This window comes from Flavipsychrobacter stenotrophus (assembly GCF_002954265.1).
Taxonomy (GTDB): Bacteria; Bacteroidota; Bacteroidia; order Chitinophagales; family Chitinophagaceae; genus Flavipsychrobacter; species Flavipsychrobacter stenotrophus.
This window is the reverse complement of sequence record NZ_PPSL01000012.1, coordinates 1-46,423: the sequence shown is the minus strand read 5'-3', so window position 1 is coordinate 46,423 and position 46,423 is coordinate 1. Positions and strand designations below refer to the sequence as shown.

Below are 46,423 nucleotides of genomic sequence, written 5' to 3'. Positions count from 1 at the left end.
ACTAGCATTGCGAACAGGCTTAATGCCCAATGACAAACCTCAGTCTTGTTCTTTACCCCTTTTCTTCTGCAATGATTCAATACCTAAATTATCTCTATTTACTTGCTATTGCAAACATAGGATGACAACCGTTTGAATGCTATTTGGCAACTATTTGACCGTGATTTAGATTATAATTAGATTACAATGTCTGATAATTAGATTATCATTAGATTTGCGTCGTTGATATGTAGGATCTTCATTGAATTTAATTATAGTGTAATGGAAATAAACGAGAATCTAATAAAAAGCTACCAACTAAAAATCAGAAAATTGAACACTAAGCTGCTGGAAAAACAAAAACAGTTAGATGAAGCGAATGATCAAATGAAAAATCTCCTTTCCGAAATGGAAATTCTGAAAAAGCAGGTCGGATTGAATAAAAGACTTGAAAATCAATATAATCATCGAGATACATGGATTAATAAAATAGCCTTTATCATAGCAACTGCAAATAAACCATTACGCTCTGTTGATATCATTGCCTTATTATTAATGAAAGAACCTGTATTAGAACAAAAAACCAGTAAGGAAAAATTTATTTCTGCGTTCCTTAATATCGCCGTGAAGTACAATCGGCTGATACCATTTAAATTGAGAGGAATAAGAGGTAATTTCTATTGCTTACCTCAGTGGATGGATCAGGAAGGAAATCCGGAAATTGAAATGCTTGCAAAAATACGTTAAATAGACGCTTTTTAATATGCATAGTGCTAATTTTCAGTTATTTATGCACCCATATAAACTCATCTTCGATGTTTAAAACATAGCTTTGCTCCGCTAGTCAAATTACCCAGCTAAACTCAGGTTTAAGTTAATAAAATGAAGAACATAAAAGACCGAATTGAAACAATAATATACACCTTATTGCAAACAAGTGAACGGGTTATTGAAGTTGCCAGGGACCATACTATGACCAGAATTTGCGACAGAGAAAATTCACCTTTGAAGCTTACTGTAGATAAGTATTTAGGCAAAAAGATTGCGGAGGTTGCCGGTAACGACAACATTTTTGCACAATGCGATTCCCGTGTTGAACAGTGCTTTATATCCGGACAAAATGATTTTTTAGTATATCGTACCAATATCAATAATTCCTCTACAGCCTATTCTATCAGAATACTTCCCATACACCCTGATAAAAACTTGTTATTTATTGTCTTGGAAAATCTGGCTCATTATGGCGAAAGTGAAATAATTCAAGACAAGTGGAAACTGGCATTGGATGCGGCAGGTGATGGAATGTGGGATATGAACTTAAAGGATAACACAATATTTTTTTCTGATAAATGGAAAGAAATATTTGGTTATAATTCAGGAGAAATTGTAACAATATCGGATTGGACTGAAAAAGTATACCCCGAGGATTTGGTAACTGCAGAAGCAAACGCTAATAAATATCTGTCTGGAGCGTCTCCAATTTATTCAACTGAAATTAGGTATAAATGCAAGGACGGGACTTATAAGTGGATACTCAGCAGAGGTATAATAGTCAGCAAAAATGAGGAGGGATCTCCATTACGGTTTATCGGCACCCACACAGATATTCATAAAAGGAAACTTGCAGAGGAAGAATTGAAGATAAGTAAGGAGACATTTGCCAATTCGTTTAACTATTCGGGTACCGGGAAAGCTTTGCTTGGCCTAGGAGGGAATTGGATTGAAGTGAACAATATCATTTGCAAACTTACTGAATACACAAAAGAAGAACTATTAAAACTTCATTACCGGGATATAACATATCCTGACGATGTGGATATGGATGTAGAACTGATAAAAAAGCTACTTACCAAAGAAATACCATCCTATTCGGTTGAAAAAAGATATGTTTCAAAAACTAGGAAAGTAGTCACTACACTGCTAACTGTTACCCTCGTTTGGGACAATATGGATAACCCCAAATACTTTGTGTGCGACATTGTTGACATGACCCGAAAAAAGGAACTTAACAATGAAATCAGCAGAAAGAATATCGAGTTGGAAACTACATCGATAAATTTAATGAACACGATCAATCAACTTGAGGGATTGAACCAGATTGTTGCACATAATCTAAGGGGACCGGCAGGAAATATAAAAATGATCTCGGAGCAGGACGGCATATTTGACGACAAGGAGGCATTGACAATGATACATGAGAGCAGTATATCCCTGCTCAACAACCTGGACTTGTTGTTGGATCTCTCACAGATCAAGCTCAATAAGGACATCCAGTACGATGATTGCAATTTTCAAGATATTGTCAACGACATTATCAAACAGTCGCAGGGTATTATTTATCAAAAGAATGTAGACGTGATTTTCCATCTTAGAGTCCAAAATCTGGCATACCCTAAAATATATCTCGAGAGCATCCTTTACAACTTAATCAGCAATGCGATCAAATACAGCAAGGAAGATACGCCACTGAAAATAACCATATCGACAAGCAACATCAATAACGTAATCCAGCTGTCAGTGAAAGATAACGGGCTTGGAATTGACATGGAAAAATACCGTGACCGGGTATTTAAGTTAAACCAAGTTTTCCATCAGGGGTATGATAGCAAGGGCATTGGATTGTTTATTACGAAAACGCAGATAGAAGCTATCGGTGGAAAAATAGAAGTGACTAGTAAATTAAATGAAGGCAGTGAGTTTATAGTTACGTTTTAAACATTGAAAATCTGAAAAAGCTGTCTACTCAGGAACAAATTATAGCCGCAATTGTTCGCTATAGAGTTGTGTTATTAAAAGTATGGTTTATTTTACTTCTGATGTAATATAAACCACACATATTAATTTGTACTTGTAATGGTGAATATGTTTGACTGTTTGCTGTTTAAGTACGGTCATATAATTATGTGAATCAAAAAGTGAGGTGTCGCGAACACTTTACGCCCATTTCTTTTTACGCCTAAATAAATTACCTATATACATCGAAAGTGTATCCAATAGGAACTTGTTTACTTTTCTAAATAATACTTTGTCATGCAACGGTATATAACGCCAGCTGCCGTTTTTGTTAAGTAGCCAATAAAAAAGCCCATTAAAATCTTTTGTTGTTATACACCTGTATACATCTTTTTTGTATATTCCGATGATTTGTTCTTTGTTCTTAATGTTTATTGGCGGTTTTATCAGATCAAATTTATCTTGCATGATGTTTTTTATTCCCTGTATAAAGTCATTGCCAGTAAATTTTCCATAATACATCCAGGAGTTAGGACGCATATCAATCTCAATAAGATAATACTCGCCGGTGTTAGATTCGCGCATAAAAACAATATTCCCAAATCCGTTCAATCCCAAATCTTTACCTATATTTTTCAGCGTATCGTCTAGGTCATCATTATGTATAAATACACGTCGGGTTGAAATGCCAAAATTGCCTATTGTCTTTGTACTAAGTGAATAATTATAAACTACTAACGATCCGTTTTTATAAAGTGCTTCAGTATTTATGTCTTCGCCTATTATCACTTGCTGGAAAACCAGATTTTTCTTATGTGTTATTTCTGCCAGCCTTCTCTCCAAATCTTGTTCGTTATTACATTTAAAAACTCCATATCCGCCTTCACTTTCATCAACTTTAACCATCAAAGGAAAGCCTAGATAATTGCTAATTTGCGAATTGGAAAGGTTATCATTATATACCAGCTGCTTAGGTGATTTTATGCTGTATTTAGTACACAATTCAGCAAGTCCAGCTTTTGATCCCAATAGTGCTCGGTTCTCAATTTTCGTCAATGGCATAACTTTATAAAATAATGCCTCATCGGTTATTCGATCATTAAGTATCCTTAAAGTAATATCATCTCCAGGAATAATCCACCAATAGTTATGGAAATTGGCCTTTAAGAAATCCAACAAGTGCTCAATGAACGCGGTGATGTCAGCTGGTGCTTCTATCCAATTATCATAATATCCATTGTGAAGTACCCAGGAATTACCTGCCGAGAATATATCAACTTGGCAATTACTTTTTTTCAAGATGGCTGGTAGCTCTTTCAACGAGTCCCAGTTAGATGATGAAATGAGTAGTGTGTTATACATGGTAAAACAAAAATAATGCTAAAAAATCAAAGGTTTGCAGTGACCATTTTGTTACAAGAAAACTATATCAAAAAAATTATAAACTTGATTTTACAAGCCGCATGTTTATATTCCTATTCCAATTTCTCTTTTCTTGCTTGGTTGCCAAATATTGACATTTCTAATTAGACCGAGAAAAGAAGCTAGAAATAAGTAGAGATATCAAGCATCTACCAATTACACTCCTTTAAACATATCTAAATTTAAATCCGTGAAAACAATCGTAAAAATGGTACCCTTATCAACTTCGCTTTCCACAAAGATTTTGCCCCCTATTTTTTCTACTTGGTTTTTAACCATATACAGTCCCATGCCCTTTCCCTCGCGATGGGAATGAAAACGTTTATAAAGGCCGAATATTTTGTCGCCATTTCGTTCAAGATCTATTCCAAGGCCATTATCCTTAAATATCAAGGTGAAGTTTTCCTTTGTCCCCTTAGTCATTATCTCAATTAAAGGTTGAACTGCGGGTTGTTTATATTTTATACTATTATTTATGAGATTGAAAATAATACTGTGTAAATAACTTTTAAATGTTACTAACTCATTTATTTCATCGAAATTGCTTTCAATCCTTACGTCTTCACTCCTGAGCAACGTTGCGATGCTTAATTGAATATCTGATAACAATTCTGCCAGTTTTACAACCTCTTTTTTTTCGTGTACGTCGTGCTTGATTTGCAAAATGTAATTCAGGTCTCTTATCACCCCATCAAGTTTTTCGGATGAGTTTACCAGCCCTCTTACCAATGTCTCTTTTTCGTTTTCGTTCTCTTCCCCTTGCAGCAGATGGGCAATGCCTATTATGTTGGCCACCGGCGCGCGAAGGTTGTGAGAGACAATGTAAGAGAACTGTTCCAGATCTTGATTGCGTTGAACCATATCGGCTATGATTTTTGTTTTTTCATACTCGGCTTTTTTCTGTTCTGTAATATCTAAAGATATGCCCAGCATAGCTGTGTTGGCAGTGCCGGCTGGTGTATAGGGCACCTTTGTAGAATAGAATATCTTTTTATTGCCTAAATGGTCTGTAAACGGCATTTCCGGCACCAACGTAACCTCCCCTGATTCTATAACCCTCTTTGCTTGAGAACAATATTGTTCGGCCAAACTTTTATCAGGAATCAAATCAGCGATATTCCTGTATACTAATTCCTTTGGTGTGAGACCATATAGGTTTGCGAAGCTCACATTTGCGAATACAAACCTGCCGCTGCCGTCCATTGCGAATATAGATTGCGGGATTAAATCAACAATCAGACGTAGGTTGGCTTTAGATTGTAGCAGTGACCTTTCTGCTTGCTTAATATCGGTTACATCGTACTCGACACCATACATTCCCACAGGCACTCCATTTTCATTAAGTAAGTATTGCGACTGGGAATGGACATGCCTTATATAACCATCTTCTCTTAGAATGCGAAAATATAATGCAGTATTGCTAAATGTCGTTTTAGCTTTCTCTATTTCTTCCGAGACAAATTCTTTATCATCGGGGTGAATGTGCGAGAACCACACGTCAAAAGACTGTGCAGGCTGGTTAGTAGGCAGTCCATATATTCTTAATGCTTCTTCCGACCAAGTGGCAACGCCTGTTGAAAAGTCAAGCTCCCAACTACCTAAATGCGCGATAGACTGAGCCTTCTTCAGACCCATTTCATTATGTTCAAGCCGCTTTTCGGCATCACGCCGCAATCTTTCTTTTTCAAATGAATCAAGAGCAAACGATATTTCGCCTGCTGCCTCCTCTAGTAATTGAACCTCATCTGGATTTAAGAACTGACCTTCCTTCCCACATAAATTCAAGGTGGCAACAATAGTCCCCAATTTTCTTATGGGAAAAACAGTAAAGGAGCCCCATTGGCGACTTAGCGCAAATTTCCGCCAGCCAGACAGTGGATCCATTTGTTGCATGTCATTACAAATAAATGCCTTGCCCGTTTTCAATACATGTTCTTGCGGCCCATAATCATCATATCTGAAGTTTTCAAAACGTGGTACATCCTCCGTCTTTATACCACACTGGCTCGCCATAAAAAGTCTCTTGGTTGCTCTGTCGGGAATGCCTATCCATGCAATTTTAAACTTTCCAATGTCAATTAAAATATCGCAGACTTTATCGAAAAGGGCCTTTTCATTATCTACATGTATAATAGTTTGATTAAGTATGCTGGTGAAAGAGTAAAGCCGGTTCATGCCAAGTAGCTTATTTTCTGCTTCTTTCATTTCCGTGACATCATTCGAAACTCCGTAAATGGAAATCGGTTGTCCTTCCTTATTATATTCAAAGTAACATTCACATTGAATATACCTCACTATCCCGTCCTTGCGAATTATTCGGTGGGCAAACGCACAGGGTTGCAAAGACTCTTCCACTTCTTTGATTGTAGTTAAAACATTGGCCCTGTCGTCTGGGTGTATAAAAGACACCCATTTTGGCAATGAATGGATGTTATGCTCACCTGGCAAGCCATATATTATGCAGTGTTGTTTAGACCATAAAATATATCGTGTAGACAAATTTAGTTCCCAGCTACCAATATTAGCTATAGCCTGGGCCTGATTAAGGCGCAATTCGCTATGTTTTAATCTATCTTCTTTCTCAAATACATCAAGCGCAAATGAAATATCACCTGCTGCTTCTACCAGCAAGGCAATTTCTTCGGACGTAAAGGCATTGGGAGTAGAAGCAAACAAATTGAAGGAGCCGACGATCTGTCCAGATTTTCTTATCGGCAGTACCATACAAGATCCATATCCGCGTAGTTCCGCGAAAGACTTCCATTTGCCAATAGTAGTGTCATTTTTTATATCGTTGCAAATAAAATAAGTGCCAGTTTGCAGCACATAGTACTGTGGCCCAGTGCTTTCATAAATAGCTGTTGTAAAAGGGACGACGTCCTCTTCAAGAACACCCCGGCCCTCAACAATATTTATTGTCTTGTGTAAGTTGTCAAATATGCCAATCCAAGCTGACTTAAATTCGCCAGATGCAATTGCGACTTCGCAAGCATTTTTAAAAATAGTTTCGGCGTCGCGGGAGTGAACAATCGCTTGATTGATTTGACTGAGAAAGGAATACATACGTTTCGCTTTATCAAGCATCTGCTTTGCAACTTTGCTTTCATGTTCAGGCTGTTTGTTCTGACTCAACTCCGTGTTTAGAATTCCCAAATTTGCAATATCACGTCCTACTAGTTCAAATTCCGAGTAAGTTTCTCCAACTTTCAAAATAAACGGCTGTAAGATTTCGGGGATAGATTCAATATTTCCAAAAAAATCCTTTATCTGTTGTTTCAGCGTTTCATTTGCTATCATAATAATTCAGGTTACGGTCAAAATAAATTCACATTCCGATAGAGTTGGAAAATTTTCTGTCTATCGGCTTCATCCCGGCATTGTCTTTACTTGACAGTTACCTATACTCATTATTTCATTGAAGTTATATGTAATTCAATCAATAACAGTTATAATTTATTATTCAATAGTTACCAGCCATTGTTTGTTTTCTTCTTGTCGGGAATAGTTCTTTCAGCGCAACTTGGCACTATATGTGACATTGTATATTCACCATGGACATCTAGGTTATTTCGGCTGTACGTTCTGTACGCGCCGATAGTCAGCCACACATGTAAATATTTTGTCCTTTCTAATTTAAAAATTGGATAGTAATACTAGATTAGCTCTGGCAGGATCAATCCACGAGGAAGCGTCCTGTTATAGAGGTCAGGCTATTCTCAAACTTATAAATATAAAAACCTGTGGGTAAACTTACGTCGAGATCTGTGACCCCTACTATTGTGTCTATTATTTTCGTGGAGACAATTTGGCCTGCACTGTTGTAAACCGAAAAATGTATATCAAATAACTGTGTATCGCTTGATAAGTGGATAATCCCGTGGGAAGGGTTGGGCAATATTTTTATTGTCGGCTGCCTGTGATCTATAGCCGAAACGATAGATAAAGAGGGTATGCCTGCCAGCCAGATAGTGATTTTCATAAGCAGCAGTTGATGGTTACCTGCGGCATCACCAAAATAGCCAGGATATAAAGTACTATTGGGATTACCTGTGCCATCATCAGTAGGTGAACTGTCTCCGATCGCTGCAACTTTACCTTGTCCAAATCTTGCGTAGGCTACCATTGCATTGGTATTGCCCGGCGTGGTTCCTGTTTTGAATACAACTCCTTTTACAGATGGATTCTGCGCAAGATTTAGAGTCATAGTTGTGCCACCAGACCATTGCACCTCGGTAACAGAACCCATAGGCCCGTGAATTATCGAATCGCTTGCAGAAGCCGAAATATTTGTAGTTGTCTGGGAAAAGTCGGTAGTATCGAAATAGATGCCGAACGGGTATGGCTGTATGGTATTATTGGCAATTAAATCATTCCATATGCGTGGAGAATCCCATCCGTCACCATTTCTGTCGCTTATATTGTGGTCGGATATCATAAAAAGACTACCGCCCGCTTGTACAAACATTATGAGGGCCGTCTTTTCTGTAGTAGAAAAAGGTATATTGGGTTCATCTGCGATGAATACTTTATAGTTTGAAAGATCCTGTGTGTTGCTTGCATCTCCGTATGTAATGCGCCCGTCCCATGGCAAAGATTCAACCGTGTAGCCCTTTTTTACGCAGTCCACGGCCCATGCCGATATCGCACCAGTCCAGTACGTTTCTGCCGTAGTGGCCGATATACCGCTTTGCGACGGGGTTGGTATTTGGGCGGGATTGCTTTTGTTGCTTCCGCTTGCCAGATACGGCAAGCCTGTCGAGCTACTAAACTTTATATTATACTGGTCCGCATCAATAACCCAATCTGCATTGCCAGCCATCTCGGCCTTCGATGCATCAAAGAGTATTTTAATCTGCGCATTGCTTACAGCGACTGTTGATAGCAAAATGAAGACGGTAATCGAGGCTATAAATAATTTCATTTTTTTGTTTTTTATTGATTGGAATTGCCATTTAGTCGATGAGTTTCAATTGCATTGCAAGTGGTAAAACGTTTACCTTACGATATGTAATGGTTGAACTTCTAAATGCAATACCGGCAGGGTGCCCTGCCGGTATTATTTAATCCTTGCTGGATTTGATAAAAGTTCCGTTTTGGTCAAACAACAGGTCCCCGCCTTTGATCTCGGCTTCATACACAATTGAACCATTGGCTTTTTTTATTTCTGCGGCTTCCTTTATTTTTTCAGAAGGATAGTTCTTCTTTACGTATTGCTGTGCTGCGGTAGGAAGCGCAGATACGGCTATGCTTGTTTCAGTTTCTTTCCATGAACCGTCAGAAGCAAATACGGCCGACATTTTCTTGCCACCCTTGTCAAAGCCGGCTTCGAAATCCGCACCCTCTTTTTCCCATTTGGCGTTAACACCAGGAAATTGTTTCATAAAAGCGTTCTTGGCCGCAGCCGGAACTTTTGATTCATTGATCTTTTGTGCGTACACAGCGGTTGCCCCCATCAGGCCTATCCCCGCAATAATGATTAATTTTTTCATAATAGTTTTTTTGAATAATAAAAGCAAAGTTTAATTTCAATTCTGAAGGTATTCTGAATGAAAACGTCGGATCATAAATACTTAGTAACCCCTGACGTGCCGAGAGTCATGCCACAAGCGAAGTAGGAAATCTTTCATCGAAACAGAAAAGGGAACGCTTCTTTGTCCAGGCTGCATACTGTCACCGGTTATGTAGTATGTTAGAAATGTACCTGTTGAAATGCCCCATTTTTGCAGGAACTTTCTCTCTCCATTGTTTTGTTTTGCTATTCTTGCCTCTTGTTTTCCTATGTGGTAAACACGGCTGTTTGCGATACCCCAAAATAGCCGCACTCCTAAAGTCCATAATTTCATGGCAAGGTCAGTATCCGAAGACGCGCCGGGATTGAACTCCACACTCAATCCCCCAATTGCACTCCAAATTATCCTCTTCAATAGCAAAGCCTGCCTATTGATGCCAGTCCAGTTGTCAAATGGTAACTGGTCAAAACCAACAAGCAGCAACTGCTCATTAAAGGATTCAGCTGAATCCCCAAAATAATACGGAGCGATTACTGATCTTTCGTTTGTAGGGGAATGCTTAATGCTGGTAGCTGAAATACACCAGAAATCATCCTTTTGCTCTTTTACGGCACTAAGTAGGTGCATATCCCAACCCGGACAAAAATAATTGGCGTCTTCTGACAGGAGCACATATTCGCATTCTGCCAATGAAGAACAAATGTTCCTGCTGTAACAGGCACCTACGTTGAGCTTTGTATAGGTATATTCAATTCCATTGTCCCGCAACCAACCTACCGTACCATCATTGCCTTCGTTTACATGCACGATTATCTGGTGCAGGTATGCAGAATTTTTTTTCAGGCTGCCTATTGTTATTTTTAGAAGGTCAAGATTATTCCACGTGGAAATCAGAATACTAAATACGCGCTCGTCACCCATAGTCTCTTGCTTTGTGTCTATTAACTACAAGCAAATATTTCTTTCAATTCTGAAGCCTTTCTGAATAACGAGAGCACCCGAACCATTTTATGCATTATCCCAATATCAAAAAGGGAATACTAGAGCCTAATAAATGTCATTGTCCTACCTATCCATTCAAATTTCCAATACCCCCGAACCCTCAGTCTTCCGTTGGTCGAAAGGGTTGCACTGGATGACCATTCCCTACCTGAAGTAGCATCGTAAATAAAACCATTTTCCCAGCGCTTTTCTTTTTTATTATAGATCAACCCCCGGAGGACATCCATACCCACTATTTTTCTGTCTCTGAGCAATGGATAAGGATTATGGGCATCTTTACGCTTATCCGCAGGGTTGGCCAGATTGTCATGGTCGCGAAACCAAATAATCTTGGCCTTGAAGTCCTCACCTGACTTATATACCTCAATTCCAAGGGTATGATCAACATTTTCCCATCGACCCAATATTCCGTCGCCCTCTCCCTCCCGAAAAGGGCACTGTGCAAAGCAACCCATATTCAACAATAGCCCTATCCCGAATAATATCCCTAACCGCATATGAAATGAATAGGTACAAAGATTTGTTGGAATCCTGAATGAATTCTGTATGCAAAAAGTGGTAAGTTCGGACTACCAACCTGAATTCAGAATTAGTTCAGTTTTACTATCCAAATTGCCATATTAAAAATCAAAAAAATGACAAGAACTTCTTTTCAAATAGGCGTTGCATTATTGATGTTATTTGCAGGCACAACAACCCATGCTCAAAAAAGCAACTGCCATATCCAGAAAACCTTTCACATAAACGGTGATGGCAAGTGGGATTATCTCGCGGTGAGTCCGGTGCAGCCTTATTTATATATTGCGCACGGAACTGAGGTAAATATTGTTGACAAGACAAACGGTGAAACAGTGAATAAAATACCTAACACCGAAGGCGTACACGGTATTGCCTTCGCTCCCGAATTTGGCAGAGGTTATACGAGCAACGGTAGAAGCAACGACCTTACTATATTCGATATAAAAACAAATAAGGTTACCGGCAAGATATCTGTTGGTGAAAATCCGGATGCCGTGATGTATGATGTTTTTTCAAAAAAAATAATAGTCTGCAACGGGCGCAGCAATGATATCAGTATCGTTGACCCAGCTACAAATAAAGTTATAAAAACAATACCTTTAGGCGGCAAGCCGGAAACAGCCGTATCCGACGAAAAAGGTGAATTATTCGTCAACATAGAAGATAAAAACGAGGTGGTAGCCATTGACGCCAAAGAATTTGCTGTGGTAAACAGATGGCATACGGGAAAAGGCGAAGAACCGTCAGGGCTGGCAATGGACATAAAGACGAGGAGGCTGTTTGCCGGTTGCAGCAACAAGATACTTGTAGTGATGGATGCAGATAACGGTAAGGTGGTAAAGGAAATCCCTATCGGTGACGGGTGCGACGGTGTGGCTTTCGATCCGTCGGTGAAGCAGGTATATAGTTCTAATGGCAGCGGGACGCTTACTATAATAAAGGAAAAATCTGCCGACCAGTACATTGTGGTAGCCAATATGCCCACAAAAAAAGGTGCCAGGACTATAGCACTGGACCCAGTAACGCACTTGCTATACCTGCCTACGGCAGCTTTTGAAAAGGCGGAAAACGGAAAGAGACCAAACATAACCCCGGGATCGTTTGAAGTGCTGGTTGTTGGTGAAGGCAACTAAATGAAAATAGGACATAAACCAATTAATGAAAATACTGATTGTTGAAGATGAGCGGTCGCTCAATAATAGCATGGTCGAATATTTGACCTCGCAGGGATACCTGTGCGAGTCGGTACTCAACTATAGGGACGCACTGCAAAAAATAGACCTTTACGACTACGACTGTATTATACTCGACATCATGCTTCCGGGGGGCAGCGGCCTCGATTTACTTAAAGAATTGAGAACGGAGCGCAAGTTGGATGGAGTGATTATCATCTCTGCAAAAAATTCGCTGGATGATAAACTGGCTGGTCTTAAACTCGGGGCGGATGACTACCTGACAAAGCCATTCCATCTTGCCGAGCTAAGTATGCGTATTTCTGCCATTGTCAGAAGGAAGAATTCCCTTGCAGGTAACCTTGTGAAATTTGAGGAGATAATCGTCGATACGGATAATTCGGAGGTAAGTATCAACGATAAACCGGTTGCGCTGACCAAAACCGAATATAAATTCCTGTTGTATTTTATTATCAATAAAAACAAAGTGCTCACTAAGAATACACTTGCTGAATACCTGTGGGGAGACAACATGGATCTTGTTGAGGATTTTGACTTTATGTATGCCCATATCAAGAATCTTAGGAAGAAACTACAACAGGCCGGATGTGGCGACTATTTGCACAGCATCTACGGGACGGGATATAAATTCAGCTACCGATGAAGCTATTTGCAAAATATAACAGGGTGAACCTGACTGTAACCATCATCATTTTTTTGGTTGGCAGCTGTGTATTTTACTTCCTCATGCAATACATATTTATCCAGCAGATTGATGAAGCACTGGGTAACGAGAAAGAGGAGATTATAACTTACGCCAGAAAGTATGGCAAGCTGCCAGAAATTGTCAATACGGAAGACCAGTACATTGATTATCTCAATATTCCCGGACCGGCAACCCCTACTTTCAAGAATACATATGTCCAATATGCCAGGGCAAAGGAATGGTCCCGGCAAGTGCAATTCGGAATGGCCGTCTCAAACAATACATTCACTATTGTTGTCAGCAAACCACTTGAAGAAAACGAAAGCCTGCTCCAAGTGGTAGTTGCAATAACGATAGGTATGATAGCGCTCATTTTGTTGGCGGGCTATCTCATTAACAGGGCCGTCCTTACGCGTCTTTGGCAACCCTTCTATAATACCATAAGTTTTATAAGGGGATATGACATTGAAGAAAAAGCGCATCCGGCCTTTCCAAAAACTGACATTGATGAGTTTGACCTACTGAACGAGAATATCCAGGAAATGACAAGCCGTGTACAAGCCGATTTCCAATCATTGAAAGAATTTACCGGCAACGCAGCACATGAGATGCAGACACCTTTGTCGGTGATAAGAACGAGGCTGGAATTGATCTTGCAGAATGAGGCGTTGCTTCAAAAAAATGCTGACCAAGTAAACGATATTGAAAATGCGGTAAGAAAACTATCCAAGCTATACCAGTCGCTGTTGCTGCTCACAAAAATTGAGCACTCCCAATTCCCTATGGCTGACCTGGTTAAAATAGACGAAGTAATGCAGGAAAAACTGGACGAGATCCTCGATATCATTTCCTCAAAAGGGCTGCATCTGGAATTCATCCAATACCAGCCCGTAACCGTCCGCTTCCACGCATACCTTGCGGAAATCGTAGTCGGTAACCTATTGAATAACGCGGTAAGATACAATACCACGGATGGTTGGATCGGCATATCCCTGAAATCCGGCCAGCTATCCATTTCAAATACCTCCGAGCTAGAAGAAATAAAAGAGGAAAACCTTTTCAAACGCTTTTTTAGGGACGGCAATACTACAGAGGACGGCAATGGACTTGGATTAGCTATCGTAAAGCGGATATGCGACGCAGCCGGCTATCGGCTGGAATACAGTTTTAAAGACGGCAGGCATACATTTACCCTGCTATTTTAAATCTTCCTTTTTTCTTCAGTTTTAGTATGTTCCTTTGACACAGGAAATAATCCGTTTTACTAATGGCAAAGGTCCTTGTTGCTTTTTTATTCATTCTCTCTTTCCGTGACGCATACTGCCAGCAATATGACCTGGAATATTATGTCGCAACAGGATTGTCCAACAGTCCGTTGCTCAAGGATTATGACAACCAGATCTTGTCTGCCGGGATAGACAGCCAGTTGGTCAAGTCTGTTTATAAACCCCAGGCAAACTTTACAAGCAGTAATTTTTATGCCCCGGTAATAAATGGTTATGGTTACGACCCAGCGGTTACCAATAATGGCACCTATAGTTCCCTGGTAAGTGTAGACCAGGCATTTACAGGCAGAAAAAACAAGGCGGCCCAACTAGGTACAGTCCGGCTACAGGGCGATTCTTTACGCAACGGCAAAAAGATGTCCGAGCAGGACATCAGGCGTTCGATCACTAACCAATACATCATCGCCTATGGCGACTGGCAACAACTACAGTTTAATGAAGAAATCCATAAGCTGCTTTCGCAGGAAGACACGTTATTGAGGAAACTAACGGAAAGCAATATTTACAGGCAAACTGATTACCTGACGTTTCTGGTTACCTTGCAACAGCAGGAACTGCAGATAAGACAGCTGCACCTGCAATACCAAACAGATTTTGCCACATTGAACTATTTGTGTGGTATTTTTGATACAGGTTTGGTGTCACTTACCCCCCCGGACATAACAGTATTACCACTGCCGGATAAAACATCCTCCGTATTTTATAAAAAATTTATGCTAGACAGTATGATCCTGGATAATAACCAGGCTTTACTGAACTATAGTTATCGACCCAAACTGGGAATTTATGCTAACGCCGGGTACAATACCTCCGCGTTGTACCAGGTCTACAAAACTTTGGGGACGGGTTTCGGCCTTAACTTTACAGTACCTATCTACGATGGCCATCAGAGGAAGCTGAAAACGCAGAAAATAAGCTATCTGCAGAATACTGTGGCACATTATAAAAACTTTTTTAACGCACAGTACGACCAGCAGCAAGCCCAGCTGAAGCAACAGTTGGATAATGTCGAATCACTTATTACAGATATCAACAAACAGATAAGATATGCAGAAACGCTTATAAGCGTAAATGGTCGGCTATTGACAAGCGGCGATGCTAAAATTGCAGATTTTGTCATTGCAATCAATAATTATCTCAATGCCAAAAACCTGCTGGCACAAAACAATATCAGCAGACTACAGGTCATCAACCAAATTAATTACTGGAACAAATAAAACCTTATGCTGTCAATATGTAAACGGTTCATACCCCTGCTTTCGCTTTGTCTATACCTGTGGGGATGTAAAGGTAAAGCCGGAGAGACTACGGCAGAAACCACAAAAGAAGTCACTACGCCTGTCACGGTTACTAATGTTGTTTCCGGCCCGATCAGCGAGTATATTGAGCTGAATGCTACTTCGTCTTTCTTGCGTAAAAGTTATGTCAAGGCCAATGCAGGCGGCTATATACAAACCGTAAATATCAGGATAGGCAAGTTTGTAAGCAAGGGAGAGGTGCTCTTTACCGTCAAGACCAAGGAATCACAAAGTATAGGCAACACGATCAGCAAGCTTGACCCTTCATTCAAATTTTCAGGCGAAAATAAGATTGTTGCTACCTCAAGTGGTTATATTACGCAACTTAGCCACCAGTCGGGCGATTATGTGCAGGATGGGGAGCAGTTGGCTGTAATCAGTGATAGGACCAGTTTTGCGTTTATCCTGAACTTACCATATGAATTACGCCGTTATATAGCTGTAGGAAAAAATGTCGCCTTGGTTTTACCAGATGCCACAGTGCTTCAAGGTGTCGTTGAGTCATCACTACCTGTTATGGACTCCGCATCACAGACGGAAAGCTATATTATAAGGACAAGCAGCAATATCCCACTACCTGAAAACCTGATAGCCAGGGCAAAAATAGTGAAGACACAAAAGGGAAAAACACAATCGCTGCCCAAAAGCGCTATACTCAGCAATGACATACAAACTACTTATTGGGTAATGAAGATTTCAGATAGCACTACCGCGGTAAAAGTGGAAATTACAAAAGGCATTGAGACAAAAGACTGGGTAGAAATTCTAGCACCTTCCTTCAGTCAGGAAGATAAAATATTGGTTACAGGCAATTATGGGTTGAGTGATACCGCCAAAGTAAAAATTGTTCAATAGATCTGCATGAAAAATTTCTTTGTCTCCTATAAAAATCCTCTTGCTGTATTACTGGCCATCATTGTCATGGGTGGATTGTTTGCTTACAGCAAGCTACAGACGGGTCTATTTCCTGAAATAACATTCCCAAAGATCAAGATCATAGCGGATGCGGGCCTGATGCCAGTAAATAAAATGATGGTTACCGTTACGAAACCATTGGAAAATGCCATCAAGCAGGTACCTGACCTCCATACAGTAAGAAGCACTACCAGCAGGGGGAGTTGTGAGATATCTGCCTTTATGGACTGGAATGCCAATATAGACCTGAGCCAGCAGCGAATCGAGTCAAAGATCAACGAAATAAGAAGCACCCTGCCTCCAGAAACCCAGATAGTAGTGGAGAAAATGAATCCATCTATATTACCTGTGATGGGTTACACATTGGAGAGCCATGACCTATCTCCAATCGAGTTAAAGCAACTTGCAACATTTACTATAAAACCATTTCTTTCGCAGGCCGACGGAGTATCTGAAATAAGGGTTATAGGAGGCAAGCAAAAAGAATACCGGGTCTCGCTCGATAAAGAAAAAATGACAGCATTAGGGATAAATCCAGATGCGGTAAATACATCCTTGTCACAAACCAACTTCATAAAATCGAATGGTTATCTTGCTGACTACAGGTATCTTTACCTTGCTGTAACAGACGCTACAGTACATAACGTAGATGAACTTAATGCCCTGGTAATCCGCAATGACGGCAAGAGGATTATATTGCTCAAGGATATTGCCGAAGTCAGCATAAGCGAAGCAACAGAGTACACGAGGATCAATGCTAACGGAAAAGACGCCCTTCTGGTCGCAGTGATCAAACAGCCCAATGCCAATTTGCTGACTGTATCGGCTGACATAGAGAAGCGCATAAAGGACCTTAAAAAGATACTCCCCAAAGGAGTGGATATAAGTCCCTATTATGTGCAGGCTGACTTTGTCAAGGACTCAGTAAAAAGTGTAACGGACAGTTTGTGGATAGGTCTTGCTCTTGCAATCATCGTCGCCGTGATCTTTCTCCGTTCATTCAAGGCTAGTGCCACCATTCTGGTTACGATACCGGTCACCTTGTGTCTTACTCTTGTTGTGATCTACTTCATGGGGTATTCGCTTAACATTATGACCCTTGGCGCTATAGCCGCAGCCATAGGACTGATCATTGATGACGCGATAGTAGTAGTGGAGCAGATACACCGGACCCACGAGGAACACCCAGGCGAGCCTACAGAAAAGTTGGTGCAAAAGGCAGTCAGGTACCTGTTCCCGGCCATGGTGGGGTCATCCATAAGCACGATAGTAATTTTTATTCCCTTTACTTTGATGACGGGTGTTGCAGGGGCCTATTTCAAGGTGCTTACAAATACTATGATCGTCACCCTGCTATGTTCCTTTTTTGTTACTTGGATAGGCCTGCCGGTTATCTACCTCCTTTTTACCAGAAAGATACCTGCTGCTACGAAAAAGAAGGAACATCCGGTGAAGACACAGCGTTGGATCTCGTTCTTTATCCACAGGCCGTATATCAGTATCATTGTTTCCGCCGTGCTCATCCTATGCATTGTCCTGATACTTCCGAAGCTGCAAACCGGCTTCCTTCCGGAAATGGATGAAGGTAGCGTTGTACTCGATTACTCTTCCCCGCCCGGCACATCACTTGAAGAAACAGACCGGATGCTTAGAGAAGTAGAGAAGATAATAACGAAAGAGAAAGACGTGCAGGCATACTCCAGGAGGACCGGCACACAAATGGGCTTCTTCATCACCGAGCCTAACAGGGGGGATTACCTGATACAACTTAAAAAAGACAGGTCGGCAACCACAGACGATGTGATAGCTTCGATAAGGCAGAAAATAGAATCTACACAACCCGCATTGCGTGTCGATTTCGGACAGGTTATCGGAGATATGCTGGGAGACCTGATGACGTCGGTGCAACCGGTAGAGATAAAGATATATGGCGATGACCAGCAAATACTAAGGAAGCTGTCCAATAATGTTGCTGAAGTCATTTCAAATGTAAAAGGCACTGCTGATGTGTTCAACGGAATAGTGATAGCCGGGCCGTCGCTAAGTGTGGTTCCTGACTATTCAAAGCTGGCGCAATTCGGTATCACGCCCGTATCGTTCCAATACCAGATGCAAACGGCACTGGAAGGAAATATAGCAGGTAACATTCTCGAGAAGGAGCAAGTATCCAATATTCGGTTGGTTCATCCATGCAACCGAAAACTTTCCGCAGCGGACATCAATAAGATGCTTATTTTTCTCCCTGACGGCAGGATGAAACCGATAACCGAATTGGCTAGTATTACTATTAATACCGGAGATGCAGAGATACAAAGAGAAAATCTCCAATCGATAGGAGTGGTTACCTCCCGTCTTGATAATCGTGACCTTGGCGGCGTGATGAAGGATATTCAGACACAGATAACATCAAACGTTGTTCTGCCCCGAGGCTACCACATAGAATATGGTGGTTCGTACTCAGACCAGCAACAGTCATTCAAGGAGCTGCTTGTTATCCTGCTTACATCGACCCTATTGGTTTTTGCTGTTATCCTATTCCTGTTCAGGAAGATAAAAGTGGCACTCGTTATTGTCATAGTAGCACTACTAGGTATTTCAGGAAGCTACCTCGCATTATTTATCACGCATACGCCCCTTAATGTAGGCAGCTATACCGGACTGATCATGATAGTAGGGATAATTGGGGAGAATGCCATATTTACCTATCTCCAGTTCCGGGAGTCTTTACTTACCAGCAGTGTAGACGATGCCATTATTTATTCTATTTCTACCAGGCTACGGCCAAAGCTGATGACTGCCCTTGGCGCAATTATCGCACTTGCCCCCTTGGCTTTAGGGATTGGCACAGGGGCACAGTTGCACCAGCCGTTAGCTATAGCCGTTATTGGCGGCTTCCTAGTAGCATTAGTTTTGCTACTTATTGTATTGCCAAGTTTTTTAAGGATCATCCATAAAAATGAACAGGTGTCATTGGCCGATATATTATCTTAGACAAAGCAGCCCTTATAACATAGCAATTTTATTTTCCGTTTTATGCACACTTAACTGCAATCAAAGCTTAGAATAATGTGACATTGAAGGCTGAAAAGGGTTTAACCAGGAAAAATTTATAAATATAATTATAGGGCATATGCTTGAGCGAAAATATCAAAATTAGCCTTCCATCAATGTAGTTTTGATTGTACAAATTAACTACAGTGGAAGATATTAAAGATAAGGTTGTGACATAATACCTAAATACATGTTTATAGCGAAAAAACAGGCCCGCATTGCTAAATTCAGCTTTTATTGACGGCATTATATTGTCTTGCCCTAATTAATAGCCTTATCAGACATTAAAATGTAAATTTGAGGATTACCAAAATTAAAGATCACAAATGAGTGAAGATCAAAAACGCAATCTTGAACAGCAGCTTTGGAATATAGCCAATACTCTCAGGGGAAAAATGAATGCTGACGAATTCCGTGACTATATTTTGGGCTTTATATTCTATAAATATCTTGCTGAGAAAATGGAGATTTATGCCAATTCCATTTTAAAAGCAGATGGTATTAAGTACAAAACCATTAAAGAAAACACCAAACAAGGCAAAGAATATATAGAAGCCATCAGGGAGGAAGCCCTGGAAAAATTGGGGTACTTCTTAAAACCGTCCGAACTGTTCAGCGAAGTAGCTAAACGTGGAAACAAAGACAAGGAGGAGGCAGAAAGCAATTTCATATTGGAAGACCTTCAGAAGATTCTCACGAATATCCAACTCAGTACAATGGGAACGGAAAGTGAAGAGGATTTTGACAACCTTTTTGAAGATATGGATTTGAACAGTACTAAGCTGGGCAAATCACCGGATGCAAGAAATGAAATCATTGCCAAAGTGCTTTCTCATTTAGACAATATTGATTTCAAACTCGAAATGACCGAGTTAGACGTTTTAGGCGATGCTTATGAATATCTTATTGGGCAATTTGCCAGCGGTGCAGGTAAAAAGGCAGGCGAATTTTATACCCCGCAGGAGGTTAGTAAGGTGCTTGCCAAAATCGTTACTACAGGGAAGAGTAAGTTGAAATCGGTATATGATCCTACATGCGGTTCGGGTTCTTTGTTATTGCGTGTGGCTAAGGAAGTAAAAGAGGTAAGCAACTTTTATGGGCAGGAAATGAACCGAACAACATACAACCTTGCCCGGATGAACATGATATTGCATGGTGTACATTACCGCAAGTTTGATATTAAGCAGGAAGACACGCTGGAACACCCGCAGCATATTGATAAACAGTTTGAAGCCATTGTAGCAAATCCACCTTTTTCCGCTGAATGGAGTGCAAATCCTCTATTTACAAGTGATGACCGTTTTAGCCAATACGGCAGACTTGCTCCTTCGAGCAAAGCGGATTTTGCATTCGTGCAGCATATGGTACACCATTTAGCCGAAAATGGCAGTATGGCAGTAGTGCTACCGCATGGGGTTTTATTCAGAGGGGCAGCAGAGCTTCACATCCGCAAGTACCTAATTGAGAACAAGAATTTTCTGGATGCTGTGATTGGCCTACCAGCAAATATCTTCTATGGAACGGGTATTCCGACTTGTATCCTAGTATTTAAAAAATGTCGTGAAAACCCTGATAACATTTTGTTTATTGATGCGAGCAATGATTTTGAAAAAGTAAAAACACAAAATGTGCTACGTGAACAGCACATCGATAAAATCATTGAAACCTACAGGAAAAGAATCGAAATTGAAAAATACAGTCACCTTGCGCCACTAAAGGAAATTGCTGATAACGATTATAATCTCAATATTCCTCGGTACGTTGATACTTTTGAAGAAGAGGATGAGATTGATATAGCTTCAGTGATGGGTGAAATAAAGCAACTGGAAGCCAAGCGTGCCGAACTCGATAAAGAGATCGATGTATATTTTAAGGAACTAGGGTTAGTTTTTTGATTTCTATACAATCCTTAATGTTCACGGCTGAGAAAAAAAATAATTGAGATGGCAACCAAAAAACAAAAAATAAGTAACGTTCCTAATTTGAGATTCCCTGGCTTTGAGGGGGAATGGCGCAGAAAGAGGCTAGGAGAAGTCGGGGAGATTATTAGCGGATTAACATATAGCCCAAATGATATCGCTGATGATGGGGTTTTAGTGCTGCGATCTTCAAACGTTCAGAGAAGAAGACTAGCCTTTGTAGACAATGTTTTCGTAAAAACTGGAAATTTCAATCCGGCTTTAGAAGACGATATTTTGATATGCGTAAGAAATGGTAGTCAAAACTTAATTGGAAAAAATGCGCTAATAAAAAAGGAGCACGAAGGCCTTGCCTTCGGTGCATTTATGACTATTTATAGAAGTAGCTACAACCATTTTCTATTTCATTGGTTTGATACTGAAGAGTATAAATCCGAGGTATACAAAAACTTAGGCGCAACAATCAACTCCATTAATGGGAGTGATTTGAAACGTTTTAAAGTTCCTTTTCCCTCAGACACCGAACAAAAGAAAATTGCGTCATTTCTTTCTATACTTGACGAACGCATAGCGACTCAAAACAAAATAATTGAGCAACTGAAATCCTTAATCAAGAAGTTGGGCGAAGAAATATTTAGCCAAAAGTTACGATTTCCAGGGTTTCAAGATAGGTGGAGTAAAACTACTGTTAACGAGCAGTGTCAGATTAATCCTAAAACAGAACCAGTCATAAGTGAGTTTGTGTACATAGATCTTGAATCGGTAGTAAAAGGAGAACTTATAAGGGAGGTTATAGTACAAAAGGCAGATGCACCGAGCCGTGCTACACGGGTATTAGAAGATGGGGATGTATTATTTCAATGCGTTCGACCATACCAGCTAAACAACTACATATACAGGAGAAAGGATGATAGACAATGGGTCGCATCTACTGGTTATGCATAAATAAAAACGAACAATAATCCGAGTTTCATTTACTTTTTGATAAATCAGCCTGATTTTAATAATCATGTAATGATGAGATGTACTGGGACAAGTTACCCTGCTATTTCCGGCAATGAACTGTCCAAAATTCCAATTTCGATTTGCACGCGAAAAGAGCAAGATAAAATCGCAATGTTATTATCCAGACTTGATCAAAAGATAAAAACCGAAAAACGTTTATTAAATCAGTTTGAAGCGCAGAAGAACTATTTGCTGCAAAATTTGTTTCCAAAATAGATGTAGAGCTCCAATGAATCCTCAATTAAAGGGCTTAGTGAGAGTTTATTCAATCAGAAATTACGGTTTAAAAATGAGAATGGAGAGTATTTTCCTGATTGGAGACTTGGAAAATTAGGTCAGGTATTTACGTTTAAAGTAACCAATTCATATTCACGGGATAAGTTGAATTATCATGAAGGGTATGTAAAAAATATTCACTACGGAGATATTCATACGAAGTACGGTACACTTTTAAACCTGCAGAATGAAAGTACTCCATATATAAATTCGGACGTAAATATTAGTAAAATTGAGGAAGAAAACTATTGCAAAATAGGCGATCTGATAGTAGCCGATGCCTCTGAAGACTTAAAAGATGTAGGAAAAAGTATTGAAGTAGTAAATTTGAATGGTCAGAAAGTACTGGCTGGATTGCATACAATACTTGCCCGTCCTTTACATAATATTTTTTCGATTGGCTTTTGCGGGTATTTATTCAAGTCAGAAAAAATAAGACAACAAATCCAAAAAGAGGCACAAGGCTCCAAAGTGTTAAGTATTTCAACCACTCGATTGTCAAATGTGCTATTGGAGATTCCAGCTTTGGAAGAACAAACCAAAATCGCTCTTTCCCTTTCAGTTTTATCTGACAAAATTGATACAGAAAAGAATATATTAAAAAAATATAAACGGCAAAGAGTTTATCTTTTAAAAAAGTTATTTATATAAACATGTGTTGTAACAAGTAGCTTTTCTGGTTTTCATACTGTGCTAAAACTTTCCTTTCTGTTTCAATTTTTCTTTCAATAGAGAGTAGGAAATTTGTGATTTTTTTTTGTTCTTCAATCGAAGGTGTTGGTATAGTTACTTCTGAAAAATATTTAAAGCTTATCATTTTACCATCCCTGATGCCTTCAAGATTTTTTATCAGTCGTTTTATATACCCCGTCGTTTTAAAATACAATCTGAAGAAATTACGGTTAACCTCTTTTATCGGGCGCAATACTATATAAGCCGGACTGCAAATTCCTTCATAATTTGAAAATTCAATGCCTCCCTGAAACGACCTCAAACTAATAATGAAATCTCCCTTTTGCACCACTTTATAGCTTTCAATGCTTTTGTCACTTACAGAAACATTATAGTCAATCATATCTCTAGGTATTGCCCCATGTTCTTGAGTTATTGCTAAAATTGGAAGATCTGAATTGTGATTTTTATTTGAAATGCTTTCAAAAAGACTGTCTCCGAAATTCTCCAGCCAATCAGCAAAATCGTTTTCTTGTTCGTCTTTGAACCTAATTTTCGGTGCAAACAATTTCTCACTAAGCCCTTTAATTAAGGTTTCCAGACTATCAATTATTTTGTTTTGGGTTTGAATTCTTTCATTGAGCAATGATAAAAATGAAGCAATTTTGTCTTGTTCGGCCAAACAAGGAAAATTCATTTTCAAAGATGCCAACTGGCTGGAGTATAAATGCACAACGGAAATACCCTGCGCTAAATTGGCTATTTCCATTTTCTTTTTGCTGTTCAAATAGTAAGAAAGAAAAACACCATTATTATCCGTTTTAATAATATTCAAATCCCCTCCTAAAGCCACTCCTGAATTTAATACGCAAGACGCTGTTGCTATGTCAATTTGAGTTTCTCCAGAAGATGGTATTATTACATCGTTTGCCTCGCTAAATACCAAGTTGCTCTTATCAACATTTGTTCTTGACTTTACTTCAATAATCACCTCTTTATAGTGTGTATATAATTCTCCATATCTTATACATTCAATAGTTCCACCTTCTTCAATGTCACTTTTTGAAATTCCTTTACCTTTTGAGAATTTAGCCACATCGCCCAACTTCTTCTCTTCCCACTCACCCTCAAACCTCGGGAATCTCAAATTAGGAACCTTAATGATTTACCATCTGGGTTTAAAAGCTCTTGCTAATTATTTTCCTTTGGCATTGAATCAAAAAAACACTATATGAATCAGCAAAAAACAATCTCAGAGATCATATCTCTTTGGAAAACAGACAAGAAGCAATATGTAAAAAAATCAAGTTTTTCAGCCTATATGCTCCTGCTCGAAAATCATTTAATACCGGCATTTGGCAGCAAATACGAGGTTGATGAAATCGAAGTGCAAGCCTTTGTCTTGCAGAAAATAGAGCACGGGTTGAGCCAGAAAACCGTCAAGGACATTCTCATCGTGCTGAAAATGGTTATCAAATTCGGAGCTAAAAACAAATGGCTGAATTACCAGCCATTCGACATTCAGTTTCCTACGGAAAGAACCAGACAGAATATTGAAGTATTGAGCCGTACCCATCAGAAAAAGATGATGCAATACATACAGGAACATTTTACCTTTCGGAATTTAGGAGTGTATATCTGCCTATGTACAGGTATGCGTATTGGCGAGGTCTGCGCTCTTAGCTGGGAAGACATTGACACTGACAACGGTATTATTAATATTCGCCGAACCATACAGCGTATTTACATCATTGAAGGTGATATTCGCAAAACAGAAGTGATCCTCGACACCCCTAAAACCAAAAATTCCATTCGTGAAGTGCCAATGAATAAAGACCTGCTAAAAATGCTAAAACCCATCAAAAAGATTGTCAATCCATCTTTTTATGTCCTGACAAATGATGCCAAACCAACTGAGCCGAGAACATACAGAACATATTACAAAAACTTAATGAAAGAATTGGATATGCCAGAACTCAAATTCCACGGACTTAGGCATAGCTTTGCTACCAGGTGCATAGAAAGTAAGTGCGACTATAAAACGGTAAGTGTTTTATTAGGCCATTCAAATATAAGCACGACATTAAACCTTTATGTGCATCCTAATTTGGAACAAAAGAAGAAGGCTATTGACCAGATGTTTAAAGGGTTAAAATAATTGGTTATTTTCTTGTTTACCGTAAGCATTTCAAGTTTATAATTATAATTTTAGAGTTTACTATTTGCAGTGGTACAACCTGTTCCTTCTTGGAACAGGTTGCCAATCACAGGGGTAAACCAGAAGGGTCATGAATGAAATACTGATATATAGGTACTGGTTCGGTTACTCAAAAAACAGATAGCAACTATATTGCGGGCTCAAGTGCCCGGTGTAAACAGACACATAAATAATATAATTAAATCAATGCAGTTGACTGCCTAACCAACTATTTCCAAAATTGAAATAGTTCGATAAGAAGTGGAAGTGAATAGAAGCTTGCGGATAAGGAAATAGTGACATCGCTGATTTGTAATTTAATAGACAATGGCTAAACAACCCGAACAAATATTAGAAGAACAATTGGTAACTCAACTGACAAAGTTGGGTTATGGTTTGGTACTTATCAAAGATGAAAAAGAGTTGGTTGCCAACCTGAAACACCAATTAGAGAAGCATAATAATATTCAGTTTAGCAAGAAGGAATTTGAAAAGGTATTGAACATACTCAGCAAAGGATCTGTATTTGAAAAGGCGAAAACCCTCAGAGAAAAACAGCATATAGTACGCGACAATGGAGATAACCTCTATTTTGAGTTTATCAATTCCGAGCATTGGTGTCAAAACCAGTTTCAAGTAACACACCAGGTAACAATAGAAGGCAAATATAAAAACCGGTATGATATTACGCTACTGATAAACGGTTTGCCATTAGTGCAAGTAGAACTCAAGCGCAGAGGGCTTGAGCTGAAAGAAGCATTTAACCAGATCAACCGCTACCAACGTCATTCATTCGGTGCAAACTCTGCTTTATTTCAATACTTACAAATTTTCGTAATCAGTAACGGGGTAAATACAAAGTATTACGCCAACAACCGCCTTCAATCATTCAAACAAACGTTTTACTGGACAGATAAAGAAAACAAACGGCTAACCAACATATTAAACGGCTTTACAGCCGAGTTTTTAGAGCCTTGCCACATATCAAAAATGATATGCAAATACATTGTTCTGAACGAGACCAATAAGATATTGATGGTGCTTCGGCCATATCAATTCTTTGCGGTAGAAGCGCTCATTGACCGGGTAATAAACAGTAATAAAAATGGGTACATCTGGCATACCACAGGTTCTGGCAAGACCTTAACTTCATTTAAGGCCAGCCAGATATTAATGAACCTGCCACAAGTAAAAAAAGTAGTGTTCGTGGTGGACAGAAAAGATTTGGATTACCAAACCAACAAAGAATTTAACAGCTTTAGCAAAGGCTGTATTGACGGTACAAATAACACAAATCAATTAGTACGTCAATTTTTCAATGATACCAAACTGATCGTTACCACCATTCAAAAGCTAAATACTGCAATCAGCAAAAAGCAGTATTTGGAGAAAATGGAGAAATTGAAAGATGAGCATATTGTCTTTATTTTTGACGAGTGCCACCGTTCACAGTTCGGCGAAACACACAACCGGATTAAGGCATTCTTCAATAACATTCAGTTGTTTGGGTTTACAGGCACACCCATTTTTGCCGATAATGCTGTTAAAAATGAATTGGGTAAACGCACTACTACAGAACTGTTTGGCGAATGTTTGCACAAGTACGTCATTACTGATGCCATTAAAGACGAAAACGTACTGAAATTCTCGGTGGAATATGTAGGCCGGTATAAAAAGAAAGAAACCGCTACAGAAATTGATATAGAGGTAGAGGACATTGATACCAAAGAGTTGATGGAATCACCGAAACGACTAGAGAAAATAGCCGATTACATTGTAGCCAACCACAACCGCAAAACCCACAGCAGAGAATTTACGGCAATGTTTTGCATCAGTAATGTTGCTACGCTGATTAAGTATTACGACATTCTTCAAGCAAGAAAAGAAGCAGGGCTGCATAATTTGAGAATCGCTACTATTTTTAGCTATGCTTCTAATGAGGATGATGCAGATGCAAACGGCTTCCTGCCAGAGGAATTATCGGTGGTAGAAGAGCCTGCCGCTTTGTACGGCTTACAGGCACATAGCCGGGAAAAATTAGACGAATTTATCGAGCATTACAACCAAATGTTCGACACTAAATTTTTAACCAGAGACAGTGAATCGTTTTACAACTACTACAATGACATTTCAAAGAAGGTAAAGGAGCGTAAAATTGATATTTTATTGGTGGTAAATATGTTCCTTACGGGTTTTGACAGCCCAACCTTGAATACTTTGTATGTTGACAAAAATCTCCGGTATCATGGGCTTATACAAGCCTATTCAAGAACCAACCGGATTTTAAATGAACTGAAATCGCAGGGGAATATTGTTGTCTTTCGCAACCTCAAAAACGCTACTGATGAAGCAATCACTTTGTTTAGCAATAAAGAAGCCATTGAGGTTATAATAATGAAGCCGTATGAGGACTATGTAAAGAAATTTAATGAAGCTTTTATTGCATTACTAACGATAACACCCACTGTAAACAGCGTAAACGAATTACAGACAGAAAATGAGGAATTAGAATTTATTAAAGCATTCAGGGATCTGATGCGAATTAAAAACATACTCGCTGCCTTTTCCGATTTCAAATGGGATGATCTGGCAATGAACGAGCAACTGTTTGAGGATTATAAGAGTAAATACCTTGATCTGTACGACAAAGTAAAAAGCGATAACCAGAAAGAAAAAGTATCCATTTTGGAAGATGTGGACTTTGAACTGGAACTGATCCACCGTGATGATATAAATGTCAATTATATCATTCAGTTACTTATCAAACTCAAATCAAGAGTGCAGGGAGACGTTTCTCAAACAGAGAAGGAAATCTTCAACTTACTCAATACCGAAGCCCACCTGCGCAGCAAACGGGAATTGATAGAGAAATTTATACAAGAGAATCTACCTGTTATTGAAGACACAGACAATATACCGCAAGAGTTTGAAAAATTCTGGAATGCTGAACAGCAAAAGGCATTTAACCAGTTAGTAAAAGACGAGAACCTAGCAGCCGATAAAACCGAGAAAATTATTGAAGATTACTTATTCGCAGAAAGAGAGCCGCTAAGAGACGAAGTGCTGGAGCTGATAGAAGGCGACAAACCAACAGTACTTGAGCGTAAAAAAGTCGGTGATCGGATATTGAATAGGATTATGACATTTGTTGAAACATTTATTAACGGGATAACGGGACGATAGCATGAACTTACTGTTTAGATGGTTTTTGGCATTCAACGCATCATCCCCCTTGCTTGTGGTATATTTGATAAAAGCCGGGGTTACAATAACTATTGTACCTCCTTGTATTTTGCACGTTCCTGACTTCTTTTCTTATGCGGTTTACATTTTGGCTGCAATAATATCCACTGCAATCAGCATCGTATTATCAGTGCATCTTGATAAAACGGATATGGAAATTGGAGCAATAGAAAGTGTTGAATATGCGAATGATGCGTTTCTCCCGAGTTATTTGGGATATTTTTTTGTTGCCTTAGATGTGCCGAATACTGAAACACTTTGTTATGTCTATCCCATAATATTAGGATTTACCTTTTTGTCTCAGACTTTATATTTCAATCCTTTATTTCTTATTTTTGGTTATCATTTTTATAATCTAACAACGGTAAACAACGTCAGGATATTTATGATAACAAAGAAAAAAATTAATAAACCCAAAACCATTAGCTTTCCATCGTTGACACGAATTAGTGATTTTACATTTATAGACCAAGAACCATAAAACATGAACCATCTCATCGCAAAAGTCAAAGGTAGAACTGGAGATATTTTTAAAGTTATTAGTGCTAATAAGGATTTCTTCACTTTACCGGATGATTTGGATAATCCGGCTGCGTACAATTCAGATTACAAACTTGATGATGATGAATGGTTTGCGATTGAAAATTTTGCAACTCAGTCTTTTTGTATCGATTTATTAACGAAACAGTTTGTACCTACCGAGTATCTACAACTCGCTGCCAATAACTATAACAAGCTTGAGTATTTATGTTCTTACCAATCTGGGGTATATTATTTCCAAAAATTGGCAGCAAGGCAATTACTCAGAAAAAATTGGATCTATTTTTCCACAACGCCAGCCTTGATTGAAAATGAACCAATTATTGTGATAAATGACGTTCCTGATGCTGTATATATCAAGAATACGGACACGATGTATTTCAAAAAGCTAACTTCGATAAGTAGTATATTTATCGGAATTGATTCATTATACCGAACAGCAACACAACAAGAAACGCAAAATTTTTTAGAAGCTGGTTTTATTAAATTAGAAAACGGGTATAGTGAGGCAAGTGTAAAACCTGCCAATAGAAAAAGGATAGCAATGGCAATGGATGCTCTAAATAGTTTCGATGCAAAAGGTAAAAAGAGCATATTGAATTATATTAAAGACTATTGCCCCAATTTAACCTTTGATACTAAAGCCAAGAATTTTTCAATAGGTACTGAAGAGGATTTGAAACAATTACTTTATGGAATTGGAGAACGCTACTATACGACAAAATTAGGTAACGAAAAAAGGCTGGCAAACTCGATCAAAAAGCTATAAGTGCAGATTAATCTTGAAAAAGAAATGGAGAATGTATATATCAAATATAAAACTTTGGAACTTTAGAAAGTTTGGAACTGATGCTGAAATGACGGCAGATAGCATACCAAACTTGGATTTAAACCTGAATATGGGTTTAAATGTAATTATCGGTGAAAATGATTCGGGCAAAACTGCGATTATTGATGCTATTAAACTTGTACTGAAGACGCATAGTTATGATTACATAAAAGTTGAGGAAAAGGATTTTCACAATGATACTTCTCGATTTAGAATTGAATTGACTTTTAAGGGGCTATTAGCTGATGAAGCAAAGGATTTCACCGAATGGTTAGGTTGGGAAGGTACGGGCGAAGCTGCAAAGCCAGTCTTGAAAATTATTTATGATGTCAGGCGACAAGGAAAAAAAATCTTACCAAGCGATGTCAAAGCTGGGATTGATAACGATGGATACCAGCTTACGGCTGAAGCGAAGGAATACTTAAAAGCCACCTATTTAAAACCACTACGTGACGCCGAAAATGAGTTAATAGCAAAAAGAAATTCAAGGCTGTCCCAAATACTCTTAGGCGATTCTGCTTTTAAAGGAAAAGAGAAGGATCATGAATTGGTGAAAATATTTGAAGGATTAAGTGGAAATTTAAAAAAATACTTCAATGGAGAATTTGAGATTACCACAATGGTTGAAGAAGGAGAACCGCAGGTTTCTCGACCACAAGGCGGCAAGATAATTAAGGATAAAATAGATGGTTACATCAAAATTTTTTACGGCCAAGATTGTGAAACTGAATTTGAAGTTGCATCAAATGACATCAAAAGTATTCTCGAAAAATTAACCCTTTCATTACAAAACGAGCCAAACCCAGGATTAGGAACTCTAAATAGACTTTTTATGGCTGCGGAACTTTTGCATTTAAACAAGAGCAATTGGACCGGGATAAGATTAGGTTTAATTGAGGAGATAGAAGCGCATCTTCATCCCCAAGCACAAATGCAGGTAATTGAATCCTTTCAAAAACAGAAAACTATTCAGTTAATACTAACAACGCATAGCCCGAACTTAGCATCAAAACTTAACCTTGAAAATTTAATTATCTGTAATAATGGCAAGGCATATCCTATGGGGGCTAATTATACCAAACTGGTCGCAGATGATTATAAGTTTTTAGAAAAATTCCTTGATGTTACAAAGGCAAATTTATTCTTCGCAAAGGGTATATTGTTAGTTGAAGGGTGGGCAGAGGAGATATTAATTTCAAGTGTCGCTAAAAATATCGGTATAAATCTTACTGAAAAGGGTGTTTCGATTGTAAACGTTGGGAATTTGGCATTCAATAAATACGCAAATATTTTCCTTCGGAGACAATTGCCGGATATGACCGTACCAATAGCAGTTCTAACTGATTCAGATATTAGAGAATACCAGCTAACGCAAAACGAAGACGGCAATAAAGTTTATTTGAAAAGAGATGCGGCGGACATTGTTGCCGAGACGCAGCAAAGAATAACTGATTTAAAAGCAAAATCGGAAAAAAATGTTCAGTATTTTATTGCTCCTAATTGGACATTGGAATACAGCTTATTCAAGTCCATCAGCTTGACAGCTACGTTTCAGGCGGTGGCAAGGTCAATTCACACAGGGACTGATTGGAATACCGACTTTGAAAAAGCACTTGCCGAAAAATTAATAAACAAAGGACTAAGTAAAACTGAAATTGCCTATCAAATAGCAAATTCTATAGACGAAGATTTAACATCAGTAGATAAGGGCGAGAGAGTGAATAAGGAGATTGTCATTAATCCTAATAATGAAGATGATTCGATAAATTATTTGGTAAAAGCTATTCGTTATGCCGCAGGTAATTAATATTAATGATGACGACATAATGTATGCCCAAAGCATCCTTCTGCCACCGGGCAAATCCTTTGATGAGGAGCGAAGAACTTTTATTAAAAATCTTGATACTATAGATTTACAGGCAGTTCCGGGTAGTGGGAAAACGACTGCTTTATTGGCAAAACTTCTAATTTTTGAAAGAAAGTTGCCATTTGAGAACGGCTCGGGCATTCTTGTTTTATCACATACTAACGCTGCTATTGACGAGATAAAGCAAAAAATTCAAAAACATTGTCCTAAGCTTTTTTCCTACCCAAATTTCATCGGTACTATTCAGAGTTTTGTGGATGAATTTTTGGCGATTCCCTACTACACGGCAATATTCAAGAAAAAAACCACCCGTATTGATAATGAAATTTATTACGAAACAATCCAAAAGTTTGTGTCAAGAAACTTACCGGATTTTACAGTGCAAGAACAGCGAAACGCACGTTATTTTTTACTCGGCACAGATAGCTTAAATTCATTTAGACTTCAGATCAGGAATGGGCAAACAACTCTCGTTGAATCTATTAGCGGTAATGATCTTAGAATTATAAAACCTCGCAGGGGAAGAAATTATGTGGATTTTACAGATCCTGAAAAGCAAAGAGTAAAGGAGTGGCTGACAAAATTCAAATATGCACTTATGAAAAAAACCGGAGTTTTGCATTTTGATGATGCTTACTTTCTGGCCGAAGCTTATTTGAAAAACATACCTCAAATGAAGGATTTGCTGCAAAAGCGTTTCAACTATGTTTTCGTTGACGAAATGCAAGACATGGATAAGCATCAGTACGACGTTTTAGAGAAAATATTTTATGATGTGAATAGAAGTATTTCAAAATATCAAAGAATAGGCGACAAAAATCAGTCTATTTTTAATGGCGATATTAAGTTGGAAAATATTTGGAATGACAGGGCGATTATTTTAACAATTAATGGAAGTCAGCGATTAACTCCTTTATTGGCAAATCTTGTAAATAAGTTTGCGTTGCATAGGACGCAAGGTTTTGGGATAGTCGGTTTACGGGACGGGACAGTAAAGCCGCATGTGATAAAATACACAACCAATTCAATTAGGAATGTTATTCCAACCTTCCTTAACACAATTCGAGCGCTGCAACAAATTCAACAATTCCCCCTGGTCCCCCAATACCCTATAAAAGTTGTAGCATGGAATTCTAATTGGAAAACTCAGGCCGAAAGGGACAATCCAACTAAGGTGCGTTTAATAGATTATTTTAGCGAGTATAATAAAGAAGACCATAGTAAAACGATTGATTATGCTTGTTTGAAATCATATTTGTATTCCTTTGAAAAGAACAAAAGAACATTAGATCCTATTAGAAAGTGTTTATTAAATGCCCTGCTAAAAATATTGCGTTTAGAGGAAGTTTTTGATGTAGATAGTAGAAATTACACAAGGAAAAGATTGGTTGATACAATTAAAGATTGCAGCCATACACAGGACGATAACAACTACACTTCATTTCAATTAAATCTTTACAACTGGTCAATTGATATAGTAAGAGGAAAACTTGATGATGTCTGGAATGCAATAAAAATTTATGTACCCACTTTCTTACAGTTGTTTGGCAAACAGGTGGTAAATAGTCGGGGATTTCTTGACAAGGATATCGAGGTTGGCAAAGAAGCACTTGAACAAAATCGAGAGGTTTCTGATGCCAATACAGTCAAATTCGATGATTTGTATGTGGAAATCACCACTGTTCACGCTGTAAAAGGTCAAACACATTCTGCGACACTTTATTTAGAATCTTCTTATTACGGACAACATGAATCAGAGCGTTTAAACGGTCAGTTTCTTGGGCAAGAATTTGCAAACAATAGAGAACGGCATAAACAGTCAGCTAAAATGGCTTATGTCGGTTTATCTCGGCCTACAAATTTAATCTGTATTGCTGTTCATCAAGACAGATACAACGATTTTTTTCGTGAAATAAATTTAGATGAGTGGGAAATCATCGAGGTTGCTGTCGCTCCTGAACAAGCCCAATAAAATAAATAAAATGCCTAGGTTAAGCTGAAAATACAACAAATCGTTGCTCTTGCAATCGGTAAAATCTACAGATTCAGCTTCATCGCCACTTGATAAATTTTTATCAAGTCTTCAAGGATTAGGTTCGACATTCCCCCTGTCGAGCCTACATAATCCCATCAGATTTTTATCTGGTGGGATTTTTTTTAGTTTTAGTAATTTTCATTCGGAAATATCTTTCTACCTTCCTTTTTGATGCCTCATATTGAAAATGCAAAGCACGAACACTATAACCAACAGTGGTATTGAGTATCAGGTCTTGATGCCCTCATCGCAACTGTCCGACTTTGTAGAAAGTTTCTGGATGATAAAAAATACATCTGATAAAGATCATGAGACTGTGGGCTTACCTGATGGCAGACTTGATATTATTTTTTCGTACGCTCCAAATGAGTCCTTTAACGCAATGTTGATGGGGTTAGGAACAGAACCGGGACCTCATGCTATTCCTGCTAAAATGGTAATGTTCGCGGTGAGTTTTAAATTGCTTGCCATTGAGTACTTGTTAGCTATTAAAGTAGCTTCTTTATTAAATGCTGTACTACAGTTACCTGACGGTTTTTGGGGTGTCACAAAGGATGACCTGAATGATTTTGAAAGTTTTTGTGAAAAACTCTCTGCAAAAATGACATCATTGATCAAGCCTGATATAGACACAAGGAAACAAAAGCTTTTTGATTTAATTTATTCTTCAAATGGCTCGCTTATGGTAAAGGAATTGTCGCAAAGGGTTTTCTGGAGCAGCCGGCAAATCAATCGTTATTTTAATGAGCATTTTGGACTCTCTTTAAAAGCATACTGCACTATTCTTCGCTTTAAAGCGTCTTTGCATTATATAAAAAGAGGACAGCTTTTTCCTGATCTGGATTTTGCAGATCAGACCCATTTTATAAAAGAGGTAAAGAAATTTTCAGGCTCAGTGCCAAAGGAACTTTTCAAAAACCCAAACGACCGATTTATACTATTATCTGCTATGCCGAAGAAATAGTTTTGCACTGTCAAAACAAATTTTAAGGTATGTTGTTACAAGATAAACAGATAGCTATAATTGGTGGTGGGCCTGGCGGCCTCACTCTCGCGCGGTTGCTTCAGCTAAAAGGGGCAATGGTGAAAGTATATGAACGTGATCTCAATAAGGATGCGCGGGTGCAGGGTACAACACTTGACTTACACAAAGAGTCGGGGTTAGAAGCTTTGCTGCAGGCGGGTTTATTAGATGAATTCAAAAAAACATACCGACCTGGTGCCGATAAGATGATCATAGTAAATGAAAATGCGGAAGTGTTTTTTTCTGACCATGAAGGAAAACCTGGAACCGATTTTGACAGCGAACATTTCCGTCCCGAAATTGATAGGGGACCACTGAGGAATTTACTACTGGAATCCCTTCACGCCGACACCGTTGTTTGGGACAGCCAGTTTCTGGCTATGTACAAACAGGGAGACGGTTGGCTGCTGCAGTTTAAGAATGGAACTAATGCCTATGCGGATATTGTCATTGGCGCAGATGGGGGCAACTCAAAGATCCGGCCATACATTACCAGTATAAAGCCGTTTTATTCAGGTATATCTGGTGTACTGGGTAGTGTGTATGAGACTGAAGTGAAAATTCCACTTATTCATGAACTATTGAAGGGCGGGAAAATAATGGCTTTTGGTGGAGGAAAGAGTTTTATTGTCAGTTCAAAAGGCGATGGCAGTTTAGCTTTTTATTTTTCCGGTAGGGTAGATGAAATACAGCTGAAAAATGTAAATTTTACCGATAGAGGAGAGGTGATTCCGTGGTTCAAGAATGATTTTGACAACTGGGCCGGAGTGTGGGTAGATGTGCTGGAAAATGCGGAGATGCCACTTATGCCTATTCCTATTTATTCTATGCCATTAGATCAGGTCTGGGAAGCCTTACCCAACGTTACGTTACTTGGCGATGCTGCACATCTTATGCCTCCCTTTGCGGGTGAAGGTGTTAACATGGCTATGCTTGATGCTTTGGAATTATGCAAGTGTTTGTTCAATGATCACTTTAGTGATGTGCAGACTGCTATAGCTTCGTACGAAAGCCAGATGCGGAAAAAGGCTGCAGCTGCGGCAAAGGAATCTTTAGAGAATGGTGAGTGGATGCATGGCGTTGGTTCACTGGAGAAAATGCTTGCATTTTTTGGTGGGGCGCATTAGCAATGGCACTTTTGCCTGCTAAAAAAGTGAGAAGAAGGTCGGTCATTAAAGTGATCGACCTTCTTATTTTTACTTGCCCACTGCAACTCACAGGTATCTCAATGTCATATTGATCTTCAATTGCTGGTGGTCGCGCAGTGTAAATTTGAATTGATCAAAATTTGGTTTCTTTAGTCCGGATAGGTAAAAATCAGAGAAGCCGAACCCTTCTTTGGGCATCCCGAACATGTTGTAGTCCATCGTTCCGTTACCGTTCTCATCGTCAAGTAGGGCAAATCCATAAACACCTGGTTCTAAATTCATTTTGCCAATGAATTGACCATTAATAATGTCATTTTTTTAAATCGTACTGCTTTTAGTGCTTTATCTTCCTTGAAATTCTTTTCGTTGGTAAAGATCTTAACTATTATTTGGCCTTTTGTTGATTTGATACCGGTGAATAATACTTCAACGTTTTGTGCTTGTGTGTTGGTTGTGCAAAAAAGTAATAGCGATACCGCAAAAATTCTATGTGATAGTTTGGTTGGTTGCATTTTGATTGGTTATAGATGTGCTATGCCTGTAAATATAAATGTTTCTTCACAGCATTGCGTTAGTAAGTATTTCTTTCCTAATCGCGTTGTCTCTACGTGTAAGAAAAATGTGCGTAGTTAAATAACTACATTTATATTTGTAGTCAAATAACTACGTAATGAATTTGAGACGGGATGTTTTTCAGGCCATAGCCGACCCAACAAGGAGGGCAATACTTTTATTGGTTGCTTCGCAGTCGATGACTGCCGGAGCTATAGCGGCCAACTTCGATACTGCCAGACCCACAGTTTCTAAGCACTTGCAAATTCTTACCGAATGTGAGTTACTGAAGCAGGAGCAAAATGGCAGGGAAATATTCTACCACCTTAATCCTAAGAATATGAAAGAGATCGCCGATTTTATTGAGCCATTTCGCCAGATGTGGGATGACAGGTTTAATAAGCTGGAAGCAGTTATGAAAAAATATAAATCTAAAAACTAAACTATCGTGGAGCGAAAAACAAAGATCAATGCTGAGGACGGCAAGCAGGAATTAATGATCACGCGGGAGTTTGACCTTCCCCTTAATTTGCTTTTTAAAGCATACGTAGAGCCGGCCCTTGTTGAACAATGGATGGGAACGAAAGTGCTGAAGCTGGATAGCAGGAAGCATGGTAGTTATCAATTTGAAACAACCGATCCTAAAGGAATCAAACACGGGTTTAGTGGCGTAATTCATGAACTAATACGTGATAAAAAGATCGTACGGACATTTGAAATGGATGGTACTCCTTTTGGTGTGCAGTTGGAAAGCTACAAGTTCGAACAATTGACCAGCGACACCAGTAAACTGACTATGCATGTTATATATGAGTCTGTTACAATCAGAGATCAGATACTGCAGCTGCCATTTGCACAGGGTATAAATATGGCACACAACCGTATACAGGATATAGTTAACAAACAAAATAACAGATCATGAACAAAGGGAGATTGATAACATATTGGGTCGCAACTGCTTTATTGTCTTTTGGTATGTTGGGCAGTGGGGTAGCGCAGGTATTTCAGCTACAACAGATGAAGGACCTGGTTATACCGTTGGGTTACCCGGTATATTTTTTATGCATTATTGGGGTGTGGAAAATACTCGGTGTGATTGCTATTCTTTTACCCGGATTCAAGCTCTTGAAGGAATGGGCTTATGCAGGTTTCTTCTTCGTTATGACGGGAGCACTTGTTTCTCACCTGTCAATGGGCGATTATGACTTGAAGGCAATTATGGGACCGGTAATGCAGACGGTTTTTATTATCTTGTCGTGGTATTGCAGGCCTGTTGATAGAAAGATAGTTTCAGGTAATTAATAATTGTATTGTATGAATCCAAAGGTTGATTTCTATTTTAATAAGGCCAGCCAATGGCAGAAGGAATATACAGAATTAAGAAAAATAATTCTTGATTGCGGATTGACCGAAGAATTGAAGTGGGGCTGCCCCTGCTATACCGTTGATGATAAAAATGTGGTGCTCATACATGGCTTTAAAGAATACTGTGCCATACTGTTTATGAAAGGGGCATTAATGAAAGATACAAAAGCTATACTCATTCAGCAAACAGAGAATGTACAGTCCGCACGCCAGTTAAGGTTTACAAGCGCCAATGAGATTATTATGTTGAAAGCTACTATTAAGGCATATGTAAACGAGGCTATTAAAATAGAAAGATCAGGCCTAAAGGTAGAACTGAAAAAGACTGGTGAATATGAAGTGCCTGAAGAATTTCAAAGTAAACTAGATAAGGATAAGAACCTGAGATCGGCCTTCGAAGCGCTTACTCCTGGTCGCCAGCGGGCATATATCTATTACTTTTCGCAAGCCAAGCAGTCTAAGACGCGCGAAGCAAGGGTGGACAAATATATTCCGCAGATCCTGGATGGTAAGGGATTAGAAGACTAGAGCCAGCTCTGTTTTCAGTATAATACCGCGTTATAACTCACAGTAGTGAACACAAACATCTTCAAAATGAAAAATCAATTATCACCCGAACAACAACAAACGCTGCTGGCAACACTACAAAGCCGTTTTGAGAAAAATATAATTCGTCACAAGGGTATTGATTGGACTGATGTGGGGATAAAACTCAATACTGTGCCCGATAAATTATTGGTGTTACATGCAATGGAAGAAACAGGTGGGGAACCTGATATCATTGACTTTGATAAGAAAACAGGCGAGTACATTTTTTGTGATTGTTCCGCTGAAAGCCCTAAAGGCAGGAGAAGTATTTGTTACGATCATGAAGCCCTGGAATCGAGAAAGGAACACAAGCCGGCGGACAGTGCTATCAATATGGCAGAAGACATGGGTATTGAACTCTTGACGGAAGAATTGTATCGCAAATTGCAGCAGTTAGGTAAGTTTGATACCAAGACATCCAGCTGGGTAAAAACACCCGCCGATATTCGCAAGTTGGGTGGCGCATTATTTTGCGATCGCCGTTATGAAACTGTTTTTGTATACCATAATGGTGCGGAATCATACTATGCGGCAAGGGGATTTAGAGGTACACTCAGGGTTTGATAAATATACATCAGATATTTATATACGGTTGTCTCTGATGCTTGCCGCAAAAAAAAAGTGTATCAGTTCAACTTTTTAAGTTTTATCAACCCACCTTTAGCAATTGGCGGCATCAAATCATTCTGCTCTCAAAATTACTCACATTCGCCCACAAGAATACATGTGTTTAGTCCCCAAATATTAGATTAATTGGTCAAATTGATCATATTTGTCGTTTTAGAGCTTTTAGCAGTTTTATACAGTGCTAAAATTTCTAAGGGGTGATAAATTCAGAAATACATTTGCTCAATAGTTTATTGTTACATAATTTCGCGGCCAATATTCAGTTATAAAATTATATTCGTTTAATATAATTAAAAAACAAATAGAAATTGCGTCAATATTTTTATTGTTGAGACTTGTACAACGGTAAGATTTATTAAATACAGTAACGATCAAATACAACATTAAATAACAATAGAAAAGTCAAGTTTATTTTTGCAAAATTTAGTAGTATGAAAACAACTCTTATTGCCTGGTCTCGTTCACTTTTTTACATGCTGGCAATTGTTGCTGCGTTTGGCATTGCCGGAGCCAATGCTCAAGTAATGACCAATACAATCTCGGCAACATCTGCAGTTAACACCTACACAGTCGCTGCAGGTGTTACGTCTGTTACCGTAGATATGGCCGGTGGCAGTGGTGGCTCTTTTGCCGGTGGTGTTGGAGGTAAGGGAGGGCGTGTACAGGCTACTCTGGCGGTAACTCCCGGGCAGGTACTTTATATATGTATAGGAGGAGTTGGGGCAAATGGAATTGTTGCTGCATCTGCCGCAGGTGGCGCATCTGTAGGCGGCGAAGGTGGAGGAGTTGGAGGAGGCAATTCGGGTGGTTCTGGTGGCGGTGCTGCTACTAGCATCAGAACAAGTATTACCGGTGGTCCTACATCCGTTGCTTCATTAAACACCCGTCTTCTTGTGGCAGGTGGCGGTGGCGGCGGGAACTATTCATGTTCTTTGCAAAAAAATGGGGGGGCGGCGGTTTTCCAAGTGGATTAACCGGATTGAGCGATTGCGGAGGTTCGCCTATTACTGGCGGAGGCTCGCAGACTGGAGGTGGGGCAAAAGACTGCTCAGGTCCATGTAGTGGCTGTTGCGGAGGTGATGGGGTGCTGGTGGCGCAGGGAACTTCTATGGCGGCGGCGGCGGCGGCGGCTATTACGGTGGCGGCGGCGGTTCCGGTGCATCGGGTGGCGGTGGTTCCTCTTATATTGGTGGTGCAGGTGTTTCATCAGCTACCACTACAAACTCATTTAGAACCGGAAATGGTTATGTAATTATAAGTTATACTAATCCCAATACAGCGCCTGTTTTTGTGAATGGCGCAACGACAACTTTGAACATTTGCGCCAACGCTGGTGTTGTAGATATAAAGTCTCTGTTACATGTAAATGATGCCAATGCGTCTCAAACGCTTACATGGAGTATTGTATCGCAGCCAAGTGTTGATGGTACAGTTATAGCAACTGCTGCTACAGCTTCAAGTGGCAGTACAAATGTAACTCCAGGCGGTACACTTACTTACCAGGCAGCAACGGGATATACTACCGAATCATTTAAGATGATGGTTAGCGATGGTGCAGCTTCAGACACAATTACTGTTGTTGTAAATATCGGAACGATTACCTCTAGTGTAAGTTCGAAAACTAATATAGCATGTAATGGTGGTTCTACCGGTGCTGCAACTGTGCTTGCATCAGGTGGTACACCAGCATATACATTTTCGTGGGCACCATCAGGTGGCACTGCTGCTACTGCAACAGGCTTATCTGCGGGTACATATACCTGCACAATAACAGATGACAATTTATGTACGCAACTACAGGTGGTAGCGATTACTGAACCCACTACTTCGGTTAGTGCCACATTTATATCTCAGACTGATATTGAATGTCGTGGAGCAGCTACCGGTATAGCCACCATTTCTGCAAGTGGTGGAACCGGCACTATTGCGTACTCATGGGCTCCAAGTGGTGGTGCCGCTGCTACAGCAACGGGCCTCACAGCAGGTACTTATACTTGCACGGCTAGTGATGATAATGGATGTTCGGATGCGGAAATTGTTACTATAACGGAACCTGCAACGGGTATCAATTCATCAATAACAAGTCAAACCAACATAGATTGCAATGGCAATGCCACAGGAGCAGCCACGGTAACAGCATCAGGTGGCGCAGGTACCTTGCTATATTCATGGGCACCATCAGGAGGTACGCTGGCTACTGCAACCGGCCTTACTGCGGGTACTCACACATGTACAATAACCGACGACAACTTTTGTACACATACCCAGACGGTAACCATTACACAACCATCTGTTCTTGCTTCAAACGTAAGCGCAATTACTAACGTAAGTTGTAATGGCCTGAGCAATGGTGCTGCAACAGTATCTGCATCAGGTGGTACACCTGGTTATACTTACGGATGGGCGCCAAGCGGTGGTACTGCTGCCACAGCAACCGGCCTTGCCGCGGGTACTTACACCGTAACTATCAGTGATGCCAATAGCTGTTCAAAAACACAGACAGTAACCGTTAGTCAGCCATCTGTTCTTACTTCAAATGTTGGTACTGTTACTAATGTTAGTTGTAATGGTGGTAGCAATGGTGCAGCAACGGTATCTGCATCAGGCGGTACACCAACCTATTCATTCTCATGGGCACCAAGCGGTGGCACTGCCGCGTCGGCCACAGGTCTTGCCGCAGGTACATATACGGTTACGATCGATGATGCCAATAGCTGTTCAACAACACAAACAGTAACAGTTAGCCAGCCAACAGCACTGTCAGCAAGCGTAAGTTCGGTTACTAATGTGAGCTGTAATGGCGGAACAAACGGAGCCGCAACTGTATCTGTGTCAGGTGGTACACCAGCCTATACATTTTCATGGTCACCAAGCGGGGGCACTGCGGCATCAGCAACAGGTCTTGCCGCGGGTAATTATACCGTAACAATAGAAGATGCTAATAGCTGTTCAACAACACAGGCAGTAACAGTTAGCCAGCCAACAGTTCTGTCATCAAGTGTAAGTTCAGTTACCAATGTAAGCTGTAATGGCGGAACAAACGGAGCTGCAACTGTATCTGTGTCAGGTGGTACACCAACCTATACATTTTCATGGGCACCAAGCGGCGGTACTACTGCTACTGCAACCGGCCTTGCCGCAGGTAGTTATACAGTAGCGATCACCGATGATAATAGCTGTGCTAAAACACAAATAGTAACAATAACCCAGCCATCTGTAATTACCTCAAATGTGAGTGCTGTTACCAACGTAAGTTGTAATGGCCTAAGCAATGGTGCTGCAACAGTATCTGCATCAGGTGGCACACCTGGCTATACTTATGGATGGGCACCAAGCGGTGGTATTGCTGCAACTGCAACAGGGCTTGCCGCGGGTATTTACACAGTAACCATCGGCGATGCCAACAGCTGTTCAAAAACACAGACGGTGACTGTAACGGAGCCAACAATTCTTACCTCAAACGTTAGCGCTGTTACTAATGTAAGCTGCAACGGCGGTAGCAATGGTGCTGCAACTGTATCTGCTTCAGGCGGTACACCAACCTATTCATTCTCATGGGCACCAAGCGGTGGTACTGCTGCAACCGCAACGGGACTTGCAGCCGGTACTTATACAGTAACGATCAACGATGCCAATAGCTGTTCAACAACACAGACAGTAACAGTTACCGAGCCAACAGTTCTATCATCAAGCGTAAGTTCGGTTACCAATGTAAGCTGTAATGGTGGAACAAACGGAGCTGCAACTGTATCTGCTTCAGGCGGCACACCAACCTATTCATTCTCATGGGCACCAAGCGGTGGTACTGCTGCTACAGCAACGGGACTTGCTGCGGGTAGTTATACAGTAACGATCAACGACGCAAATAGCTGTTCAACAACACAGGCAGTAACAGTAACACAACCATCTGCGATTACATCCAGCGTTGCTTCACAAACGAATATTGATTGTAATGGTAATGCTACAGGTGCGGCGACAATAACTGCCGCAGGTGGTACAGGAACCTTGTTGTACTCATGGGCACCAAGTGGTGGTACTGCTGCAACAGCAACCGGTCTTACTGCAGGCACTTATACCTGTACTATTACAGACGGCAACCTTTGTTCACATACCCAGACGGTTACTATCACACAGCCATCTGTGCTCAATTCCAACATCAGCGGCCAGACCAATGTTACGTGTCATGGCGGCAACGACGGTGCAGCAATTGTAGCGCCCAACGGAGGTACAATACCTTATAGTTATTCATGGTCACCGATAGGTGGTACCGCGGCAACAGGTACAGGCTTTACAGTTGGTTCTTACACATGTACGGTTACTGATGGTAACGGTTGTATGCATGATCAGGTAGTTGCTATATTGGAGCCTGCATTGCCGGTTGCTACCATAGGTGGTACTACTGCTATCTGTAAAGATGAAAATGCAGATGTGATCGTCAATGGCCCAGCCGGAACCGCGGTGTCATATACCATCAATGGCGGAACACTACTGAGTGCATTGATGAACGCTAACGGCGCTGACACAATTAATAGCGGAGCACTTACCGCAACAGCAACCTATGCATTGGTAGATATTACAGAAGGTACCTGTACTTATCCATCAACCGGTAATGCAGTGATCACGGTAAAACCATTCCCTACCATAGATGCGACCACCGACCAATCTATCTGCAACGGAGCTGCAACTACACCGGTAATATTTACAGGTTCGGTATCAGGTACATTGTTTACCTGGACCAATGACAATACAACAACAGGTATTGCTGCAACAGCTACAGACAGCATCACTTCACTGACGCTGACCAATAATACTACCGCAAGGATCTTCTCTACAATAATTGTTACCCCTTCAGCAAATGGTTGTACAGGTATCAGCGATACGTTTGAGATCGTGTCTAACCCAACGCCAATGCTGACGACAACATTGACTGCAGTACCTGTATGTAATACTACGCTGTTTACCTATGTGCCTGCAAGCGCAACAGTTGGTACTACCTTTGCATGGAGCAGGGCAGCAATTGCAGGTATCAGCAAAGTAGCCAACAACGGCAATGATGATCCTAACGAAACGCTGACCAATACAACGGCAGATCCTATAGTTGTTACTTATGTGTATACATTAACAGCCAACAGCTGCACTAACACACAAAATGTAACAGTAACTGTTCAGCCAACACCAATGCTGAGCAGCACATTGACACCTGCTGCTATCTGTAACAACACTACGTTCAACTACGCGCCAACCAGTGCAACAACAGGGACAGTGTTTAACTGGAGCCGTGCTATAGTAGCTGGCATCAGCAATACAATAGGAGCAGGAACAAATGACCCTAATGAAGTATTGACTAACACTACAACAGATCCGATAGTTGTTACCTATGTATACACGCTTACAGCTAATAGCTGTAGCCATACAGAAAACGTAACGGTAACGGTTAACCCGACACCTTTATTTACCAGCGCAGCTACAGTATCACCGCTATGCGACAGCACATTACTGAGCTATACGCCAACCAGTGCAACAGTGGGCACAACCTACAGCTGGAGCCGTGCTGCGGTAACAGGCATCAGCAATGCGGCTGGTACAGGAACAAACGATCCTATGGAATACCTGGTAAACACAACACCTGATCCTGTAAACGTGATCTATGTATACACGCTTACAGCCAACAGCTGCAGCAATTTACAGAGCGTGACCACAACGATCTATCCTAAGCCACTGCTGAGCACAACGCTTACGCCGGCAGCCATCTGCGATAGCAGTGTGTTTAGCTACACACCTGCAAGCCTTACCGTAGGAACAACTTACATTTGGAGCCGTGCAGTAGTAGCGGGTATCAGTAACCCTGCCAATGCCGACAACACAGATCCGGTCGAAAACCTGTACAACACCACAACAGACCCCGTTGCTGTTACTTATGTGTATACGCTTACGGCAAACGGTTGCACCAATAGCCAGAACGTGGTAGTTGTCGTTAATCCTACGCCTGTATTTACCAGCACCCTGGCACCGGCAGCAGTCTGCGACAGCACACTGTTCACCTATACGCCAACCAGTGCAACAACTGGTACAGCGTTTACATGGAGTCGCGCTATAGTTGCCGGCATCAGCAACACTGCCAATACGGGCACAAGTAACCCAATGGAATACCTGGTGAACACAACACCTGATCCGATAACAGTTACCTACGTATATACGCTAACAGCCAACACATGCTCACATGTACAGTCAGTATCAGTAGTTGTTAATCCAAAACCATTGCTGACAACCACCTTGACGCCACCAGCTATCTGCGACAGCACGCTGTTCAGCTACGCACCAGCAAGTGCAACAGTAGGTACAGTATTTACATGGAGCCGTGCAACAGTAGCAGGTATAGCTAACACAGCAGCTAATGGATCTAACGACCCTATGGAATACCTGGACAATACAACAGCCAATCCGCTGACAGTAGTCTACATAGATACCCTGTTTGCCAACGGTTGCTACAATACACAAGCAGTAAGCGTGGTAGTGAACAGCACGCCAATGCTGAGCAGCACTTCAACGCCTGCAGCTATCTGTAACAATACCACGTTCAACTACACGCCGACAAGTGCAACTATAGGCACAGCGTTTACATGGACCCGTGCAACAGTAACCGGCATCAGCAATGTTGCAGGCAGTGGCACCAACAACCCTGCTGAAACACTGAACAATACCACCAACCATCAGGTAGCTGTTACTTACATTTATACGCTTATAGCCAATGGTTGCAGCAACACCCAGACAGTAACGGTAACAGTTAACCCTACACCGGTATTGTCAAGCCTGACAACAGCAACAGTATGTAGCAGCACACCGCTTGTTTATACGCCGGGCAGCACCACAACAGGTACTACGTTCGCGTGGACACGTGCTGTGGTAGCGGGCATCAGCAATGCTGCAGCTACATCTACCGGCA

36 protein-coding genes are annotated in these 46,423 nt (G+C 40.2%); 28 read left to right on the top strand and 8 right to left on the bottom strand.

Annotated elements, in window-relative coordinates:
* Positions 1–261: 261 nt before the first annotated feature.
* On the top strand, positions 262–726 hold the full coding sequence (locus CJD36_RS22460) for a hypothetical protein (RefSeq protein WP_133162762.1): 465 nt from the start codon (positions 262–264) through the stop codon (positions 724–726).
* A gap of 135 nt (positions 727–861) precedes the next feature.
* Positions 862–2,694 carry a PAS domain-containing sensor histidine kinase gene (locus CJD36_RS22455; protein WP_105041457.1) on the top strand — a complete coding sequence of 611 codons (1,833 nt, stop codon included), beginning with the start codon at positions 862–864 and terminating at the stop codon, positions 2,692–2,694.
* Between the two features lie 219 nt (positions 2,695–2,913).
* On the opposite strand, the gene CJD36_RS22450 is transcribed toward CJD36_RS22455, so the two are convergent.
* From CJD36_RS22450 to CJD36_RS22425, 6 genes are all read right to left on the bottom strand, one after another.
* Positions 2,914–4,032, bottom strand: a complete 1,119-nt coding sequence (locus CJD36_RS22450) for an ATP-grasp domain-containing protein (protein WP_161499424.1) — start codon at positions 4,030–4,032, stop codon at positions 2,914–2,916.
* A 258-nt stretch (positions 4,033–4,290) separates the two neighbouring features.
* Positions 4,291–7,431, bottom strand: a complete 3,141-nt coding sequence (locus CJD36_RS22445) for a GAF domain-containing protein (protein ID WP_105041455.1) — start codon at positions 7,429–7,431, stop codon at positions 4,291–4,293.
* 376 nt (positions 7,432–7,807) lie between these two features.
* Complete coding sequence (locus CJD36_RS22440; RefSeq protein ID WP_105041454.1) at positions 7,808–9,055, bottom strand: T9SS type A sorting domain-containing protein; 1,248 nt, start codon at positions 9,053–9,055, stop codon at positions 7,808–7,810.
* Between the two features lie 139 nt (positions 9,056–9,194).
* Entirely contained in the window at positions 9,195–9,623 is a 429-nt protein-coding gene (locus CJD36_RS22435; RefSeq protein ID WP_105041453.1) for a PepSY-like domain-containing protein, read from the bottom strand.
* An 81-nt stretch (positions 9,624–9,704) separates the two neighbouring features.
* Positions 9,705–10,565: a glycosyltransferase family 2 protein gene (locus tag CJD36_RS22430; RefSeq protein ID WP_105041452.1), complete on the bottom strand. Its 861-nt coding sequence runs from the start codon at positions 10,563–10,565 to the stop codon at positions 9,705–9,707.
* A gap of 119 nt (positions 10,566–10,684) precedes the next feature.
* A complete protein-coding gene (locus CJD36_RS22425) occupies positions 10,685–11,143 on the bottom strand; it encodes a DUF2147 domain-containing protein (protein WP_105041451.1) in 459 nt (152 codons plus the stop codon).
* Positions 11,144–11,281: 138 nt separating this feature from the next.
* Here CJD36_RS22425 and CJD36_RS22420 point away from each other — a divergent pair, with 138 nt between their 5' ends.
* The 10 genes from CJD36_RS22420 to CJD36_RS22375 all read left to right on the top strand — a co-directional run bounded on the left by CJD36_RS22420 (position 11,282) and on the right by CJD36_RS22375 (position 23,444).
* A complete protein-coding gene (locus CJD36_RS22420; protein ID WP_105041450.1) occupies positions 11,282–12,298 on the top strand; it encodes a YncE family protein in 1,017 nt (338 codons plus the stop codon).
* Between the two features lie 25 nt (positions 12,299–12,323).
* Complete coding sequence (locus CJD36_RS22415; RefSeq protein WP_105041449.1) at positions 12,324–13,001, top strand: response regulator transcription factor; 678 nt, start codon at positions 12,324–12,326, stop codon at positions 12,999–13,001.
* On the top strand, positions 12,998–14,248 hold the full coding sequence (locus tag CJD36_RS22410) for a sensor histidine kinase (protein WP_105041448.1): 1,251 nt from the start codon (positions 12,998–13,000) through the stop codon (positions 14,246–14,248). Before CJD36_RS22415 ends, CJD36_RS22410 begins: the two co-directional genes overlap by 4 nt.
* Positions 14,249–14,310: 62 nt before the next feature.
* The gene (locus CJD36_RS22405; protein ID WP_105041447.1) at positions 14,311–15,546 is read left to right on the top strand and encodes a TolC family protein; all 1,236 of its coding nucleotides are present in this window, start codon (positions 14,311–14,313) and stop codon (positions 15,544–15,546) included.
* A 6-nt stretch (positions 15,547–15,552) separates the two neighbouring features.
* Entirely contained in the window at positions 15,553–16,482 is a 930-nt protein-coding gene (locus tag CJD36_RS22400) for an efflux RND transporter periplasmic adaptor subunit (RefSeq protein WP_105041446.1), read from the top strand.
* A gap of 6 nt (positions 16,483–16,488) precedes the next feature.
* Complete coding sequence (locus CJD36_RS22395) at positions 16,489–19,533, top strand: efflux RND transporter permease subunit (protein WP_105041445.1); 3,045 nt, start codon at positions 16,489–16,491, stop codon at positions 19,531–19,533.
* Between the two features lie 386 nt (positions 19,534–19,919).
* Complete coding sequence (locus CJD36_RS22390; RefSeq protein ID WP_105041444.1) at positions 19,920–21,488, top strand: type I restriction-modification system subunit M; 1,569 nt, start codon at positions 19,920–19,922, stop codon at positions 21,486–21,488.
* A 48-nt stretch (positions 21,489–21,536) separates the two neighbouring features.
* A complete protein-coding gene (locus tag CJD36_RS22385) occupies positions 21,537–22,457 on the top strand; it encodes a restriction endonuclease subunit S (RefSeq protein ID WP_105041443.1) in 921 nt (306 codons plus the stop codon).
* Positions 22,458–22,733, top strand: coding sequence for a restriction endonuclease subunit S (locus CJD36_RS24075; protein ID WP_105041442.1), 276 nt, complete (start codon positions 22,458–22,460; stop codon positions 22,731–22,733).
* A 24-nt stretch (positions 22,734–22,757) separates the two neighbouring features.
* Positions 22,758–23,444, top strand: coding sequence for a restriction endonuclease subunit S (locus CJD36_RS22375; protein WP_105041441.1), 687 nt, complete (start codon positions 22,758–22,760; stop codon positions 23,442–23,444).
* Here CJD36_RS22375 and CJD36_RS22370 read toward each other — a convergent pair.
* Positions 23,437–24,612, bottom strand: coding sequence for a restriction endonuclease subunit S (locus tag CJD36_RS22370; protein ID WP_105041440.1), 1,176 nt, complete (start codon positions 24,610–24,612; stop codon positions 23,437–23,439). The genes CJD36_RS22375 and CJD36_RS22370 overlap by 8 nt on opposite strands.
* A gap of 84 nt (positions 24,613–24,696) precedes the next feature.
* On the opposite strand from CJD36_RS22370, the gene CJD36_RS22365 reads away from it, so the two are divergent.
* The 8 genes from CJD36_RS22365 (at position 24,697) to CJD36_RS22330 (ending at position 36,327) form a co-directional block, all read left to right on the top strand.
* The gene (locus tag CJD36_RS22365) at positions 24,697–25,623 is read left to right on the top strand and encodes a tyrosine-type recombinase/integrase (RefSeq protein ID WP_105041439.1); all 927 of its coding nucleotides are present in this window, start codon (positions 24,697–24,699) and stop codon (positions 25,621–25,623) included.
* A gap of 366 nt (positions 25,624–25,989) precedes the next feature.
* Positions 25,990–28,845 carry a type I restriction endonuclease subunit R gene (locus CJD36_RS22360; RefSeq protein ID WP_105041438.1) on the top strand — a complete coding sequence of 952 codons (2,856 nt, stop codon included), beginning with the start codon at positions 25,990–25,992 and terminating at the stop codon, positions 28,843–28,845.
* 25 nt (positions 28,846–28,870) lie between these two features.
* The gene (locus CJD36_RS22355) at positions 28,871–29,386 is read left to right on the top strand and encodes a hypothetical protein (protein ID WP_205685694.1); all 516 of its coding nucleotides are present in this window, start codon (positions 28,871–28,873) and stop codon (positions 29,384–29,386) included.
* A gap of 3 nt (positions 29,387–29,389) precedes the next feature.
* On the top strand, positions 29,390–30,214 hold the full coding sequence (locus CJD36_RS22350) for a hypothetical protein (RefSeq protein ID WP_105041436.1): 825 nt from the start codon (positions 29,390–29,392) through the stop codon (positions 30,212–30,214).
* 13 nt (positions 30,215–30,227) lie between these two features.
* A complete protein-coding gene (locus tag CJD36_RS22345; protein ID WP_205685693.1) occupies positions 30,228–32,081 on the top strand; it encodes an ATP-dependent nuclease in 1,854 nt (617 codons plus the stop codon).
* Entirely contained in the window at positions 32,065–34,113 is a 2,049-nt protein-coding gene (locus tag CJD36_RS22340; protein WP_105041434.1) for a UvrD-helicase domain-containing protein, read from the top strand. The genes CJD36_RS22345 and CJD36_RS22340 overlap by 17 nt, the downstream gene beginning before the upstream one ends.
* Before the next feature lie 250 nt (positions 34,114–34,363).
* Positions 34,364–35,140, top strand: a complete 777-nt coding sequence (locus CJD36_RS22335; RefSeq protein WP_117601808.1) for a helix-turn-helix domain-containing protein — start codon at positions 34,364–34,366, stop codon at positions 35,138–35,140.
* A 29-nt stretch (positions 35,141–35,169) separates the two neighbouring features.
* On the top strand, positions 35,170–36,327 hold the full coding sequence (locus tag CJD36_RS22330) for an FAD-dependent oxidoreductase (protein ID WP_105041433.1): 1,158 nt from the start codon (positions 35,170–35,172) through the stop codon (positions 36,325–36,327).
* Positions 36,328–36,414: 87 nt separating this feature from the next.
* Here the strand turns inward: CJD36_RS22330 and CJD36_RS22325 are convergent, their stop codons facing one another.
* Positions 36,415–36,630 carry a DUF2141 domain-containing protein gene (locus CJD36_RS22325; RefSeq protein ID WP_105041432.1) on the bottom strand — a complete coding sequence of 72 codons (216 nt, stop codon included), beginning with the start codon at positions 36,628–36,630 and terminating at the stop codon, positions 36,415–36,417.
* 388 nt (positions 36,631–37,018) lie between these two features.
* On the opposite strand from CJD36_RS22325, the gene CJD36_RS22315 reads away from it, so the two are divergent.
* The 8 genes from CJD36_RS22315 to CJD36_RS22280 all read left to right on the top strand — a co-directional run.
* Positions 37,019–37,342: an ArsR/SmtB family transcription factor gene (locus tag CJD36_RS22315; protein WP_105041430.1), complete on the top strand. Its 324-nt coding sequence runs from the start codon at positions 37,019–37,021 to the stop codon at positions 37,340–37,342.
* 6 nt (positions 37,343–37,348) lie between these two features.
* A complete protein-coding gene (locus CJD36_RS22310; RefSeq protein WP_105041429.1) occupies positions 37,349–37,822 on the top strand; it encodes an SRPBCC domain-containing protein in 474 nt (157 codons plus the stop codon).
* Complete coding sequence (locus tag CJD36_RS22305; RefSeq protein WP_105041428.1) at positions 37,819–38,202, top strand: DoxX family protein; 384 nt, start codon at positions 37,819–37,821, stop codon at positions 38,200–38,202. Before CJD36_RS22310 ends, CJD36_RS22305 begins: the two co-directional genes overlap by 4 nt.
* Positions 38,203–38,214: 12 nt before the next feature.
* Positions 38,215–38,793, top strand: a complete 579-nt coding sequence (locus tag CJD36_RS22300) for a YdeI/OmpD-associated family protein (RefSeq protein WP_105041427.1) — start codon at positions 38,215–38,217, stop codon at positions 38,791–38,793.
* A gap of 66 nt (positions 38,794–38,859) precedes the next feature.
* On the top strand, positions 38,860–39,417 hold the full coding sequence (locus tag CJD36_RS22295) for a DUF4256 domain-containing protein (protein ID WP_105041426.1): 558 nt from the start codon (positions 38,860–38,862) through the stop codon (positions 39,415–39,417).
* Positions 39,418–39,911: 494 nt separating this feature from the next.
* Positions 39,912–40,454, top strand: coding sequence for a glycine-rich protein (locus CJD36_RS22290; RefSeq protein ID WP_105041425.1), 543 nt, complete (start codon positions 39,912–39,914; stop codon positions 40,452–40,454).
* 5 nt (positions 40,455–40,459) lie between these two features.
* Positions 40,460–40,732, top strand: coding sequence for a hypothetical protein (locus tag CJD36_RS23365; RefSeq protein ID WP_161499422.1), 273 nt, complete (start codon positions 40,460–40,462; stop codon positions 40,730–40,732).
* A gap of 38 nt (positions 40,733–40,770) precedes the next feature.
* The coding region (locus CJD36_RS22280) for a beta strand repeat-containing protein (protein WP_205685692.1) at positions 40,771–46,423 on the top strand (5,653 nt) is incomplete at its 3' end.

Coding starts and splice junctions, on each gene's coding strand:
- CJD36_RS22400 (WP_105041446.1), top strand. CDS start 15,553: ATGCTGTCAATATGTAAACGGTTCATACCCCTGCTTTCGCTTTGTCTA.
- CJD36_RS22405 (WP_105041447.1), top strand. CDS start 14,311: ATGGCAAAGGTCCTTGTTGCTTTTTTATTCATTCTCTCTTTCCGTGAC.
- CJD36_RS22430 (WP_105041452.1), bottom strand. CDS start 10,565: ATGGGTGACGAGCGCGTATTTAGTATTCTGATTTCCACGTGGAATAAT.
- CJD36_RS22440 (WP_105041454.1), bottom strand. CDS start 9,055: ATGAAATTATTTATAGCCTCGATTACCGTCTTCATTTTGCTATCAACA.
- CJD36_RS22295 (WP_105041426.1), top strand. CDS start 38,860: ATGAAAAATCAATTATCACCCGAACAACAACAAACGCTGCTGGCAACA.
- CJD36_RS22335 (WP_117601808.1), top strand. CDS start 34,364: ATGCAAAGCACGAACACTATAACCAACAGTGGTATTGAGTATCAGGTC.
- CJD36_RS22305 (WP_105041428.1), top strand. CDS start 37,819: ATGAACAAAGGGAGATTGATAACATATTGGGTCGCAACTGCTTTATTG.
- CJD36_RS22415 (WP_105041449.1), top strand. CDS start 12,324: ATGAAAATACTGATTGTTGAAGATGAGCGGTCGCTCAATAATAGCATG.
- CJD36_RS22445 (WP_105041455.1), bottom strand. CDS start 7,431: ATGATAGCAAATGAAACGCTGAAACAACAGATAAAGGATTTTTTTGGA.
- CJD36_RS22455 (WP_105041457.1), top strand. CDS start 862: ATGAAGAACATAAAAGACCGAATTGAAACAATAATATACACCTTATTG.
- CJD36_RS22390 (WP_105041444.1), top strand. CDS start 19,920: ATGAGTGAAGATCAAAAACGCAATCTTGAACAGCAGCTTTGGAATATA.
- CJD36_RS22385 (WP_105041443.1), top strand. CDS start 21,537: ATGGCAACCAAAAAACAAAAAATAAGTAACGTTCCTAATTTGAGATTC.
- CJD36_RS22330 (WP_105041433.1), top strand. CDS start 35,170: ATGTTGTTACAAGATAAACAGATAGCTATAATTGGTGGTGGGCCTGGC.
- CJD36_RS22395 (WP_105041445.1), top strand. CDS start 16,489: ATGAAAAATTTCTTTGTCTCCTATAAAAATCCTCTTGCTGTATTACTG.
- CJD36_RS22315 (WP_105041430.1), top strand. CDS start 37,019: ATGAATTTGAGACGGGATGTTTTTCAGGCCATAGCCGACCCAACAAGG.
- CJD36_RS22290 (WP_105041425.1), top strand. CDS start 39,912: ATGAAAACAACTCTTATTGCCTGGTCTCGTTCACTTTTTTACATGCTG.
- CJD36_RS22300 (WP_105041427.1), top strand. CDS start 38,215: ATGAATCCAAAGGTTGATTTCTATTTTAATAAGGCCAGCCAATGGCAG.
- CJD36_RS22350 (WP_105041436.1), top strand. CDS start 29,390: ATGAACCATCTCATCGCAAAAGTCAAAGGTAGAACTGGAGATATTTTT.
- CJD36_RS22420 (WP_105041450.1), top strand. CDS start 11,282: ATGACAAGAACTTCTTTTCAAATAGGCGTTGCATTATTGATGTTATTT.
- CJD36_RS22410 (WP_105041448.1), top strand. CDS start 12,998: ATGAAGCTATTTGCAAAATATAACAGGGTGAACCTGACTGTAACCATC.
- CJD36_RS22325 (WP_105041432.1), bottom strand. CDS start 36,630: ATGAATTTAGAACCAGGTGTTTATGGATTTGCCCTACTTGACGATGAG.
- CJD36_RS22365 (WP_105041439.1), top strand. CDS start 24,697: ATGAATCAGCAAAAAACAATCTCAGAGATCATATCTCTTTGGAAAACA.
- CJD36_RS22460 (WP_133162762.1), top strand. CDS start 262: ATGGAAATAAACGAGAATCTAATAAAAAGCTACCAACTAAAAATCAGA.
- CJD36_RS22435 (WP_105041453.1), bottom strand. CDS start 9,623: ATGAAAAAATTAATCATTATTGCGGGGATAGGCCTGATGGGGGCAACC.
- CJD36_RS22425 (WP_105041451.1), bottom strand. CDS start 11,143: ATGCGGTTAGGGATATTATTCGGGATAGGGCTATTGTTGAATATGGGT.
- CJD36_RS22360 (WP_105041438.1), top strand. CDS start 25,990: ATGGCTAAACAACCCGAACAAATATTAGAAGAACAATTGGTAACTCAA.
- CJD36_RS22340 (WP_105041434.1), top strand. CDS start 32,065: ATGCCGCAGGTAATTAATATTAATGATGACGACATAATGTATGCCCAA.